General features: G+C 35.2%; 51 protein-coding genes and 3 riboswitches. Of the genes, 12 read left to right on the top strand and 39 right to left on the bottom strand.

Annotation, left to right across the window (positions count from 1 at the left end):
• Positions 1-82: 82 nt before the first annotated feature.
• The 8 genes from H9636_RS06730 to H9636_RS06765 all read right to left on the bottom strand — a co-directional run bounded on the left by H9636_RS06730 (position 83) and on the right by H9636_RS06765 (position 10,966).
• Entirely contained in the window at positions 83-1,408 is a 1,326-nt protein-coding gene (locus H9636_RS06730) for an NCS2 family permease (protein WP_191706860.1), read from the bottom strand.
• 172 nt (positions 1,409-1,580) lie between these two features.
• A riboswitch (purine riboswitch) is annotated at positions 1,581-1,682 on the bottom strand.
• Positions 1,683-1,854: 172 nt separating this feature from the next.
• A complete protein-coding gene (gene guaA, locus H9636_RS06735) occupies positions 1,855-3,405 on the bottom strand; it encodes a glutamine-hydrolyzing GMP synthase (RefSeq protein WP_318241003.1) in 1,551 nt (516 codons plus the stop codon).
• Positions 3,406-3,521: 116 nt separating this feature from the next.
• A riboswitch (purine riboswitch) is annotated at positions 3,522-3,623 on the bottom strand.
• A 31-nt stretch (positions 3,624-3,654) separates the two neighbouring features.
• A complete protein-coding gene (locus H9636_RS06740) occupies positions 3,655-5,865 on the bottom strand; it encodes a transglutaminase family protein (RefSeq protein WP_191706861.1) in 2,211 nt (736 codons plus the stop codon).
• Positions 5,862-7,055 carry a DUF58 domain-containing protein gene (locus H9636_RS06745; protein ID WP_191706862.1) on the bottom strand — a complete coding sequence of 398 codons (1,194 nt, stop codon included), beginning with the start codon at positions 7,053-7,055 and terminating at the stop codon, positions 5,862-5,864. Before H9636_RS06745 ends, H9636_RS06740 begins: the two co-directional genes overlap by 4 nt.
• Positions 7,052-7,996, bottom strand: coding sequence for an AAA family ATPase (locus H9636_RS06750; RefSeq protein ID WP_191706863.1), 945 nt, complete (start codon positions 7,994-7,996; stop codon positions 7,052-7,054). Before H9636_RS06750 ends, H9636_RS06745 begins: the two co-directional genes overlap by 4 nt.
• 209 nt (positions 7,997-8,205) lie before the next feature.
• On the bottom strand, positions 8,206-8,547 hold the full coding sequence (locus H9636_RS06755) for a hypothetical protein (RefSeq protein WP_191706864.1): 342 nt from the start codon (positions 8,545-8,547) through the stop codon (positions 8,206-8,208).
• Positions 8,548-8,653: 106 nt separating this feature from the next.
• Positions 8,654-9,481: an ammonia-dependent NAD(+) synthetase gene (nadE, locus tag H9636_RS06760; protein WP_191706865.1), complete on the bottom strand. Its 828-nt coding sequence runs from the start codon at positions 9,479-9,481 to the stop codon at positions 8,654-8,656.
• A 15-nt stretch (positions 9,482-9,496) separates the two neighbouring features.
• The gene (locus H9636_RS06765) at positions 9,497-10,966 is read right to left on the bottom strand and encodes a nicotinate phosphoribosyltransferase (RefSeq protein ID WP_191706866.1); all 1,470 of its coding nucleotides are present in this window, start codon (positions 10,964-10,966) and stop codon (positions 9,497-9,499) included.
• Between the two features lie 550 nt (positions 10,967-11,516).
• Here H9636_RS06765 and H9636_RS06770 point away from each other — a divergent pair.
• The 4 genes from H9636_RS06770 to H9636_RS06785 all read left to right on the top strand — a co-directional run bounded on the left by H9636_RS06770 (position 11,517) and on the right by H9636_RS06785 (position 14,674).
• The gene (locus tag H9636_RS06770) at positions 11,517-12,248 is read left to right on the top strand and encodes an ABC transporter ATP-binding protein (RefSeq protein ID WP_191706867.1); all 732 of its coding nucleotides are present in this window, start codon (positions 11,517-11,519) and stop codon (positions 12,246-12,248) included.
• On the top strand, positions 12,248-13,009 hold the full coding sequence (locus tag H9636_RS06775; RefSeq protein WP_191706868.1) for an ABC transporter permease: 762 nt from the start codon (positions 12,248-12,250) through the stop codon (positions 13,007-13,009). Before H9636_RS06770 ends, H9636_RS06775 begins: the two co-directional genes overlap by 1 nt.
• A gap of 90 nt (positions 13,010-13,099) precedes the next feature.
• Entirely contained in the window at positions 13,100-14,077 is a 978-nt protein-coding gene (locus tag H9636_RS06780) for a proline dehydrogenase family protein (RefSeq protein ID WP_191706869.1), read from the top strand.
• Positions 14,078-14,242: 165 nt separating this feature from the next.
• On the top strand, positions 14,243-14,674 hold the full coding sequence (locus H9636_RS06785; RefSeq protein ID WP_191706870.1) for a hypothetical protein: 432 nt from the start codon (positions 14,243-14,245) through the stop codon (positions 14,672-14,674).
• 114 nt (positions 14,675-14,788) lie between these two features.
• Here the strand turns inward: H9636_RS06785 and H9636_RS06790 are convergent, their stop codons facing one another.
• The 8 genes from H9636_RS06790 to H9636_RS06825 form a co-directional block, all read right to left on the bottom strand.
• On the bottom strand, positions 14,789-15,397 hold the full coding sequence (locus tag H9636_RS06790) for a response regulator transcription factor (protein ID WP_191706871.1): 609 nt from the start codon (positions 15,395-15,397) through the stop codon (positions 14,789-14,791).
• A gap of 1 nt (position 15,398) precedes the next feature.
• Positions 15,399-16,526, bottom strand: coding sequence for a sensor histidine kinase (locus H9636_RS06795; protein WP_191706872.1), 1,128 nt, complete (start codon positions 16,524-16,526; stop codon positions 15,399-15,401).
• Between the two features lie 163 nt (positions 16,527-16,689).
• Positions 16,690-17,721 carry a fatty acid desaturase gene (locus H9636_RS06800; protein WP_191706873.1) on the bottom strand — a complete coding sequence of 344 codons (1,032 nt, stop codon included), beginning with the start codon at positions 17,719-17,721 and terminating at the stop codon, positions 16,690-16,692.
• 178 nt (positions 17,722-17,899) lie between these two features.
• Positions 17,900-21,331, bottom strand: a complete 3,432-nt coding sequence (gene metH / locus H9636_RS06805; protein WP_191706874.1) for a methionine synthase — start codon at positions 21,329-21,331, stop codon at positions 17,900-17,902.
• Positions 21,324-23,168, bottom strand: coding sequence for a bifunctional homocysteine S-methyltransferase/methylenetetrahydrofolate reductase (locus tag H9636_RS06810; protein ID WP_191706875.1), 1,845 nt, complete (start codon positions 23,166-23,168; stop codon positions 21,324-21,326). Before H9636_RS06810 ends, metH begins: the two co-directional genes overlap by 8 nt.
• A gap of 102 nt (positions 23,169-23,270) precedes the next feature.
• Positions 23,271-23,371, bottom strand: a riboswitch (SAM riboswitch).
• A gap of 81 nt (positions 23,372-23,452) precedes the next feature.
• On the bottom strand, positions 23,453-24,835 hold the full coding sequence (hemG, locus tag H9636_RS06815; protein WP_191706876.1) for a protoporphyrinogen oxidase: 1,383 nt from the start codon (positions 24,833-24,835) through the stop codon (positions 23,453-23,455).
• Positions 24,836-25,039: 204 nt separating this feature from the next.
• Entirely contained in the window at positions 25,040-25,912 is an 873-nt protein-coding gene (locus H9636_RS06820; RefSeq protein WP_191706877.1) for a tetratricopeptide repeat protein, read from the bottom strand.
• Between the two features lie 41 nt (positions 25,913-25,953).
• A complete protein-coding gene (locus tag H9636_RS06825; protein WP_191706878.1) occupies positions 25,954-26,838 on the bottom strand; it encodes a LysR family transcriptional regulator in 885 nt (294 codons plus the stop codon).
• Positions 26,839-27,032: 194 nt separating this feature from the next.
• On the opposite strand from H9636_RS06825, the gene H9636_RS06830 reads away from it, so the two are divergent.
• Positions 27,033-27,797 carry an alpha/beta hydrolase gene (locus H9636_RS06830; protein ID WP_191706879.1) on the top strand — a complete coding sequence of 255 codons (765 nt, stop codon included), beginning with the start codon at positions 27,033-27,035 and terminating at the stop codon, positions 27,795-27,797.
• 187 nt (positions 27,798-27,984) lie between these two features.
• Here H9636_RS06830 and H9636_RS06835 read toward each other — a convergent pair whose 3' ends face one another.
• The gene (locus tag H9636_RS06835) at positions 27,985-29,160 is read right to left on the bottom strand and encodes an endonuclease Q family protein (protein WP_191706880.1); all 1,176 of its coding nucleotides are present in this window, start codon (positions 29,158-29,160) and stop codon (positions 27,985-27,987) included.
• Between the two features lie 224 nt (positions 29,161-29,384).
• Here H9636_RS06835 and guaD point away from each other — a divergent pair, with 224 nt between their 5' ends.
• The gene (gene guaD / locus H9636_RS06840) at positions 29,385-30,743 is read left to right on the top strand and encodes a guanine deaminase (protein ID WP_191706881.1); all 1,359 of its coding nucleotides are present in this window, start codon (positions 29,385-29,387) and stop codon (positions 30,741-30,743) included.
• 113 nt (positions 30,744-30,856) lie between these two features.
• Positions 30,857-31,573 carry an MOSC domain-containing protein gene (locus tag H9636_RS06845; protein ID WP_191706882.1) on the top strand — a complete coding sequence of 239 codons (717 nt, stop codon included), beginning with the start codon at positions 30,857-30,859 and terminating at the stop codon, positions 31,571-31,573.
• 154 nt (positions 31,574-31,727) lie between these two features.
• Here the strand turns inward: H9636_RS06845 and H9636_RS06850 are convergent, their stop codons facing one another.
• Together H9636_RS06850 and H9636_RS06855 are read right to left on the bottom strand one after the other, a co-directional pair.
• Complete coding sequence (locus H9636_RS06850; protein WP_191706883.1) at positions 31,728-32,102, bottom strand: DUF423 domain-containing protein; 375 nt, start codon at positions 32,100-32,102, stop codon at positions 31,728-31,730.
• A 109-nt stretch (positions 32,103-32,211) separates the two neighbouring features.
• On the bottom strand, positions 32,212-32,736 hold the full coding sequence (locus H9636_RS06855; protein ID WP_191706884.1) for a YusW family protein: 525 nt from the start codon (positions 32,734-32,736) through the stop codon (positions 32,212-32,214).
• A 280-nt stretch (positions 32,737-33,016) separates the two neighbouring features.
• Here H9636_RS06855 and H9636_RS06860 point away from each other — a divergent pair, with 280 nt between their 5' ends.
• Positions 33,017-34,054 (top strand): PTS transporter subunit IIC, encoded by a 1,038-nt coding sequence (locus H9636_RS06860; RefSeq protein ID WP_191706885.1) that lies wholly within the window; start codon positions 33,017-33,019, stop codon positions 34,052-34,054.
• Between the two features lie 17 nt (positions 34,055-34,071).
• Here H9636_RS06860 and H9636_RS06865 read toward each other — a convergent pair whose 3' ends face one another.
• The 5 genes from H9636_RS06865 to ku form a co-directional block, all read right to left on the bottom strand.
• Positions 34,072-34,854 carry a 5-oxoprolinase subunit PxpA gene (locus H9636_RS06865; RefSeq protein ID WP_191706886.1) on the bottom strand — a complete coding sequence of 261 codons (783 nt, stop codon included), beginning with the start codon at positions 34,852-34,854 and terminating at the stop codon, positions 34,072-34,074.
• Positions 34,832-35,716, bottom strand: a complete 885-nt coding sequence (locus H9636_RS06870) for a 5-oxoprolinase subunit C family protein (protein WP_191706887.1) — start codon at positions 35,714-35,716, stop codon at positions 34,832-34,834. Before H9636_RS06870 ends, H9636_RS06865 begins: the two co-directional genes overlap by 23 nt.
• A 12-nt stretch (positions 35,717-35,728) precedes the next feature.
• Positions 35,729-36,454, bottom strand: a complete 726-nt coding sequence (gene pxpB / locus H9636_RS06875; protein ID WP_191706888.1) for a 5-oxoprolinase subunit PxpB — start codon at positions 36,452-36,454, stop codon at positions 35,729-35,731.
• 3 nt (positions 36,455-36,457) lie between these two features.
• Positions 36,458-37,069: a pyroglutamyl-peptidase I gene (locus tag H9636_RS06880; RefSeq protein ID WP_191706889.1), complete on the bottom strand. Its 612-nt coding sequence runs from the start codon at positions 37,067-37,069 to the stop codon at positions 36,458-36,460.
• 111 nt (positions 37,070-37,180) lie between these two features.
• A complete protein-coding gene (gene ku, locus H9636_RS06885; RefSeq protein ID WP_191706890.1) occupies positions 37,181-38,017 on the bottom strand; it encodes a non-homologous end joining protein Ku in 837 nt (278 codons plus the stop codon).
• Between the two features lie 104 nt (positions 38,018-38,121).
• Between ku and H9636_RS06890 the strand changes: the two genes are divergently transcribed.
• The gene (locus tag H9636_RS06890; protein ID WP_191706891.1) at positions 38,122-39,963 is read left to right on the top strand and encodes a DNA ligase D; all 1,842 of its coding nucleotides are present in this window, start codon (positions 38,122-38,124) and stop codon (positions 39,961-39,963) included.
• 36 nt (positions 39,964-39,999) lie between these two features.
• Here H9636_RS06890 and H9636_RS06895 read toward each other — a convergent pair whose 3' ends face one another.
• From H9636_RS06895 to H9636_RS06930, 8 genes are all read right to left on the bottom strand, one after another.
• Entirely contained in the window at positions 40,000-40,767 is a 768-nt protein-coding gene (locus H9636_RS06895; protein WP_191706892.1) for a cytochrome c oxidase assembly protein, read from the bottom strand.
• 17 nt (positions 40,768-40,784) lie between these two features.
• Complete coding sequence (locus H9636_RS06900; protein WP_191706893.1) at positions 40,785-41,261, bottom strand: DUF2243 domain-containing protein; 477 nt, start codon at positions 41,259-41,261, stop codon at positions 40,785-40,787.
• Between the two features lie 120 nt (positions 41,262-41,381).
• Entirely contained in the window at positions 41,382-42,335 is a 954-nt protein-coding gene (locus H9636_RS06905; RefSeq protein ID WP_191706894.1) for a cation diffusion facilitator family transporter, read from the bottom strand.
• A gap of 82 nt (positions 42,336-42,417) precedes the next feature.
• Positions 42,418-42,729 carry an ArsR/SmtB family transcription factor gene (locus H9636_RS06910; RefSeq protein ID WP_191706895.1) on the bottom strand — a complete coding sequence of 104 codons (312 nt, stop codon included), beginning with the start codon at positions 42,727-42,729 and terminating at the stop codon, positions 42,418-42,420.
• Positions 42,730-42,956: 227 nt separating this feature from the next.
• Positions 42,957-44,255, bottom strand: a complete 1,299-nt coding sequence (locus H9636_RS06915; protein ID WP_191706976.1) for a LysM peptidoglycan-binding domain-containing protein — start codon at positions 44,253-44,255, stop codon at positions 42,957-42,959.
• A gap of 129 nt (positions 44,256-44,384) precedes the next feature.
• Positions 44,385-45,596: an EAL domain-containing protein gene (locus tag H9636_RS06920; RefSeq protein WP_191706896.1), complete on the bottom strand. Its 1,212-nt coding sequence runs from the start codon at positions 45,594-45,596 to the stop codon at positions 44,385-44,387.
• A 190-nt stretch (positions 45,597-45,786) separates the two neighbouring features.
• Positions 45,787-47,070 carry a diguanylate cyclase gene (locus H9636_RS06925; protein WP_191706897.1) on the bottom strand — a complete coding sequence of 428 codons (1,284 nt, stop codon included), beginning with the start codon at positions 47,068-47,070 and terminating at the stop codon, positions 45,787-45,789.
• Between the two features lie 409 nt (positions 47,071-47,479).
• Positions 47,480-49,006, bottom strand: coding sequence for a DHA2 family efflux MFS transporter permease subunit (locus H9636_RS06930; protein ID WP_191706898.1), 1,527 nt, complete (start codon positions 49,004-49,006; stop codon positions 47,480-47,482).
• A gap of 168 nt (positions 49,007-49,174) precedes the next feature.
• Between H9636_RS06930 and H9636_RS06935 the strand changes: the two genes are divergently transcribed.
• Positions 49,175-50,074, top strand: a complete 900-nt coding sequence (locus H9636_RS06935; RefSeq protein ID WP_191706899.1) for a TetR/AcrR family transcriptional regulator — start codon at positions 49,175-49,177, stop codon at positions 50,072-50,074.
• A 135-nt stretch (positions 50,075-50,209) separates the two neighbouring features.
• Here H9636_RS06935 and H9636_RS06940 read toward each other — a convergent pair whose 3' ends face one another.
• Complete coding sequence (locus tag H9636_RS06940; protein WP_191706900.1) at positions 50,210-51,100, bottom strand: 3-hydroxyacyl-CoA dehydrogenase; 891 nt, start codon at positions 51,098-51,100, stop codon at positions 50,210-50,212.
• A gap of 124 nt (positions 51,101-51,224) precedes the next feature.
• Here H9636_RS06940 and H9636_RS06945 point away from each other — a divergent pair, with 124 nt between their 5' ends.
• On the top strand, positions 51,225-52,316 hold the full coding sequence (locus H9636_RS06945; RefSeq protein WP_191706901.1) for a LuxR C-terminal-related transcriptional regulator: 1,092 nt from the start codon (positions 51,225-51,227) through the stop codon (positions 52,314-52,316).
• A gap of 60 nt (positions 52,317-52,376) precedes the next feature.
• Complete coding sequence (locus H9636_RS06950; protein ID WP_191706902.1) at positions 52,377-52,805, top strand: hypothetical protein; 429 nt, start codon at positions 52,377-52,379, stop codon at positions 52,803-52,805.
• A 74-nt stretch (positions 52,806-52,879) separates the two neighbouring features.
• Here H9636_RS06950 and H9636_RS06955 read toward each other — a convergent pair whose 3' ends face one another.
• The 6 genes from H9636_RS06955 to H9636_RS06980 form a co-directional block, all read right to left on the bottom strand.
• A complete protein-coding gene (locus tag H9636_RS06955; protein ID WP_191706903.1) occupies positions 52,880-53,338 on the bottom strand; it encodes a YndM family protein in 459 nt (152 codons plus the stop codon).
• Between the two features lie 344 nt (positions 53,339-53,682).
• A complete protein-coding gene (locus H9636_RS06960) occupies positions 53,683-53,985 on the bottom strand; it encodes a hypothetical protein (RefSeq protein WP_191706904.1) in 303 nt (100 codons plus the stop codon).
• Positions 53,986-54,002: 17 nt separating this feature from the next.
• Complete coding sequence (locus H9636_RS06965; protein WP_191706905.1) at positions 54,003-54,152, bottom strand: hypothetical protein; 150 nt, start codon at positions 54,150-54,152, stop codon at positions 54,003-54,005.
• Positions 54,153-55,021: 869 nt separating this feature from the next.
• Entirely contained in the window at positions 55,022-55,366 is a 345-nt protein-coding gene (locus tag H9636_RS06970) for a hypothetical protein (RefSeq protein WP_191706906.1), read from the bottom strand.
• Entirely contained in the window at positions 55,363-55,605 is a 243-nt protein-coding gene (locus tag H9636_RS06975; RefSeq protein WP_191706907.1) for a transcriptional regulator, read from the bottom strand. The genes H9636_RS06970 and H9636_RS06975 overlap by 4 nt, the downstream gene beginning before the upstream one ends.
• A gap of 105 nt (positions 55,606-55,710) precedes the next feature.
• Positions 55,711-57,477, bottom strand: coding sequence for a DUF4365 domain-containing protein (locus H9636_RS06980; protein WP_191706908.1), 1,767 nt, complete (start codon positions 57,475-57,477; stop codon positions 55,711-55,713).
• Positions 57,478-57,671 lie beyond the last annotated feature (194 nt).

Genomic DNA, 57,671 nt, shown 5'->3' on the forward strand with positions numbered 1-57,671 from the left:
AAAAAAGAAAAAGGTGAATTTGAGTTTCCTCAAATTCACCTTTCTCACTATTTGAAGCTAGTTATGTCCCAGCCTCTACTTATTATAAAGTTATAAGATATGCTAAGAAAATTATAGCAAATATATACATGATGAGACTAACTTCTTTAGCTCTACCTTTTACAACCATTGTTAATGGATAAAAAATGAAACCTACCGCGATACCAGTTGCAATGGAACCGGTTAAAGGCATCATAATCATCGTAAGGAAAGCTGGTACTGCTAATTCAAAACGGTTCCAATCAATTTGCCCTAATGAAGAAACCATTAATACACCAACAATGATAAGTGCCGGGGCGGTAACAGCACTCGTTACGACCGATAATACTGGTGAGAAGAATAATGCTAGTAAGAATAGAATCCCCGTTACAATCGAAGCAAAACCAGTTCGAGCACCAGCAGCTACTCCTGAAGATGATTCAACATATGATGTTACTGTTGAAGTACCAAAAATTGAACCAGCAATTGTTGCGATAGAATCGGAAATTAACGCTTTGCCCGCACGTGGTAAACGGTTGTCTTTTACAAAGCCAGCTTGGTTTGCCACTGCCATAAGCGTACCGGCGTTATCAAAGAAATCTACAAATAAGAATGTCAAAATGACCGAAAGCATTGATAATGTATAAAACTCTGGATCAGAAAATGCACTGAACAATGACCCAAATGTTGTTGAAATACTAGGTGGAGCGGATAATACTTTCTCTGGTAAATCCACAAGTCCAAATATCATTCCGACAACAGCTGTAATGACCATACCATAGAATACGCCACCTTTAAGTCCAAGAACCATTAAGATGACAGTAACGATAATACCAAATATCGCTAGTAAAACTGTTGAATCATGTAAATTCCCAAGGCCGATTAATGTATTCGGATTACTTACGATAATCCCAGCTTTTTTGAAACCAATAAAAGCAACAAACAAACCAATTCCAGCACCTACTGCTAATTTCAATTGCATCGGAATGGCATTAATTAATTTTTCACGTAAGCCTGTTAACGTTAATATTAAGAAGAATACCCCTGAAATAAATACTGCCGCTAAAGCATGTTGCCATGGACTACCGTTTGTTAATATTACTGTGTAAGCAAAGAACGCGTTAAGCCCAAGTCCTGGTGCTAGTGCTAAAGGATATCTCGCTAAAATCCCCATTACGAAACAGCCAATTGCAGCTGATACTGCAGTTGCAACAAATACTGCCCCATAATCCATACGAAGAGCATCTGGAAGATCTTTCACGTCACTTAAAGTTAAAGTTAAAGGATTTACTACTAATATATAAGCCATTGCAAGGAAAGTAGTAAAACCTCCTAATATTTCACGACCATATGAAGTACCTAGTTCATCAAATTGGAAATACTTTTTCATTTTTTCCTCCGAATTACTCGTCTGTAATGTCATTGATTTATACAACTTCATACATGTGTTTAATTATGCGTTAAAGAAATAAATATAATCCTTTTTTCGCAAAATAAAAGACACGCACCTTTTTAGAGTTGCATGTCTACGATTCATTAGAAAAAACTATATAAAAATAGCATTCTCTTTTATATCAAATCGTAGTCAAGCTATTTAAGGTAGCTTGGTAGAAACTCACGAGCCATATCCTCGACATTATACGACGAAATATTTAATTTACTTCTGTAATATATCATCTCATTTTATGAATTTCAACCATTTTTACGAACATTTTTATATATTTTTAGATTAAAGTTCGTAATTCGTTCGAAAAATCGATATTTCACTAGATTATCTTATGTATTATTTTAAAATAAAAAGAGAACCTAAATGATTAGGCTCTCTCTTTTTTCGAATTATTCCCACTCAATCGTTGCTGGTGGCTTAGATGTAATATCATACAGCACGCGGTTTACGTGTTTTACTTCGTTGACGATGCGTACAGAGATTTTCTCTAGTACATCCCATGGGATACGTGCCCAGTCAGAAGTCATTCCGTCGATAGAAGTTACCGCACGGATACCTACTGCGTAATCATAAGTACGTGCATCGCCCATAACTCCTACCGAACGGATGTCGGGAAGAACAGCGAAGTATTGCCAAATATCACGGTCAAGACCTGCTTTTTTAATTTCCTCACGAAGAATATAGTCTGCTTCACGAACAATTTCCAATTTTTCTTCTGTTACTTCCCCAAGTACACGGATTCCTAGACCAGGACCTGGGAATGGTTGACGCCATACGATTTCTTCAGGTAAACCTAGTTCTAAACCTAAAGCACGAACTTCGTCTTTAAATAATGTATTTAATGGTTCGATTAACTCAAATCGCATATCTTCAGGAAGACCACCAACATTGTGGTGAGATTTAATTGTTTGAGCAGTCGTTGTACCTGACTCGATAATATCTGTATAAAGAGTACCTTGAGCTAAGAAGTCCATATCCTTTAACTTTGAAGACTCTTCATCGAATACGTAAATGAATTCGTTCCCGATAATTTTACGTTTTTTCTCCGGATCAGATACACCTTTTAATTTATTCATGAAACGTTCACGAGCATCGATTTTGATTACTTTCATATCGAAATCTTCTGTGAAAGTTTTCATCACTTGCTCTACTTCACCTTTACGGTTCAAGTTATGATCAACAAACATACATGTTAATTGGTCACCGATTGCTTTATGAATTAATACCGCTACTACAGAAGAGTCCACCCCACCTGATAATGCACAAAGAACTTGCTTGTCCCCTACTTTTTCACGAATTTTTTTCATTTCTAATTCGATAAAGTTAGCCATTGACCAATCGCCTTTCGCATGACAAATATCGAATACGAATTGGCGTAAAATATCGTTACCATACACAGAGTGACGTACTTCTGGATGGAATTGTACCGCATAGAACCCACGTTCAACATTTTGCATTGCAGAAATCGGACATGATGCACTTGTTGCAATGACTTCAAAACCTGCAGGTACTTCTGTAACTAAATCACCATGACTCATCCAAACAACTTGTTCTTTCGGAAGGTCACCAAATAATTTATTGTCAGCCGTAATTTTAATTTCCGCTTTACCATATTCACGGTGGTCAGCACCTTCCACTTTTCCACCTAAAGCGTAAGACATTAATTGCATTCCGTAGCAAATACCTAAAATCGGTAATCCTAAATCGAAAATAGCTTCATCTACTTTAAAAGCTTTTTCATCATAAACAGAATTTGGCCCACCAGAGAAAATAATACCTGCTGCGTTCATTTCTTTAATTTCTTCAGCAGTAATTGTATGGGGATGTAATTCTGAGAAAACACCGAACTCACGAATTCGACGAGTGATTAATTGGTTAAATTGGCTTCCAAAATCAAGTACAACAATTTTTTCTTGTTCTTTTAACAACGGAGTAGTCACGCTTTTACACCTCTTCTAAATATTTGAAGGCGCCTAATTTTTGTAAAAAAAACGCGTTCAAAAAGAATTCTTTCTGACGCGTTCATTGTTTAATACAAAAGGCGGGTATAGATAGACATAACTATACCCGCCCTCATAGATAAGTTATTTAAGGTAACTTAGTAGAAACATCCGAACCGTATTATCGGACCTATATGAAGGCAGCCTATCATTATTTTTTCTAAATTCTACCCTTTGTATCATCTAAAATCAACTAGTAGTGCGATTGATTAAATATTCCCAACTTTCTTTCATTTTACTAAAGTCGATGTTAGTAGAATTTTTCGCATAAATAAATTGTTCGTAAGCTTTCGTTATGTTCGACATATGGTTCGTCCCATAATAGCTATCCACATCTTTTGCATAAGACTCTAAGGTTTGACCATCTTTCCTTTTGAACCCTTTCATCTCTAAAAGTTTTAACAAATTTAAATAAAATGATTCAAAGGAAGACTCATCAATTTTTTTCTGTCGCTGTAATTTCACATATACTTTTGGCCACCATCTACCGCGCAATTTATACAGCAGAGTCACTCCAATCACGAAGAGTACAATCGCAGCAATTAGAATTAGCTTCATTTGATTGAAAGCATTATTTACATTTGACGCATCTTCTTGAGATGTGGTTTGTTGTTGTTCTTCTTTTTCTTCTTTCATTTCCTCAGTAGGCTCTGTTTCTTCTTCAGCTATTAATTCATCTTGTTGTGCGTCATCTGTTTCCGTTTCTACATCAAAGTCGATTGAACGTGTATTATTAAATCCAATGGTCGGTTCAAAGTTTACCCACCCTACATTTGGAATGTATGCTTCTACCCATGAGTGTGCGTGATTATTCGTAATTTCGTAAGTACTCAACGAACCGTTGTTATCAACTACGTCTCCTCCAGCAAATCCTTTTACCCACCTTGCCGGAATTCCAACCGATCGTAGTAGCACGACCATAGCTGTTGAAAAGTTATCACAATATCCTACCTTCGTTTCAAATAAAAACTGATCAACATAATCTTGTTCCTCTGATGGAATTGCCACATCTTGCGTATCATATCGAAATCCATTTTGTCTAAAGTACAACTCAATGGCTCTTGCTTGATCATATGGTGTTTCCCTTCCTTCCACTATTTCAGCAGCCAGCTCTCTCACCCTGTTTGGAAGGGTTTCAGGTAATTGCAAATATCGCTCTGTAATGGAAGCATCAATTTGTTCTGTAGGGTTTTGTAGCTCACTGTAAAGATGAACCGGTTTACTATATTGAACGGTAAATTCATTTAATTGGACTACACCCTGATTTACTAACATTTGCATTTTTTCTGTGCTTCTATCCATCATCAATTCAACAGTCTGATTTTCAAAGTTGGGCACATCAATACCAACTGATTTCATTCCATAAGGTTGGATAATGAAGTTATACGGATATAACACTTGAACAGTTGCCGTATTTGTATTTTCTTCCGGTCCAACTGGAAGAGAATGTTGGATTGTCTCATCTGGTGCGAAACTCAATACTTCTCCATCAAAATAATTCGACTGTTCCCACCCTTTAGATGTATAAACATCCTTCGTTTCAACACGCCAATATTGTTTCGTCTCTGACTCCGCCAAGAACACGACCGTATCATCAGCAACAAAGGAGCCACCTAATCGACTATCGTTTTCACCATATCCTACCTTCGAGACTCCATTACCATCTCCTTCTAACCCTTCCCCTTGACCTGTTGCGGATTGAATAAATGGAACAGGGTCTGGCCATTGGGGAGGTGATTTTGGCAATAAAATAGCGACGACACTTATTATCCCCACTAATAAGGCAACAGGGGTCATTAGTTTTACATATTTGATTAAATTTACTTCACTATTGGATTGGGTTACTAAACGTTTCAAAAATAGAAGCGACGTGATCATTAATCCAAGCAACATTACTTTTACAATCGCAAAGGAACCATCATACTCCGTAAAAGTATCCAACGTCGCAATGAAAAACACCGTCAATATTAAAAAATAAAAGATGGACATTCGAACCGTAATCCAATGATGAATTAAATAAACTAACATCCAAATTAAAACGAAAAATAAAAACGTTCGAAACGGATTCGTAATACTAAGCCAATCTCCTTGTAGAAGAGCAGCAAAATTCACTTGCAAATCATTGACGATAAAATACAATCCATCTCTAGAAAAAAGGAAGACTCCGCCATAAACGAATGTGATAAACCAAGATATATAAGCGATTTTTACAAACCATGAAACGAGAAAATGAATTCGAAATAAACTAAGAAGAAGGGAAATAGCTACAAATAATAAAATTAACCCCATAAAGCCCGTTTTCGTTAATTCCATAATCGGGATGAGCCATTCTCGTAAAATAAAAAATATAACAATATAATAAAGGGCTAATTCTACTAATTTAAAAGAGTTCTTTTTCACGGCTTTACCACCTCCGTGAATACATGTTCAAACCGATCTTTTGATATATTAATAATTTTTGCATTCGCAAAGCTCATACGAGATTCCGCGAAGCGACCGCTCTTATCTGTTACAACAAAGCAAATTATATTGCAGGCAAATTTTGAACTATTCACAACAAAACTCTTTAAATGGTCTGTAAACTCTCCAGTAATTAATATTAAAGAAGCCGAATTAAGCAATCCTATCTCATTTGCAAGTACCCCTTCGATGGATTGTTTCGTGTCGGGCTCAATTTCTGCCAGATGCTGCATAACTTCCTCTAACTGGTTTTGCGATTTAAGATTAGGAAAATACCGACGTTTTTTACCAGTTGATAAAAAGGAAATTTCACCATGATGATGGACGACGCTTTGTAAAATAGAAGCGGCTAAATCGACCGTATATTCAAAATTCTTAACTGACGTTTGATCAATCGCAAGAAATAAATCTTGTGTTTGGCGATCCTCAAACTCCTTCGTACGCAACGTTTCATTCTTTGCAAAGGATTTCCAATGTATCCAAGAATACTTGTCCCCCGATTGATAATCGCGAATCCCCGTCACAAGGGAAGTATCCTTCATCATTGAATAAGGTGAAACGACTCCACCATTTTCAAATTGCATTTGCAGTGGTTTATATTTCACTTCAACTACCCGAGGCAAAACGACTATCGATGTATTTTCTTCAATCACTTTACGACGTATAGACCATCCAAAAAAATCAGCAATCGTAAAGTGCAGGCCTTTAAATTGAATTTTACCCCGCTCCAAATCGTTCAGTTCATAAGTCCATTCAAACTTCCGTTTCCAACCGACAAAAAAGATCCGACCTAATTTCTTTTGTAATTTCACTTTATGATTGTCAATCCCTAATTCCTTTACCGTCATAAAAATTAAAGGAAGCCACGTTTTGTTTCGAAAACTTACAGTAACAAGGGCAGAATCCCCGCGGCGGAGTTTGGCAGGTTTTATTTCACGATGAACTTCTTCAATACGAATCGGAATAAAAGTTAGTAGTACTGAGTAAAGAATAAATGGTGTAATCGAATAAAAAACAAACCAACTAACAAAGCCACCTTGAAACATCGCATAACTAAATGATGCAACAGCTAGCAATAGGATGATAATAAAACGACCACCGCCATTTAAAAATCTTTTCAACCTTTTCATCGTTCTGCATACCTTTGAATAGGGATAACCGATTTATCAACAATTCGCTGAATAACCCCTTCAGTCGTCACACCCTCATATCTTGCTTCAGGTTTCAAAATAATGCGATGACCAAAGACAAAAGGTGCTAAATATTGAACATCATCCGGTTTTACATAATCTCGATCTTGTATTTTTGCATAAGCTTGAGAAGCTTTCATTAGTGCAACGGAAGCACGAGGACTAACCCCTAAATAAATTTCGCTAACGTTTCTTGTCGCTCGTGCCAATTGAACAATATAGCTTTTTACCGAATCTTCCACATAAACATTTCTTACCTCCTCTTGCAACGCAAGAAGTTCCTCTAATGTAATAACAGGAGTAAGATGGGCAATCGGTTCAGAGTTGGCCGTACGACGGAGCACTTCTACTTCTTCTTGGGCAGTTGGGTAACCCATTTGAATTTTCAATAGGAAACGGTCAAGCTGCGCTTCCGGTAAAGGATACGTCCCTTCATACTCTATCGGGTTTTGTGTAGCCATGACAAAAAACGGCTTTTTTATTTGCAACGTTTCTCCATCAATTGTAACGGAAGCTTCTTCCATGCTTTCAAGGAGTGCTGATTGCGTTTTGGGAGAAGTTCGATTAATTTCATCTGCTAAAATAATATTTCCCATAATAGGTCCTGGGCGGAATTCAAATTGAAGAGATTTTGGATTATAGATGGAAACACCAATTACGTCAGAAGGTAATAAATCAGGAGTAAATTGAATTCGTTTAAAATCCGCACTTACAGATTTGGCTAGCGCTTTAACCATCATCGTTTTCCCTACGCCCGGTACATCTTCCAGTAATACATGCCCCCCTGAGAGTAGTGCAACGATACTCAATTCAGCTACTTCACGTTTTCCAATCATTACTTTTTCTATATTTTCAATGATCGCTTCTACTTGCCCATGCATACGCTAAGCCTCCTAATTCAATAGTCAGAATTTACACATAATATCTTTAAGCATATACGATAAGTTATAAGGAATACAACTTAACAGTATTGAATATGCCTATTTTTTTACAAAAATATACAAAATATTGTAAACTTTTGATTTTATTCCTAAAAATAAAAAAGGTCCCCCAAAATAAATTTTGAGAAACCATTTGTACGATTTAAATTTTATATCGAAGTTCGGTAAGTTTGAATTCGAGAAACTTTATTGTAATTTGAGTTAATCGTAGCGGAGCATTTTAATAGGCTATTTTGTACAGATGCAATAGAATCCGTATCAAAATGTACCCCTTTAACGATTAATTTTTTCGAAGTTTTCTTCAACACTCTTTTTTGAACACCATTCGTTTGTTCTTTTTGTTTCTTTCTTTTTCGGTGCCCACTCTGACGATCGAACGGATGGTAGCCGCCATCTTCCATTAAACGATAAAACTGCTCACCAGATTGTAAATACTGCCTTGAATTTCGAAAAATAGCACTCGGAGTCGATTGAACCCGGGAAGTTCTCATCATCCCACACCTTTCATACTCTTCATACATTAGACAGAGACTTTTTATTTAGATCGAAAAGCAAATAGCAAAACGCTAGAAGCCAGTTACTTCTCTATTTAGAAACTCACTTCCAGAAATCATCAAAAATCGTAATTGGCAAATGACGCTTATGTTGAGAACGAATGTAGTGACCTTCAATAATCTTTTTAGACGCGTCAGATACTTCTTTTCCTTCTAAATAATCATCAATCACTTCATAAGTAACCCCTAAAGCTGTTTCATCCGGTAAAGCTGGTCTATCTTCTTCCAAATCAGCTGTAGGCGTTTTTAAATATAAATGTTCCGGGCAACCTAAATAGGCTAATATTTGCTTCCCTTGACGTTTATTTAAACGGAAAATGGGTGTTAAGTCGACTCCACCGTCACCATATTTCGTATAAAATCCAGTTACCGCTTCGGCAGCGTGATCAGTACCTACAACAACCGCGTTATTCATTGCTGCAATGGAATATTGCACTTTCATTCGTTCACGGGCTTTTTCATTCCCTTTCGCAAAGTCACTTAAAACAACGCCAGCTTCTTCTAATGAGCTGACACTTGCATCAACCGCTTTTTTAATATTTATCGTAAGTACTTTAGTCGGTTGAATAAACTCGATGGCATCTTGGCAATCTTCTTCATCCGCTTGAACACCGTATGGAAGACGTACGGCGAAAGTAGAGTATTTTTGTTCTCCGACTTCTTCGTTTAACTCATTGACAGCTAATTGTATAAGCTTTCCCGTTAACGTCGAGTCTTGCCCACCACTAACAGCAATAACAAATCCTTTCAAAAAGGAATGTTTTTTTGCATATTCTTTAAGAAAGTCCACCGATTTCCGAACCTCCTCATGAGGGTTAATTTCAGGTAATACTTTTAACTCTTCAATAATTCGTTTTTGCAAGTCTTCCACAAAACAACACTCCTTTTAGCGAATTTCACTATCATGAATCATGTTACGAACTTCTTGAATATTTCTCATCTTGTTGTCCCAACACTTTTGACTTAAATCAACTGGATATTCTTCCGGGTTTAATGAACGTTTGTATTCATCCCATATCAATTCTAAATTTTCGGAAGCGTATTGTTGCATCTCTTTCACAGAAGGGCTTTCGTAAACAATTTCCCCGTCATCTATCACTTTTTCATGTAGATCTTTCGCTTCGAAATTTGTAACAAATTTCGAGATGAACGTATGCACCGGGTGGAACATTTTAATCCGTTCTTCTTCATGGGGATTTTCATCCGCCATCGTAATATAATCACCTTCTGCTTTTCCATTAACACGGTTAATAATACGATAAACTTTTTTCAACCCAGGAGTAGATACTTTTTCTGCATTAGCTGTGATTTTAATCGTATCTTCCATAACGCCATCTTCATTTTCAATGGAAACTAATTTATATACAGCGCCTAAGGCAGGTTGATCATAAGCAGTAATTAATTTTGTACCAATGCCCCAAGAATCTACTTTTGCCCCTTGAGCCTTTAAATTTAAAATTGTATATTCATCTAAATCATTTGAGACAATAATTTTTGCCTTAGGGAAACCTGCTTCGTCTAGCATTTTTCTAGCTTCTTTCGATAAGAAGGCAATATCCCCACTATCTAGTCGAATTCCGATAAAGTTAATTTTATCTCCTAACTCTTTAGCAACTCGAATTGCATTCGGAACTCCTGATTTTAAAGTGTTATACGTATCTACTAAAAACACACAATCTTTATGGCGTTTCGCATAAGAATGGAATGCATCATACTCACTTTTATAAGCTTGTACCATTGCATGGGCATGAGTTCCTGAAACAGGAATATTAAATAATTTCCCTGCACGGACATTAGAAGTAGAATCAAATCCACCTATAATAGCGGCCCTAGCCCCCCAAATTGCCGCATCCATTTCTTGCGCTCTGCGAGAACCAAATTCCGCTGCCGATTCATCTTTTATAATTTGCTTAATGCGACTCGCCTTTGTAGCAATTAACGTTTGATAATTGACAATATTCAATAATGCCGTTTCGATTAATTGGGCCTCCACAAGGGGAGCTTCAATTCTTATAATTGGCTCATTGGCAAAAACTAATTCGCCTTCTTTCATCGAATAAACAGAACCAGTAAAACGAATATTTTTTAAGTATTCGATAAAATCCTCTTTATATCCTAATTCCTCAGATAAATATGCGATGTCAGTTTCCGAAAAACGGAAATTCCTTAAATACTCTAAGATTCGTTCCAACCCTGCAAATACAGCATAGCCATTGCCGAAAGGTAGTTTTCTAAAATATAGTTCAAAAACTGACTTACGATTATGGATACCATCTGCCCAATAGCTTTCTGCCATATTTATTTGGTAAAGATCCGTGTGTAAAGTTAAGCTGTCATCAGCATAATTCGATTTCATATGATGCCCCTTCTTCCAGTTTCATAATTAGTCATAGTATACACTATTTAACAAAAAACGAGTTATTGATTCATCTTATTTTTTATCTAGATTATATTATTATATGTTATTTTTCCTAACACACCAAATCAAACTTTTAAATAAACAGTATTTATTTAAAAGGGAAAATTAAAATGATAACGTTATCATTTTTATTTTAATAGCATAAAAGGAAACATGACATCCTTTCAACGTTATATTTCCTTACATATTTAGTTGAAAATAACTTGATTTTTTCGATTTTATCCATTAACATGTTACATATAGTAACATAAAAGCTAGTTATTGCCGTCATCTCTGTTAAATTAGATCAGAAATAATCTCGAATGTTGTTCTTTTCTCCATTGTAGATTACTAGACTTGTTCCCCTTAACAAGCTAGTTATCATATATTATTAAACTAACTCGTGCCCCCAAATCTTACGAGTTAGTTTTTTTGTGTTCCGACGACTATTTGTTTACTTAAAATTTGTCGGTATAATATAGATAGATTTTACATATAGGAGAAAAAAATGATTTCATTAAACGAAGTTGCTATTTCATTTCATAATGTTTGTTACGAAATTGATCATTTATCCATTTTAAATAATATTAATGGGGAATTTTATAAAGGAAAAATTACTACCTTGGTGGGACCATCGGGTGCTGGAAAATCTACCCTTTTAAAAATGTGCAACGGGCTCCTCTCCCCTACTACTGGAGATATATTGATAGAAAATAAGCCAGTTCATTTCTATGAACCGACGACCCTTCGAAAAAGTGTAGGTATTGCTCTTCAAAGCGCACCTATTATAAGAGGTACCGTTTTTCATAATCTTTCATTGCCTTATACGTTACAACATAAAAGCCTACTAGAAAGCGATGCCATTTCATTTTTAGAAGACGTCGGATTAGACCATACTTTCTTACAGCGGCAGGCTGAAGATTTATCAGGTGGTCAGAAACAAAAAGTTTCCATTGCCCGTTCTTTACTAAATCGGCCGAAAATCCTTTTATTAGATGAGATTACATCCGCTCTCGATCCAACTTCTGTTTACGAAATTGAACAACTTATTCTTAACATTAATCAAAAATTTGGTGTTACGATCATTTGGATTACCCATAATATTGAGCAAGCAAAACGAATAGGACACTATACTTGGATTATGATGGAAGGTCAATTGTTAGAAACGGGAGAAAGTAAGATTTTAAGTTCATCAACGAACGGGAAAATCCAACAGTTCGTTAGTGGGGTACAACAATAATGACTTATACAACATTATCTTTAACTTTAATTTTTGTACTCATTCCACTACTTCTTTCCAAAACTTTAAAGCTAAATCTAGAAAAGGATACAGTCATTGCAACAATTCGTTCCATTATTCAATTGCTTGCCGTAGGTTACGTCTTGAAGTTTGTCTTTGACTCAGAACATATCATTTATATTTTACTCATGATTACACTCATGATTGGAACTGCCACGTTAAATGCTAGAAAAAAAGGGAAAGCTATAAAGGGAATTACGTGGAAAGTCGCTTTTACGCTAATCGTTATTGAGGTTATTACGCAAGGGATACTATTAGGATTTCACATCGTTCCAGCCACAGCCCAATACATTATCCCAATAAGCGGAATGTTAATTGGGAATTCGATGGTTTTATCTATTTTATTTTTGAATCGATTTACTGCTGAAATTGAAGCTAGTCGAGATGAAATGGAACTCATTTTATCTCTTGGAGGTACTCCGAAACAAGCCATACACACTCAATTGACCAACGCCATTAGAGCAAGTATGATTCCGACAATTGAAAGTCAGAAAACAATCGGACTTGTGCAATTACCTGGAATGATGAGCGGTCAAATTATTGGTGGAGCTGACCCTGTGCAGGCAGTTCAATTTCAACTTTTAATTATATTTGCTTTATTAACAACAGCAGCTATATCTAGTATTTTAATTGGTTTTTTAAGTTACCCTACTTTATTTAATGAACGAATGCAAATTATTAAAAATTCAATATCACAATAATAATTCGCAATTTTTTTATTATTCCCAATTCAATAATATTAATTTTAACTATGTTATAATTATTCAAAAAATAGAAATGAGGTTACAATTATGCCAATATTACGTGACTTTTTCATTAATTTATCTGAAAATCAATTTTTGAATAGCGCCGCTCAAAAATACGGATTAAAGCTAGGAGCACAAAGTGTTGTAGCTGGTACAAACATTCCTGAAGTTATTGAAAGTATGAAAGAATTAAATGCCCACGGAATCTCTTGTACTGTGGACAACCTTGGTGAATTCGTATACGAAAAATCTGAAGCAACAAAAGCAAAAGAGCAAATTTTAGCAGTTATTGAAGCAATTCATGAAAATGGCGTAGATGCTCATATTTCCTTAAAACCATCTCAGCTTGGTTTAGATATCGATTACGACTTTTGTTACGATAACTTAATGGAGATCGTTGGAAAAGCTGCTGAGTATAATATGCACGTAAACTTTGATATGGAAAATTACGCACGTCTTCAACCTTCATTTGATTTGTTAGATAAAATATCTGAAACTTACGATAATGTTGGTACTGTAATCCAAGCCTATTTCTTCAATGCACAAGAAAACATTGAAAAATATAAAAACTATCGTTTACGCATTGTAAAAGGTGCTTATAAAGAACCTGCGGATGTAGCTTACCAAGAAAAACACGATATCGATTTAAACTTTATCGAATTAATTGAATATCATTTACTAAATGGTAAATTTACATCAATTGCAACACATGACCATAATGTTATCAATCATGTAAAACAATTTGTAAAAGATCACAACATTTCAAAGGATAAATTTGAATTCCAAATGCTTTACGGTTTCCGAAAAGAAATGCAATTAGATCTAGTGAAAGAAGGATATAATTTCTGTACTTATGTACCTTTCGGCAGTGACTGGTATGGATACTTCATGCGCCGTTTAGCTGAACGCCCTCAAAACTTAAACCTTGTAACAAAACAAGTATTTACGAAAAAAACAAATACAGTTTTAGGCGTCGCCGCAGCTGCATTTGTATTAGGTCGTTTAACGAAAAAATCAAAATAACCACTAAAAAAGGCAAACCTAATGACAGGTTTGCCTTTTTCTATTGCACTCAGTTCGGTTATTACACCTATTAAATACTATAAAATGGAAAATATTCAAAAATAAAGAAACCAAATCACTATTGAATCGTATATTAAGCTAATCATCTAAAGGGAGGTATTTTAAATGTTAAAGAAATTTCGTTTTCTTACCCTTTCTTTCCTAGTATTCCTTTTTGTATATGGCTGTTCGGATGTGCAGGAGACAAACAAAGGAGAATTTAAAGCAGACAAGAGTGACTTCGAAGAAAATCTATTCACCAACCGCCAAAACCAAACGATTGGATCATTAATCGATAACGAAATTATTATTTTAGGAAGTTACAATAAGCAGGAGAGAGAAAAAACAAGTTTAGATGATATCATTTCAAAATCCTCTGAAAGTACTGGGGACGAAGTAGAAATAACCTTTAAAAATGCTGAAATAACAACAAAAGGTGATAAATATTATATTACAGCCGATAACGGGCTATCATTAGTCTTTAGAAAAGTTGGAGATAGAATCATAGAAGATGAAGAAGGTCAGGAATATTATACAGCACAATACCCGGAAGATTAAGTTATCTCAAAAAAGGCGGGCAGGCGCTAGTAGCTATCTCCTTGACTATCTCCTACAGCTTACCTACTATCTGTAGTTATGTCACTCCAAGATGGCCGAGCGCCCTCCACTTTTTTATTTATTCCATCCCTTTTCTTTAAATCTAGAGATGGCTTCAATACGATTTCCTACCCCAAGTTTATCTAATATCGTAGAGATGTAATTTCGAACCGTACCAGCAGAAAGGTACAACTCAGCAGCAATTTCCTTCGTTGTCTTTCCTTTTGCCACTAGTTCTAACACTTGGCTTTCCCTTTCTGTTAACGGGTTTTCACTTTCATCTTCATAAACAAAATCTACTAGTTCAGGTGCATAAATACGACGTCCGTCCATAATTACCCTTATCGAGTGAACTAACTCTTCAATCGGACTATCCTTCAATAAGTATCCACGGACACCAGCTTTTCTTGCCCGCTCAAAATAACCCGGTCTAGCAAATGTAGTTAAAATAATAATTTTGCAATTTGTATTTTCCCGTAATTCTTCCGCAGCATCTAAACCTGTTTTGACAGGCATTTCAATATCCATTATGCAAATATCCGGTTTTAAATTATGGACTAATTCAATTGCTTCTTCACCGTTTTTAGCCAGCCCGACTACTTCCATATCATCTTCTAAATTTAGTAACGAATTCATCGCTCCAAGTAACATCCCTTGATCTTCAGCAATTACAATACGAATCATGTCATTCACTCCCTTTCTGATGGGTAATCGTTAGCGGTACACTAATTAAAACTTTCGTACCCTCTCGATTTTCAAAAGTAACCGTCCCATTAATAAATTCCAAACGTTCTTGCATACCCCTTAACCCATTTCCAGCTAAATTTAACTTTTCGTTAAAACCTTTCCCGTTATCATAGATTGTTAATAAAACTTCGTTATGATTTTTTTCTATTTTTATTGTACATTTTTTTGCATTACTATGTTTCACTACATTCGTAACTGCCTCTTTTAAACACATACTTAACACACTTTCGACTAAAACAGGAAGTTGTAATTCATTACTATCTCCACTTATTTCATAGTCAATTTCTGCTGCTTTTAAAATTTCTTCTACCCTAACGATCTCTTCATGAAGTTTCGTTGCCCGCATATCAGATACAAGTTCTCTAACTTCTTTCAACGCTATACTTGCTGTATGGCGTATATCTTTAATTTCTTGAATAGCTTGTTCTGGGTTTTTCGTCACAAGACGACTAGCTAAATCACTTTTTAAACCAATCATAGAAAGTTTTTGTCCTAGTGTATCATGAAGGTCACGGGCAATCCGTTGACGCTCCTCGTGAATAATTAATTCCGCAATACGCTCGTTAGCTGTTTCAAGTTGACCTTGCAATTTCTCCCGTTTGTTTCGGCTATATAATGTGAAGGGCAATAGGACGACCCCTACAACTGTAATAATGATAAAAGGTGTTTGAGATAAAAATAAATTTAAATCAATAAAGTACCCAGCCACAATCGATAAAATCGTAAAGCCAATATGTAAACCATACATAATGTAAAAACCAACCGGATTACGAATATTTCCGATGAAAAAAGCGGTAAATAATGATAAATACACATAACCAAACATTAATGTCATGGCAATATTTAATACCATTTCAAAACTAACCCACATATAAACTAAGCCATTTTTAGCATTAAAAGAAAATCGGTGGGATAAGAAATAAAGCAAAATTAAAATGACCCCTATGTTTATTTGAACAAAGGAAAAAGACTTAATAATGAAATAAAAGGGCAAAATACAAAAAATAATCCATACATAAATACTGATCCATGGATTTTTCGGTAAAATTGTATACCAGCTGTGCATGACATTCCTCACACTTCTTATAGTTTCGAATCTTTACTATCGGTTTGGTTTTATTATCATTATAACAAAATCACGGTGTTGCTCTATAAGACCAACACCGCAAATTTCACACCTTTATTTTACTCATAAATAATAACCCCAATGCATCTCCAACCGTTTTCCCCTATGCTTGAACCGATTTATTTTTCACTCTTGCCGTTTCATCTACTTCTTTAAATGAAACAAACTTTTTATTTTTTGGATCATATAATTTATAACGAATAGATTCAAGACTTCTTTTCAGCGTAATCGTTGTCGCCTGTTGAAGTGGCGGAATGGATTCATGGGCTGCCTCTAAATGATAATTCGGTACCCGTGGTGCCAAATGATGGACATGATGGAACCCAATATTTCCAGTCACCCATTGTAAAACTTTTGGTAATTTATAATAGGAACTACCATCCACTGCTGCTTTGACATAATCCCATTCGGAATTGTATTCAAAATACGAATCTTCGTAAGTATGTTGAATGTAAAATAACCAAATGCCGAGGGATCCAGCAATAAATAAAGTAAGACCATGCACTAATAAAAACGTTTGCCAACCAAACACGAGTATAAGCGTTGCACAAAGAATTAATAATACGGCATTCGCAAAGTGTGTGTTCATACGTTCTTTTTTCTTTGCGTCTTTTCGATTAACGCGATTTAACACTAACACCATATATAAAGGACCTAACCCGAACATAACGAGAGGATTACGATATAATCGGTATGCAAAACGACCAAGCTTAGACTTCTCTAAATACTCATCCACTGTTAACATATCGATATCACCAATTCCGCGCTTATCTAGATTAGAACTCGTCGCATGGTGAATCGTATGTTCCCTTTTCCATTTTTCATAAGGAAAAGATGTTAGTATCCCCGTTATATTTCCAACTAAATCATTCGCTTTTTTACTTTTAAAAAATGAACCGTGTGTACAATCGTGGAAAATGATAAACGTTCGAACAACAAAACCAGCGGCAACAATACTACAAGCTACAGTGAACCAAGGCGAAAATTGTAATAAGTAATAACCAGCACCCCAAATAACAAGTAGGGGAACAATTGTGTTGATTATCTGAAAAATACTCGTTTTTGTTTCAGACTTCGCAAAAGGCGCTACTTCTTTACGTAATTGCTTTGTTTTTTCAGCATCCGTCTTAGCCAATGAAATACCCTCTTCCTCTTTTAATATCTACAACTATTTTAAAAAAAGAGGACTATTCTTAACAGAAGCAAACATCATATATAACTGATTACAAATGTCATATGACATGGTACTAAATAGGAAAAAGTTATCCTAAATATACCATTTAGGATAACTTTAACCAGATCAACTATTACATTTATACATTAAAATAGCGAGCATCTGGGTGGGCAAACACAATTGCAGAAACACTTGCTTCTGGCTCCATCATGTAACCTTCCGTTAATTGAACACCAATTTGTTCCGGCTTCAATAGTTTAAATAACTTCTCTTGGTCTTCTAGGTTTGGACATGCAGGATAGCCAAAGGAAAAACGTTGACCTTGATATTTTGCTGCAAAACGTTCTCGCATTGTAAAATCAGTTGCATCGGGGAAGCCCCAAACGTCACGTATTTCTTGATGAATCCTTTCCGCAAAACCTTCTGCCAACTCTAATGCCGTTGCAAGAAGAGCATGACTTTCTAAAAATTTACCATCTTTCTTTAATTCGTCTGCCACATTTTTCACGCCATGACCTGCCGTTACAACCATTAATGCGACATAATCCATCTCGCCGCTTTCTACCGTTTTCAAAAAGTCGGCTAAGCATAGGAATGGTGCTTCTTTCTGACGCGGAAAATGGAATCGTTCAATTTCATGATTATGATCTTCCGGGCTATAAATGACCACATCATCTCCATCTGCCTGGGCAGGGAAAAATTGATACATACCTGATGGTGTTAATAAATCAGAACGTAAATAATCATTTACTAATTCATGGAGTTCGGTCGCCCTTTCATCCTTTTCAGCTAAAAGTTTTTCCACATTTCCCTTTAGCCCTAAATGATGCCCTATTAAAGTACGCATATTCACATATGGGTGTAAATGGGCTACTGAATAGTTTCGTTTAATATGTTGCACTAAATCCTTCGGTATATAAACTGGAGCATCCCGAACTGTTCGAACAGGCTTTTCCATCACGGTTACTTGGGGACGAGCTGCTCGTTTTTCATCAGCAAGAAGTCTTTTTTCACGGGATTGTTGAAGTTCTTGAATAAACGATTCCCGCTCATGCACATCCATTAAACGGTTCGCATGATCCAATCCTTGCATAGCATCCTTCGAATAAATGACTGGTCCATCATATTGGGCAGCAATTTTCGTTTCCGTAAAACGTTTCGATAATGCAGCTCCACCAACTAAAATCGGTACATTAATACCCGCTTCTTTAAAGTCTTGTGCTGTTAACACCATTTGTTGAGCAGATTTTACAAGCAACCCAGAAAGCCCTACAAAATCAGGATTTTCCCTTCTAATCGCTTCAATTAATTCCGCCGGTGTCACTTTAATCCCGAGGTCCACCACTTTATAGCCGTTGTTACTTAAAATAATGTCCACCAAATTTTTACCAATATCGTGAACATCCCCTTTTACCGTTGCTAAAACGACTTTCCCTTTTCCTGAGCTATCTTCATTTTTCTCCATATACTGTTCTAGGTGGGCTACAGCTGCTTTCATTACACCTGCACTTTGTAATACTTCCGCAACGATTAGTTGGTTATCATTAAATAGACGACCTACCTCTGCCATCCCTGCCATTAATGGTCCGTTAATAATATCTAACGGGGTATTAAAAATTTTCCTCGCTTCTTCTAAATCGGGAATTAACCCTTCCTTAGTTCCCTCAATGATGTAATAAGCAAGTCGTTCCTCCACCGTGTCCGGAATATTTGCCTCAGACTTTTCCTTTTTCTTATCTCGATAAAAGTCTGTAAATACCGCCAATGTTTCATCGTTTGTATGGAAAATTAAATCGTTAGCTAATTTAATTTCCTCTTCTGGTATCGATGCGTAACGTTCTAATTTTTCCGTGTTTACAATGGCGTAGTCTAAACCGGCTTGCGTACAATGATATAAAAACACTGCATTTAATACTTCTCGTCCTACTGGAGGTAACCCAAAGGATACGTTACTTACCCCTAATACTGTTAATGTATTAGGATAGTTTTCTTTTATTAAGCGGATTCCTTCTATTGTTTCCTCAGCAGCACCAATATATTGTTCATCACCTGTACCGACTGGGAATACTAACGGGTCAAAAATAATATCTTCAGGAGCAAGCCCCCATTTTTCAGTTAATAATTGATAGGAACGAGCGGCCACTTCTAATTTACGATGGCGATCGACTGCCATCCCCTTTTCATCAATCGTTCCGACAACAACTGATGCACCATATTTTTTCACAATTGGCATGACGGCGTCGAAACGTTCTTCCCCGTCTTCCAAGTTAATCGAGTTAATAATGGCTTTCCCTTGGGAATATTTCAAAGCTTCTTCTATTACGTGTTCATCTGTGGAGTCGATCACTAACGGGACCTTTACCTTTTTTACAACCTCTTCCATAAAATTACGCATATCTTCTAGTTCATCGCGGTCTGGATTCGCTAAACAAACATCAATTACATGGGCACCATTTTTCACCTGTGCACGGGCAATTTCAGCAGCTTCCTCAAATTTCCCTTCAATAATTAATCGTTTAAATTTACGAGAACCGATGACATTCGTTCTCTCACCGATAAACAGCGGGCGCATAGAATCGTCATATTGGAGTGATTCAATACCTGATACAACATGACCATGGGTTTTATTAGGTAATGGACGTGGCTCATATCCTTCAACCGCTGTGCGAATCGCTTGAATATGGTCGGGAGTAGTACCACAACAACCACCAACTAAATTAAGCCATCCCTTTTCTGCAAAGCCTCGAAGTTTTATCGATAACGATTCAGGGGTCTCATGATAATGACCTTCCTCATCAGGCAACCCAGCATTAGGGTAGCAACTAATATAACTTGTTGATAAATCTGCTAATGAACGAATATGATCTGTCATAAACTCCGGACCTGTCGCACAGTTTAAACCGATTGAAAGAGGTTTAATATGTTCAATGGAAATATAAAAGGCTTCAATTGTTTGACCCGCTAATGTTGTACCCATTGGCTCAATCGTAGCTGATATCATAATCGGGAGTTCTTTCTCCGTTTCTCGAAATGCCTGATTGATTCCTAAAGAAGCAGCTTTTACATTTAACATATCTTGACTTGTTTCAAGTAAAAGTAAATGGCACCCAGCTTCAATTAATGCTTTCGCTTGCACATAAAAGTTTTCCGAAAGTTCATCAAAAGTAATGCCGCCTGTTACCGAAAGGGTTTTCGTAGTCGGCCCAATCGCGCCCGCAACAAAACGTGGCCATTCGGGAGTAGAATATGCTTCAACTGCTTCTAGCGCTAATTCAACTGCTCGTTTATTGATTTCTTCTGCCTTTTCACCAAGTCCGTATTCGTTTAAAACAAGCGGCGTTCCCCCAAATGTATTTGTACAAATAATATCTGCACCTGCTTTTAAATAACCTAGATGAATATTTTTTACGACGTCAGGCCTTGTTAGAACTAAATTTTCATTACAACCTTCTAAAGCTTCCCCACCAAAGTCTTCAGCTGATAAGTTTTCTCGTTGTAACATCGTTCCCATTGCACCATCGATAATTAATATTCGTTTTTGCAATTGTTCCTCAATCAGATGGTTAAGCATTTACTTTTACTCCTTTGTTTTGCTCATCAAGTTGTTTGATATATTGCATTAATTGGATTGTTAAATCGTAGCGTAAAAATGGCGTGATTAAATAAATTCCATTAAAACGACTAACCGCTGTATCAAGTAATTCCCTAGCAATTGCTACCCCTTCTTTAGCTTCTAGAACTTTATCACCTTCACAAGCTTTCATTCTTTCTAATACTTCATCTGATAATTTAATTCCCGGCACTTCATGGTGTAAAAATTCCGCGCTTCTAAAACTTGTTAAAGGCATAATTCCAATATAAATAGGAGTATCCAAATGTTTCGTTGCTTCGTAAATTTCCTCAATTTTTTCCTTTGAATAGACCGGTTGAGAAATAAAATAATCTGCTCCGTGTTCGATTTTTTTCTCAAGCCTACTAACTGCTCTATCCAATACCCGGACATTTGGGTTAAAGGCGGCTGCGACGGAAAAATTCGCTTTTTTACGCAACACTTTACCAGAGAAGGAGATGCCTTCATTTAATTGTTTTATTAGAGAGATTAACTCCATGGATGAAACATCATAGACGCTAGTAGCACCCGGGAAATCCCCAACCTTTGTTGGATCCCCTGTCACCGCTAAAACATCGTGTAGGCCAACAGCATTTAGTCCCATTAAGTGGGATTGTAATCCAATTAAGTTGCGGTCACGACAAGTAATGTGTGGCATAACTCGGATATCGTGTTGCAATTTTAATATAGAGCCCATTGCGATATTACTAACACGAGGAGATGCTAAAGAATTATCGGCCATCATAATGATATCCGCCCCTTCGTTATAGAGCGCCTTGGCCCCTTCCACAAAAGTATTGATTTCCAAATGTCTCGGTGTATCAAGTTCAACAATGACCGACCGTTCACGCTTTACCTTTTCATGTAACGGTTCTGCATTTCTCGGTTCCGCCTCTTGAATGACGATTTCTTGAAACGGCTTTGCTTCTTTCGTAATGATTGGGTTTAAGTTTACTAGCAGCTTTTTCGCCGCTTCAATATGTTTTGGTGTCGTACCACAACAACCGCCAATTAAACGGACACCTTGGTTGCGTAGTTGCACTGCTGCTCGAGCAAAATAATCCGCTTCCGATTCGTAAATTACTTTCCCTTCTTCGATAGCTAGCAATGAAGCATTGGGATAGGCGGATAAAAATGCCCTCTCTGGAAGTTCTACACCTTCAAAGGCTTGAATCGTGTGATGGGGGCCTAATCGACAATTTACCCCGACGATATCCGCTCCTATCTTTTCTAATTGTTGTAAGGCTACATTTAATTTCAAACCATTTTGTAAAACGCCAGGATCATGCATTGAGACTTGGGCAATAATTGGCATATTGGTGATGGAACGAAGCATTTTGATTGTTTCCGAAAGTTCCTTGAAGTCATAATATGTCTCTAGTAATAAACCATCAATTTGACCATCAATTAATACAGTCGCTTGTTCACGAATTGCCGTTAAAATTTCTTCAAGGGTTGTATCGCTTTTTCTTACACCGCGAATCCCTCCGATTGAACCGATGACAAATTGTCCGCCATTGGCTGCCTTTTTTGCTAGGGCAATGGCAGCCTCATTGATTTCTACCACTTTCGATTCTAGTCCGTACCGTGCTAGTTTAATGGCATTGGCACCATATGTATTTGTTTGAATAACATCCGCACCTGCTGCAATATATTCACCATGAATTTTTTCAATCACATCCGGTCTAATAATATTCATTTCTTCATGACAATTATCAAGACCATAGGAATATAAAAGTGTCCCCATCGCTCCATCAGCGGTTAACACCTTTGACTTTAACGCTTCAAGTAGTCCCATTTTTTCTCAACCCCCACCTATTACTTTCAAAAATTTCAGTTTATTTATATAAAATAAAAAGCCTTCTTTATGAAAAGAAGGCTAATAATCCAATGATTTTCCTCCTTATCTTCCGGCTTTTCGCCTGCTGGATTTAGCACCTTACTTGAAAGTTGGTTGCTGAAGCTTCATTGGGCCAGTCCCTCTGCTTCTCTTGATAAGAAATTATTTAAAAATTTTTAATATTAGATTGTATAATATCTTGAAAAAAGGGTTTCGTCAATACGTTTTTAACCATTCATTGATTATAAAACTTCTAACACTTTTTTCGCTGTCTTTTTCCCGTTTTCAATACACGCACCAATTCCTACACCAAAATAGGAGCATCCCGCGATAAACAGATTTGGATACTTTCGATTTAATTCATTTACAACGACTTGCAAAGCTTCATTATGGGCAATATCATATTTCGGCATTTGGTTAATCCACTTTTTAATATTCACCACAACTGGTTGCTCTTCAATATTTAAGCTTAGTTTGACATCTTCTAATGCAACTTTTGTTAGCTCTTCTTCTGACATAGAAGCTAACTCTTCATATCTCGGATTATTATTTTTATAGAAAAGTCGAACGAGTAATTGACCGTTCTTTGATGTATGTTTCCATTTACGACTTGTCCAAGTAGAAGCATTACAAACTAAATCACTATTATGGGATACGATAAATCCAGTGCCATCTGCAGGGAGAACTGAATCTGGAATATCAAATCCTAAATACATTGTAATAGCTGAACCATTTGTAAACTTCTCTAGTTGTCCATCAAGTTCTTGATCATTTAACACATTTTTTACAACTGTATTCGGTACGGCTAATACAACGACATCCGCTTGAATTATCTCACCATTTGAAAATACCACTTCATATCCGTTATCGTTTTTCAATACACTTGTCGTTTCTGTATTTTTATAAAATTCCACTTGTGGAAGCATCTCTTCTAATCGATTGATAAGAGAGGACAACCCATTTTTGAAAGAGATAAACTTTTTATTCGCCGCTTTTTCAAATTGTTCTCTATGGGCTTCAAATCCTTTCATTATACTGCCGTATTCATTTTTATAATCCACTAAATAGGGCAATGTGGAAGCAAGGGATAATTGATATAAATCTCCCGAATAAACACCAGCTAATACAGGAGCAATTTGCTTCTCAACAATTTCTTTTCCTAAAAAGTACTCTAAAAACTCCCCAATGGAGCTTTCTTTTGTGAAACTTGTATTGGGGATTTCACTATCTTCTAAAACGCGTTTTTTTCCTTCTTCAGAAATTAACGTACTTGCCTTTAACGATTCAATACTCATCGGAATTCCAAAGGTAGATCCTGCTGGTATGGCGTGTAATTCATTATTTGTATGAATATAAGATACTCCCGTTTCGTTATATACTAGCTCTGATTCAAAGTCTAAATCGGAAATGAGTTCAAGCACACTTGGATGCCGCGCAACAATGGAATCTGCCCCTGTTTCCATAATGAATCCTTTTTCCTCAACACTATGCATTTTGCCACCTAAATAGGGATTTTTCTCAGCTAGAATGTAACGTACCGATTCACCTTCTTTAGCTTGGCGGATTAAATAGTGCATCGTACATAACCCTGTTATTCCTCCTCCAACTACAACAACTGTTTTCATCATGCCAACTCCCTAACCGTTCAAAATATTTATATTAGTAACTTTATCTTTACATACGTTTTAGTTCCTCTACAAATTTAGCACAACAAAGATGGACGAACAAATTGTCTGCTATACAAAAAAGAGATTTCTTTCAATGAACTGCCTTAACCCATTAGATAAATAAAGACCGTTCAAAAAAGAAATCCCTTTCCATTATTCTATTTACTCCGAAATATCCATTTGATGCATTGCCGCTTTACGCCATTTAGTCGCTTCTTTTTTATCCTTCGGAACATCTAAACCTAATTCATAAATACTTGCGATATTTAATTTCGCTTGGTAATCTCCAAGCAGCGCTGCTCTTTTATAATAATAAAGTGCCTTTTTACCATTCCTCGGTACTCCCATTCCATTTTCATATAAAAAGCCGAGATTATAAATGGAATCGATATGGTGGGATTTGGCAGCTCGTTCAAACCATTGTAAAGCTTGAGGCACATCCTTTTCTTGTCCAAGTAATCCGTCTAAAAATATTGACCCTACTCGATATTGTGCTTCCTCATAACCACCATCAGCAGATTTTACATAATATTGAAAGGCACTTTCCTCATCTACCTTTACACCAATCCCTTGCTCATACATAATACCAAGCGTATACATTGCTTCTACTACATGATTTGATGCAGCAAATTTAAACCAGTGTAAAGCTTCTTTTTCGTTCACGGAAACCCCTTCACCGTTCAAATACATGTCAGCTAAATTATTCGCAGCATCAGCGTGTCCTTCTTCAGCTGCTTTTTTATAATATTCGAATGCCTTCTGAACATTTTCTTCCACCCCTAATCCTTCAAAATAACAATTTCCCAGCTCATACATCGCTTGTAAGTCCCCTAAATTGGCTGCTTCATTTAACCAATGGATTGAACTACTAAATTGTTCTATATGACGATAGATATTAGAAATCTCCAGAATTGCATGAACACTCCCACCTATAGCAAGGTCGTATAAATTTAATGCATCTTCTATTTCCTCTATGTGAAATAAATCGGGATAATTTTTCAATAATTTCTCAAACGTTGCACGATTATGAACCACTATGATCTACACCTTTAAATAGATTTAATATAGGATACCCATTACTTTTCTTTAAAATATTCGACTAAGTAATTTTTAAATTGATTTGCGGCAGGAGACAAATACCGATTAGCTGCCCATGAAACACCAATTTTCCTTTCACATATCGGCTCACTAACACGGATTTTGCAAACATTATAGTCATTTAATCCTTTCACATTCGGAATTAACGAAACTCCTAAACCAGCACCAACGAACCCGGCAACAGTATGCATCTCCTCAGCTGCAAAGGTAATGTTTGTTGTAATCCCTGCTTCTTTAAACAACTTATCAACAATTAGACGTAAAGCATTTCCCCGTTTAATCGAAATAAAGGGTTCATCTTTAATTTCTTCAAGTTTAATGGACTCTCGATTTGCAAAGCGATGATTTTTCGGAACAATTACAAATAGCTCCTCACTCCATAGCTCAATCCAGTCAATTTCGATCGTCTTGGATCTAATTCGTTGGGATAAACATAAATCAATTTGTCCTTCTTCTAACCACTTCAATAAATTATAAGATGCTGCTTGGGTTAGGGTAAATTTCATATTTGGATATCTTTCTGGAACATGGGCCATCAACTCTGGTACTACTTCCATTCCAAGGGTATGTATAAATCCAAAGGCAACTTCACCAAACCCAGGCATCACTAACCCACCGATTTCTTCCTTTGCTTTATCAAACTCCTCTAAAATGATATCAACACTATTTAAAAACAGCTTGCCGTAACGGTTCAAACTGATGGACCGTCCTTGCCGATCAAAAAGAGGTACGCCTATTTCTTGTTCTATATTGGAGATGGATTTACTTAATGCAGGTTGTGAGATATTTAGCTTTTCTGCCGCTTGTGTCATATGCTGCATTTCTGCTACCGTCTTAAAATATTCGAGCTGCTGAATTTCCATTATGGTATCCCTCTCTTTAATTGATAACTATTTGGAATGATTATGATAAAAACAATAAATTGTACTTATGTATTGTTAACACTATAATAATGTTAAACATCAAGTTTGCATATCAAATTTCAAATAAAAAAACAACACTTTGCATAAAAATTTCTCATGTTTGTCACAACTAAGTATTAAAGGAGTCTATTAAAATGAAAATCATTCCTCCAAAACCATTTACGATTGAGAAAGGTAACCGTGCCGTTCTTTTACTTCATGGTTTTACAGGAAACACAAACGACGTAAAACGATTAGGAAGATATTTATCTGACCGCAACTATACTGTACACGCACCATTGTATAAAGGACATGGTGGTGACCCAAATACACTCATCCAAACAAACCCAATCGAATGGTGGAACAGTGCATTAGAAGGGTATGACGAGTTAAGAAAATTAGGCTACGAAGAAATCGCTGTTGCTGGTGTATCCCTTGGTGGCATCTTCTCTTTAAAATTAGGTGAAGAACGCCCTACAAAGGCAATCGTTACAATGTCAGCTCCTGCTTTAGCAAAAAGTGTAGAAAGTTTACAAGATCGTATTATCGATTATACGATTAAATATAAAAAATTAGCTGGAACATATGATGAACAAACGGATCAGCCACAAGAGCTAGCAAAAAAATTCCGCATGCCATCTTTAGAATATTTACAAGGTATGATTAACGAAACAAGTGCCAAACTTCCAGAAATCCAAGCACCTGTTCACATATTACGTGGTCTTCGTGATGACGATTATTATTGTCAAAGTGCTGACTTAATATATAACTCTGTAAAATCTCGCATTAAGTCCGTTAAAAGCTTTATCAATTCAGGTCATATTTTAACCCTTGATAAAGAAAAAGAACTGGTATTTGAAGAAGTATATCGTTTCTTTGAAGGACTTCAATGGAGCGATAAAAAAAATCCAGTTTCATGATATGAAATGAAGAAAAGTTGTCTATATTAATAACGTATCCCCTAGCAAATTTTTGTGGCAACGGTAAACCCAGACCCACAAATTCCCCAATTTGCTATAAAATATATGTCCAAGTGACATACATCCCTTTTAAAACAAGCTACGTTTAAGATTCCCCGTCTTAAACAAGTAGCTTGTTTTTTATTTTTCATTCATGTGATTCAATTTTCCCGTAAACACCACCACCACCAACGGTTATACCCAATTCACCTTTTCGCGCTAGATCAATCGTATATGCTAATTTTTCGGGAATGACCTTCGCTAAATCTTCCACTGTTGTCTTGTGTAAAATATTCATTTCTGTTCCAAAAGCATCTAACATCTTTTCAATCGTTTTCGGCCCAATTCCAGGAATAAAGTCTAAAGGGACTTGATGGGTATAAGGAGGTCTTTCTATCTCTAATGAAGGCGCATCGGTTAATTCTTTTATCCGCTTAGACACCCCTTTAATGAACTGTTCCTTTCCACAATAAGGGCATCTTCCTACTGCTTCTTCTATTATCTGTTCACCACAATTTGCACAAACGGTTTCATGATACTTTCCTAATAACGGGTTTAAACCGAAATTTTCCGTAATGGCCCGGCCATCTTTTTGATGAAGAACTAATTTTAACTCTTCAAAATTAGCATCCGCTACTCGCATTTTTTGATACTCACGAGCAATCTTGCCTAAAGAATGGGCATCGGAATTTGTCACAAAAGTATAGGGTGCAAGCTCACTCATTCCTTTTACCATATAAGTGTCCGAGCTTAATCCTAATTCAATGCCGTCGATTAATCGGGGGTCGAATACTTCAGTTAAACTCTTCTTCACACCTTTCCCATAAAGGCTTTTAAACGGAGTAAATACATGGGCTGGAATAAACAATCCCCCTAAATCATGTACTTTCTGTTGTAATGTTCGCCCACTACAATAAACCCGTTGTGAACTTAAATGAATGTTTTTTAATTGGGTACTTAACCATTGGGAAAATACTTTCATCCTTTCGATGGTTGGAAAATAAGCTAATACATGAATAGGTCCGTGGCAATTTTCATCGTAAATTTCAATTTCAGACCCCGGAATAAGGGTCGTCTTTTCGTACCGTATTCCCCCCTTTAATAGTTCGGTTGCTTTTCCTTCCCGAATTAATTGTTCCATTTCACGAATTACATCCGGTGAATGGCAATCAATAATACCGATTAAATCCAGTCCTTTTCGCGAAGTTGCTGTTTGTAAAATGTTTTGTAGTGTTAAATTTTTGCTTCCTGTGATTTTAACTGCCCTGCCACTCTCTGTTCTGCCAATATGAATATGTAAATCCGCATAAATTTCTTTTAACAATGATGACACGTCCTTAAAAAAATTCTTACTATAAAGAATACCCTAATTTTTGCACTTTGTTACGAATAGCGTTTTAAGTAATTTTTTATTTATTTTCATTTTTTGAATGATGAACGGCCGTTACCTTTCCATTAAACTGTCCATTTAATAGACTTCGTTTTCCTTTATCCTTATAATATCAATAAAATATTTCAATAAATGGTATTTAAAAGGAGGAATCGTAAGTGGGAAAATATGCACATGTATTTCAAGGAACGGCCTTTTCGAGTAAAACCTTTGAAGAAGTAGACATTTTAAAGGACTACTTGTTTTGTATTAATGAAAACGGATTGATTGAAAAAATGATCGCACCTGAGGAAGAACAATATGTTACTTTGCTTAGTGAATATGATGGAAAAGAGAATTTCCATCGTTTATTAGAAGGGGAATATATTTTACCCGGATTTATTGACTTACATGTCCATGCCCCACAATGGGCTCAAGCTGGAACTGCCCTCGATCTCCCTCTATATGATTGGTTAAATACGTATACATTTCCTATTGAATCAAAATTTTCGGATATGAACTTTGCCCAAACGGTTTATGAAGACTTAGTGAAAACATTACTAGCAAACGGGACGACAACAGCTCTTTACTTCGCATCGATCCATAAAGAGTCCAGTTTATTGTTAGCTCAAATTTGTGCCCAATTAGGACAACGGGGACTTGTTGGGAAAGTCGTGATGGATAATCCAGACCAATGTCCTAATTATTATCGAGATGAAAGTACAGAAATGGCATTAAAAGAAACGGAAGAGTTTATCATTTCCGTCCAAGAATTACATCAACAAACAAAGCAAGGAGTTTATCCTGTAGTAACTCCCCGCTTTATTCCAAGTTGTACAGATGAGGCATTAAAAGGATTAGGGGAATTGGCAGCAAAGTATAATACCCATATCCAATCCCATTGTAGTGAAAGCGATTGGCAACACGGATATGCGATTGAGCGATTCCATAAACACGACGCCTTTGCTTTAAATGATTTTGGTTTGTTACAAGAGAAAGCCGTGATGGCCCATTGTAACTTTTTAGCAGATGAAGATGCTAAACTATTTGCTTCTACAGGTACCGCCGTTGCCCACTGCCCCATTTCCAATGTATTCTTCTCAAATGGGGTTTTACCCGCCCGTCATTTGCATGATTTAGGCGTTGAGATTGGTTTAGGTACTGATATTTCTGGTGGATTCTCTCCTAGTCTTTTTGATAATGTGCGACAAGCAGTAATCGCCGCTAGAATGTTAGAGGAAGGGGTCGATACAACGATCTCTGCCGACAAACGAGGTGTAGCTTCTTCACGTATTACAACGAGTGAAGCGTTTTATTTTGCCACTGCTGGTGGTGGTGAAGCAATAAGTCTACCTGTTGGACGCATTGAAGAAAACTATGCTTGGGATGTACAAATAATTAACACGACAGTCCCAGCAGCAAAACTTCCGATTTTCAACAATGACTTAGAAGATATTTTCCAAAAAATTATGTACTTAGCTCGCCCGGAAAACATCCAACAAGTATGGGTACAAGGCGAAAAAGTTCATGAAAGATAATAATGAATTTCAGAAATTATTTATTGCCAGTTTCTTAAACTACGAGGCACCAAAGAAAAATTATTAGATACGAATATAATATATTACTAACATTCAGTACAGGGGGGTAAATTTTGAATCAAAAATATGAACATATAGGGAGAGTCAAAGAAATCAATAGGTTTCCTGTAAAATCAATTTTAGGTGAGTCTTTATCCTCCGCCATCGTTGATAGTCGAGGTATCCTTGGAGATCGTTTATGGGCAATTAGAAATGAGTGTGGAAAATTTGGTAGCGGTAAGTCTACACGACGTTTTCAAAAGATGGAAGATTTATTTTGCTATAAAGCAAGGTATGAGGGGGACACTCCCATTTTAACAATGCCCAATGGAATTGAATATCGAGGAGACCAAGAAATGGTGCATGAAGCACTAAGTGAGTTGTTAGGGTTTCAAGTAAAATTAGTAAAAGAAGCGTCGATTTCACATTTCGATGAGGGACCAATTAGTATCATTACAACCTCTTCGTTAAAAATGTTAAGTAAGGATTTAGGAGAAACCGTGGACCCACGTCGCTTTCGAGCAAACTTGTTAATTGAAACAAATTCAACAGGATACTTTGAAGATGAATGGGTGGATCGACAAATTCAAGTGGGAGAAAGTGTTACTTTGAAAATTGTAGCCTCCCTTCAAAGATGCATCATGGTAAACAACTCTCAAGAAGAATTAAAACAAGATGCTCGTATTTTAAAAACTTTAGTAAATAACCATTCGGCAATGTTCGGTGTTTGGGCAAAAGTTGAACGACATGGTGAGATAAATGTGGAAGATGAAGTAATGTTTCTAAAATAATGGGATTTACTGTAAACTTTTTGAAGAGTAGCTTTAATGAAAGAAAATTAGTTGGAAAAAGCCCAACTTGATTAAGTCGGGCTTTTTCTTGCTGGTTATACTAATATGTTTTTATCAATGTTATCTGAGCTACTTGCTTATAGTAGTCCTATTTTTATGAAATAACGTCAATAATAAATAAAATCCATGCTGCTAAAAATAACAATCCTCCAATAGGTGTAATTGCTCCTAATCTTTTCACACCTGTTACAGCTAACACATATAAACTACCTGAGAAGAAAATAACTCCAGTGAACATCAGATAGCCTGCCCAGGATAATAAGTTGGATGCTCCTAGTAAGGAATCCATTGATAAAATCCCGATTAAAATTAATCCTAGGGCGTGATACATTTGGTATTGGACCCCTGTATTCCATACTTCCTCGTATCGCGGTTCTGCAAATTTATCCTTCAATGCGTGGGCACCAAATGCGCCTAGTACAACTCCTAAGAATGCTAAAATTCCACCAATCAATAATAAAATAGTCATTTCAATAGGCTCCTTTTATGTATAGTCATTTTTAATATATAATTTTGGTTGCAAGTAAACAAATAAAAAAGCTGTATTAGAAGAGCATATCTTCCAATACAGCATACCATTATTGATTCGTAAAATTATATCGTTTCACTTCACCGTTATTAAATTTCACTTCCAGTTCAAAAGAAGTATAGTTTTCATCTAAATCAAAAGCTGTGATGACTTGGCTTAATACTTCTTCATCCTCTGTGTTTGCATTAAACGTTAGCAACTCTAAATATTTCACGATTTTGTTATAGGCGTCATCACCTTCGGAATGAACATTATTTCTTTCATCTTCAAACTCTGCCGACATCCCCTTTTGATCATTAGCATATTCCACATCATAGGATACATCATTCTCATACTCCACATCTAAATCAAAATGAGTAAAGTTGTATGGTGTATCAACATGTTCCTCCCCCTCATTTTGATCATCTGTTGCATTTTGATCTGCTCCATTATTTTGATCTGCATTATTATTCGCTGTATCATTCACAGTATCTTTCCCTGTATCTGTAATGATTTCATCCTGATCACCGTTGTTACATGCATATAAAACAACTAAAAGTAACGGAATCATCAACATCGATTTTAAAAATTTCATATGCTCGCTCCTTTTTATCAATAGCTTTCTCCCTTATTTTTCCCCTTTTGAAGGGAATTTAACCCTTTATTTATCATTTAAAAATGACACTATTTCTTTAAAATTTTTTAGTTTGTTTAATGTTCTTAAATTTTTTTAGCATTTCTCGTTTGAGGCGCCTCTAGGTTTTAACGGTTCAACGCGTTGAATCGCTAAATTTTTTCTATTGCTCTTCGTTTTGTGACTATATATAATGATTGAAAACATTAAATTTTCAATTTTTATGAAAGAGGCAACTGTTATGAAGGATTTTATTAGTAAGCTTTTAAATGGAGTCAGTATTGCTATCGTTTGTGCCCTTATACCAAATGCGTTACTAGGAGAAATATTAAAGTTAATCATTCCGTATGTTCCTGCTCTTCAACATCTACTTGATGCTACAGTTGTTGTCATGAGTATGCTGCCTATTTTAGTTGGTATATTAGTAGGAATGCAGTTTAAATTAACGCCCATCCAAACGGCAAGTGTTGGGATTGCCACGATGGTTGGTAGCGGGGTTGTTAGTAAAACGGCAGAAGGATTATTCACAATTAGTGGAATAGGCGTCGTTATTAATGCGGGACTTACAGCTGCATTAGCCGTTCTATTTGTTCAGTTAATTGGTGAGAGATTAAGAGAATACTCGATCCTCCTTATTCCTATGCTAACCGTCACGATTCCTGGAATGATCGGATATAGCATTTTACCTTATGTAAAATCAGGTGCAGGATTAGTTGGAGAAGGGGTTGCTTATTTAACCAATTTACAACCTGTCGTGATGGGGGCGTTAATTGCAGTCGTATTCGGTATTATTATTTTATCGCCTATTTCGACAGTCGGAGTAGCAACGGTTATTATGCTTTCTGGAATTGGCTCAGGGGCTGCCAACTTAGGAATTGTCGCCGTTGGTATGGGCTTATGTTTTGCTAGCTTTAAAGCAAATTCCCTTGGGACAGCTTTAGCCCACGTATTAGGGTCACCGAAAATTCAGATGCGTAATTTTTTTATGAAGCCGACTATTGCTTTTCCTATGCTTATAACAGCAGCCATCCTTGGTGCATTAGCAGGAATACTCAATGTACAAGGAACACCTTATAGTGCTGGATTTGGATTATCCGGTTTAGTTGGACCTTTAAATTACATCAACTTAGCCGATGGTGGGTGGACCGCTTCGAACATTGCCGTTATGTTAAGTATGTTTCTCATTTTACCTTTCTTTTTGAATCTATTCTTCATCTACTTATTTAAAAATAAATTGAAAATGATTAAAGATGATGACTATAAATTAGATTTTGAGTAATTGAAAAAGATGGCCTCTTAGTAGGAGCCATCTTTTTTTATGGAATTAATGAATATTTGATGCTCCATTAATTGACGTTTTAACATTTTAGCAAATTCTACTGCCTTTTCCCCATCTCCATGAATACATATTGTATTCACTTCGACAAACACTTCTTCGCCAGTTATTGAAACGACTTTCTGTTCCTTTACCATTTTCATCGCTTGTTTAAAGGCTAGTTCCTCCGAAGTAATCGTCGCATTGGAATCCGTACGAGGGGTTAATTGGCCTTGGGAAGTATATGTTCGGTCTACAAATCCTTCATTAGCTATTTGTAATCCTAGCTTTTTTCCTTCACTAATTAGTCTGCTTCCGGCTAAGCCGTATAAGATCAACTGTTTATCTAAATGAAAGATTGCCCTTGCAATCGCTTCCGCTACTTCTCCGTTAGTTGCAGCTAAATTATAAAGAGCTCCATGGGGTTTTACATGATGTAAAGACCCCCCTTCCGCTTCTATAAATCCCTTTAAAGCACTTATTTGATATAAAGTAATATCATATATTTCTGCTGGAGAAATATTCATCTCCCTTCTACCAAATCCTTGTAGATCAGGAAATCCAGGATGAGCACCAATCGCCACTCCTTCTTCTAATGCTAAACTCACCGTTTTTCTCATCGTTGAAGCATCACCTGCATGAAATCCACAGGCAACATTTACAGAAGAAACATACTTCATCATTTCTTTGTCGTTCCCTATTTTATAAACGCCAAAACTTTCACCTAAGTCACAATTTAAATCAATCGTTAATGGCTTTTCCATCGAAAGTCTCCTTCCTAAATGAAATACATTCTCCAATCCGAAGTTGCGCCACTTTCCACAAATCTTCTTCTACAATTTTTCCGATTGTTGGGTAGCCTCCCACCGTTTGCGCATCTGCCATTAAAACGATTGGTTGTCCATTTGACGGTACTTGGATTGTTCCAAACATCGTCGGCTCTGATAGTAAATCAACTTTTCTTTTCGTTTGAATAGGGGGGCCTTGTAAGTAATAGCCCATTCGATCACCCGTAGACAATTGATATGTTGAACTGAAAAAGCGCTCGATATCTTGTTCCATAAAATGATGAATGTGGTGACTTACTACGACCCTTACTGCTTTTTCATTTGAAAAGGAAGGAATCCATTTGGAATATAAACCTTTACGATATTTGTTTAGAGGAAAATTCTCACCATATAAAATCATTCCTTCAGTGATGGGGCTACCAATATTAGCTTTAAGATAATTAGACTGGCTATTTAAAATTTCGCGTCCTTTAAAACCACCTATTGGAATTAAATAAGCAATCGCTCCATCGGAACTGAATTTTAGTTTCAAAAGATCCCCTTCCTTTAAAACAAACGTTTTCCAAGGATTTATTCCACGTCCATTGACGGTTGCATTCATATTAGCACCAACCAATACATATTCATGGGTGGCAACAGATTGAAAGGTCATTCCACCATAAAAAATTTCTAAAGCTGCATTTTCTCCCACATTCTCTGCGATTTTGTTACCTAATTGAAAGGATAATGGATCCATTGGACCCGCTGTCGGTATACCGAATCGTCGATAACCAAAACGTCCATTATCTTGTAATGAACTATATACTCCCTTACGGACGACTTTCAATAATGGCTTCATTTTTCTTCATCCCTAACTTCCTAAAAGAGATTCTATGACTGCATTTGAATCCTCTTTCAACTGGTACTCGATTTCTTGAAATTGTTCCATTGTAATGCGTTTAAACGATAACTGATCCCCTGCCTGCAGTAAAAAAGGGCGGGATCGATTGAGATCAAAAAGCGGAATAGGCGTCTTTCCGATAATGTTCCATCCACCTGGAGAATCGATTGGGTAAATTCCTGTTTGTTTGCCTCCTATTCCGACACTCCCTTTTTCTACAAGTCTTCTCGGTACATCTAATCTTGGGCAATATATTTCCTCCCGAAGCCCCCCTAAATAGGGAAAGCCAGGTAAGAACCCAATTAAAAACACAGTATATAGCGATTCGCAATGCATCTTCACGACTTTTTCTACCGATAAATGGTTTTCTGTTGCCACCCTTTCCAAATCTAATGAAAAAGGTGTTTCATAGCATACAGGGATTGTTATTTTCCTGGACTCTTTAAGCTGGAGATGAAGAGAATAGGTACTCCACGCTTCCATTATTTCTTGTAATACCTTTGTATGGACGATTGATTTGTTAAAAAATACGGTAACCATGTGATAGCTTGGAACCGATTCGATTACAATTCTTTTATATCGTTCGATTATAAATTGATCAAAGGCACGAACAATTTGAAAGGTTTCTCCGTTAATCTCTTGTCCAAATAGAAAAGAACAAACTTTTCTATCTTGTATAATCATTTTAGGAATCATTCGTTACCCCTCGAGAGTTATAACGTTTAAACATGCTTCGATCGCCTTTGTTAAATCGGTTATAGACCAACTTGGGACGTTCCCATGTTGAATCGCCAATTCATGGGAGGCAGGAATATGTATAAATCCAACTTTACAATTTAACTTTTCATTTTTTACATAATGTAGTACGGAATACATGATGTTGTTGCATAAGTAAGTTCCAGCACTATTTGAAATGTCAGCTGGGAATCCCACTTCTTGCAAATGATTCGTTATTTTTCTTATGGGCAAAGTCGAGAAATAACCATCTGGGCCGTTCACATCAATTTCTTGATCTACAGGGGCAAACCCTTGATTATCCTTGGCACCATCTTTTACATTAATTGCAATTCTTTCTGGAGTAATTTTATACCTCCCTGCCGCTAAACCGAGGGAAACAACTATTTCCGGCTGAATTTGTTGTACTTTTTCTAGTATTTTTTTTTCAGATTCATGAAAGTCAACTGGCAGCACAAAACTTTCCACAATCCAGTCATTCATCACACGACCATTTAATTTTTGAACGACTTCCATTGTCGGGTTTATTTTATAGTTTAAAAAAGGTTCAAAACCTGTTAATAATATTTTTCTCATGTAATTCCCCTCACTTCTTTTTTACCCATATTACCATTTTTGAAAGTTTCGGAAAATTAAAAATTAAAAACGTAGGAAGAGCAAATTAAATATTGCTGATCCTACGTTCCATTATGCTTCTTTCTTCTCTTTTGTTTTTCGTTTCCTAGTGACGGTTTTCTTTTTCGTTGGAGATGTTTTATCAAGGGATGCTTGAAGAGCTGACATTAAGTCAGTCATATCGGAAGGAATAACCGTTTCCTTTTCCGTAGCTGAAACAGTAGCCTCGCCATTTTTCTTTTGTTCAATTAATTCCAATAAAGCGGTACGATAATCATCGCTATATTTTTCTGGTTCAAACTTTGCTGTTAGTTGCTCGATTAACAACAATGCTGTATCCAGTTCTTTTTCTGCTATCTTATCTTCACTTGGTATGTTCGGAACTTCTGCTACACTACGAACTTCATCGGGAAAATGAATCGTTTCCATCAATAACGTTTCGCCGTAAACACGAACAATGGCCAGTTGTTCCTTCGAACGAATTGTAATTTTCGCCACTCCAATTTTACCTGAATCACTTAGTGCTTTTCTTAATAACGCATAAGCTTTTCCTCCTCCACTATCAGGCGCCATAAAATAGCTGCGTTCGAAGTATATTGGATCAATTTCATCTAATTTGACAAACTCGATAATTTCTACTGATTTATCTTCATTTTCTTTCCGAAGCTTTTCCAATTCCTCATCATCTAACACAACAAATTTATTTTTAGAGTACTCATAAGCTTTTACAATTTCTTCACTCTTGATTTCCTTCTCGCATACGGGACAAACCTTTTGATAACTAATAGGACTATGACATTCCTTATGCAGTTGGCGTAATTTAATATCTTTATTTTCAGTTGCTGCATGAAGCTTTACAGGGATATTAACTAATCCAAAGCTAATACTCCCTTTCCAAACAGTATGCATTCTTTTCACCTGCTTTTTTGCTTATTATGTTGAGAACATCGCTTTTCTATGTATAACCAAATCATTTAATCAAAAACTATAGGAAAAAAAAAGAGGTTTTATCGATGAAACCGATGCTATTAACTCCCGTTGAATCTGTCCCTGACAGTAAAGACTGGTTGCATGAAACCAAGTATGATGGTTTTCGATGTATTTTGGAGTGGCGTGAAGATGGCCCAATTTTAATGAGCCGAAACGAAAAAGAATTAACAACCTATTTCCCTGAAATTATCGACTATTGCAATGTAGTAAAAGAACAAGTTGCTCCTTACTTACCGCTTACTTTAGACGGTGAACTCGTATACTTAGTCAATAACTACAAAAGTGATTTTTCAACTGTACAATCTAGAGGGAAAACCCGAACTAATAAAACGATCATCGAAGCGAGCGAGAGATTTCCTTGTAATCTCATCGTCTTTGATTTACTTCAATATGAAGGAAAAGATATTTCTTTGTTACCTCTGTTGGAAAGAAAAAAGATTTTAACTGAGTTATTTCAAAGGGCAAAATTATTAACTAAACCGTCTTATATACAAAAAGGAATACTCCAATTAATAGACGTTTACGACGATAAAGAGGAACTTGTCGAAAACATACGACAATATAACGGTGAAGGAATCATTGCCAAAAAAACAACGAGTGTTTGGGAAAGTGGAAAGCGTTCTTCCCTTTGGTTAAAGGAAAAGAATTGGCGGATTGTAACAGTTATTTTAACTCTTTTTGATCAAACAAACGGCTTTTTTAATGGAGCCGTTTATCATAATGAAAAATTAGAAGAAATTACAACTTTTCGCCATGGACTTACCGATGAGGAATTTCAAACATTGGCACGCTTTTTTCAAGGAAAGGGAAACCAAATTTCTTCAACAACTTGGCAACTTCCCCCATCCATCTGTGTCAATATTGCCTGCATTGATTTCGATGGTAGGAAACTAAGAGAACCGCGCTTTCATTCCTTTCGTTTTGATGCAGACCCTTCTGAGATTAACTGGAGAAATATGCTGCGTCAGCTCAATCCGATACCTGAAAAAGTTGAAATTACCCATCCTGACAAACCCATTTTCCCTGCTATTCGTTTCCTAAAGGATGACTTTATTTATTACCTCCAACAAGTGGCACCACATATTTTACCCTTTTTAAATAATCGTTTATTAACGTCCATTCGGTTTCCCCACGGTGTTCCAGGGGAAAGTTTTTACCAAAAAAATGCACCAGATTATGCACCGGATTTTATTGAGACAAAATTAGAAGATGATATCCACTATATCCTTTGCAATAGTTTAAATACTTTACTATGGTTAGGAAATCAACTCGCTCTCGAATTCCATATTCCGTTTAAAACGATTGATACATTGTGTCCAACAGAAATTGTTTTCGACTTAGATCCCCCTTCTGTTGATGAATTTTCATTGGCTGTTGAAGCCGCCCAACAAATGAAGGCGATTTTTGATAAATTCCATTTAACTTCCTTTATTAAAACGTCTGGAGGGAAAGGGCTACAAATCTATATTCCATTGCCAAAGGATACCTTTACCTTTGATGAAACAAGAATCTTCACAGAGTTTGTTTGCAAATTTTTAGTCCAACAAAACCCTAAATGGTTCACAATTGAAAGAATGAAAAAGAATCGTGGGAATAAATTATATTTGGACTACATCCAGCATGCAGAAGGGAAAACAATTATAAGCCCTTATTCTTCTAGAGGAAATGAGAAGGGTTTAATTGCCACACCTCTTCAGTGGCACGAAGTAAATCGTCAGTTACATCCTAGCCAGTTCCCAATTCCTGTTGTATTAGATAGATTGAAAACGATTGGGGATCCTTTTAAAGATTTTTTCCAAGTAGGACAACACCAACCATTTCAGCCAGTACTTCAAACATTAAAGGAAATAACGAAAAAGAAATAAACCTCCATCATTTGATGGAGGTTTTTAAGTTAACGTTCACGTTTGGACTGTTTTTCTTCCAAGACGATTTTTAAAATATTGATAACATAAAACAATAACAATAATTAAGTCAACAGCGTCTCCACTGTAGTACATGAACATTCCGCCTGCCTGTGCATCCATCAACTCTACTCCTGCTGGTGGATGTGCGTAAATCCATTTCGATAATATGTTATGAGCTGCCATTGCTAGTATTAACATCGTTGAACGCAAAAAGAAACTTGTACGATGGGGTGTTGGATCAATATAAATCATCGAGACGGTAAATACATAACCCGCTAAAAAAACATGTAAATGGACTAGTATATAAAGTAAGAATACCGAATGCATAGCTGAATATAGCTCCGTCGTATATAAAACCCAAAGCCCGCCTAAGTTTAAAATCGTTGCTAAAATAGGATGGGTAATCCATTGTACATAACGACTTTTTAAAAACTTTGCTATTCCCCTTGCTATTTTTACCGGTGCTGTTCTTAATACTAGTCTCATTGGTGATGCGAATACTAATAGTAGTGGACCTAACATACCGAGGAGCAGGTGGGTAAACATATGGGCTTGAAAACTTGAGTGGGCTTTTTCGGCAATGGGCCCGAAACACGCTAAAGCAATGCTACTTATACCTGTAATCCAACAAAGAGTACGGTAAACTGGCCACTTCCTATATTTTTTATTGGAATAAATAACGGCAACGATATATAAAACAATTAGCAAGACAAAAGGCATACTAAGAGATAACCATTCGAAGGTAGAAGTTGATTCATTCATTCCTCCATGATGATGCACTACACGTCACCTATCTTTTTTAATGGAGAAGGTGTTTTTTTCTTTTTTAGTAAAATGAGACCGACGATAATCATTAACGCGGCTAATACATTCCACACAACATCGTAATAAAAAATATCAACGTTATATCGGATTTGGTGAATTCGCATCATTTTATGTTGAATAATGCCATCATATAAATTAAATGTACCTCCTCCTACGTAAACGGCACCCATCCATCTTTTAAAATTCCATACTTTTCTTTTCCGTAGATCCGCTACCATAAAAAGGGCCACAACCGTTGCAAACCAACTAAATGCATGAAACAGACCATCAGATATTAGCCCTACATTTGTGGTCGATAAATCATAAAAATGATGCCAATGTAATAATTGATGGAAAACTACTTCATCGATAAAGGCAACCATTCCTAACCCAAATAAAATACCTGACCAAAAATTAAAAGGTTCATCATAATTACTTTTTCTTCTTTCCAATCCATTCACCCTTAACTCGTTTTCTGTACACTCATTTTATCCATCCTTTATAAAAGCTATAAGTTTATGGTGGAAAGAGAAAAAGTAGGAGTCCTCTTTGCAAAGAGTTCTCCTACTTTATTAATGATGATGATGGATTGTTTCTTGGTCATTTTGGCAACAGAGAATCGAATTGTCATGGGCATGTTGTTCATCTTCTATTTGTACGGTAATGTGGCCAATTCCTAAATGGGCCAGATCATGTTCAATAGTTCTTAATAAACTTTGACTTTCTTGGAGTGTCATTGTCCCATCAACTACCGCATGACATGAGAGTGCATTTTGACCGCTTGTAATACACCAGACGTGTAAATCATGAATGTCTACTATACCTGGTTTACTTTTAAACACCTGAATAATATGATCCATTTCAATGTTACTCGGAGCTCCTTCCATTAGTACATGGATAGCATCTTTTGTCACCCTGAAACCACTTATTAGGACAATAATGGCTACGATGACACTAGCAAGAGGGTCTGCCCATCCCCAATCGAATAACATGATCACTAATGCAGCGATAATAGCTCCTACAGAACCTAACATATCACCAATGACGTGTAAAAAAGCAGCACGTATATTTAAATTTTCCTTTGTATCACCACCGCGCAGTAATATCCAAGCAACTAAAATATTGACTAGCAACCCTATAATCGCAATAATAAGCATCCCTGAAGATGCAACAGCGGGTGGATTAGAGAAACGTTGAAATGCTTCATAAATAATTAATAGTGAAATAAAGATTAAAGCTACACCGTTTAATACGGCAGCTAATATTTCCATTCGTTTATAACCATATGTTTTACTATAACTAGCTACTTTTTCGCCAAACTTAAAAGCAAGCGCCCCTATACCTAAAGAAACAGCATCGCTTAACATATGTCCTGCATCTGAAAGCAAAGCTAAACTATTTGTTAGTATTCCTCCAATGACTTCTATAAGCATAAACGCTGTTATTATGACAAACCCAATTGTTAACGTTTTTTTATTTGCACCATGGGTATGGCTATGGTGCGCATGGTCATGTCCGTGTCCCAATGGAATGCCTCCTTTAAAATTATTGAATATGTTCAATGAAAGATTGTATTACCTTACTCAAAAACAAAAATCGGTCTTAACATTAACTATGAATAGAATGCTCAATTGTTTGCTTTAACATATCCATTACATGCTCATCGTCATAAGAATAAAATAAAGTTGTACCTTCTCTTCGATATTTTACTAATCGTAAATTTTTTAAGAAACGTAATTGATGGGATACCGTTGACTGTCTTAAATTTAAAGCGTCAGCAATTTCATTAACCGAATGTTCCCTTGAAAATAAAAGATTTAAAATTCGAATACGAGTAGGATCACTTAGTGCTTTGAATGTTTGTGAAACAAGAAATAATGTTTCTTCATCTAATTCTTGATGATTAATGAATTCCCCCATTGTTTTCCATCCCCCTCACTATATATGATTATATATTCATATATTCATTTTATTCGAAATGCTACCCGAATGTCCATTACTTTTCCATAAAAAAAGGAATTTCTCATAAGCAGTGCCTTATGATAATTCCTCATTAGTCATTCGTTTATTTTCAACATAAATAATAAGCAGTCTTTTTACTTTAAGACTGCTCAAATGATCATATTTCATTTATCTATTTAACTAATTTATTCCGTCTGTCTTTTTACAACATTGAAGTTTTCTTCAATAAGTAACCAATTTTGCGGGAAAGCAAAACCTAGTTTCCAATAACTTATTCCTCTTAAGTTTAACCGTTTCATTAAATTAAACTTTGCCTGAATCGACCTAGCATCTTCAAACCATACTTTATGGGCACTTCCTTCATCATCCACATAATTAAAATGTGGTGCCTGGGCTGTATAATCAAATTGAATAACAACATTATGATCTCTTGCTAACTCCACCGCTCTTTGTGGACTAACTGCCCGGGCGTACTCCCCACCTTCAACAAAAGGAAGTGTCCAGTCATATCCATATAAATTTTGACCCATCATAATTTTGTTTGCCGGCATTTCCGTTAATGCATAGTTTATGACTCGTTCCACTTCATTAATCGGTGATACTGCCATTGGTGGACCGCCTGAATAACCCCATTCATATGTCATGAGTACAACAAAATCAACAATTTCCCCATGGGCCCTATAATCATGGGCTTCATACCATTGTCCTGTCTGTTCGGCACTCGTTTTCGGTGCCAAAGCCGTCGAGATTAAAAAGCCTTCCCCACGTAAATAATCTGCTGCTCTTCTTAAAAAGTTGTTATACGCTTCCCGTTGATCGGCTGGTAAAAATTCAAAATCAAAATGAATATCTGTAACACGGCCAATTCTTCTTGCTTCTTCGACGATGTTTTCTAATAATACTTCTTGAACTGCCGTACTTTGTAAAATGGCCCTTCCTAACTCACCACTAAATTGACCATTTTCTAAATTCGATACAACCATCATTAACGAAGCATTACCTGCTTCTGCAATTTCAGGAAGTCCTTCTGTAGGAATAGGATCAAGACTACCATCTCTTCTAGCTTCAAAGCTAAAAGGAGCTAAGTATGTTAACTGCCGTACAACATTTCTTGCTTCCGTTAACAATTCCTCGCTAATCGTTTCACCAGTTGGTTCAATATAAATATTCACTTCTGCATTTCGCCTTTGCATTGGCGGAACATATAACCGCATTCCAACATATAAAGGTGTATTAACATTAATTCCATTGACTTGCGCAAGGGTTTCCACACTTAAACCGAACCGTTGAGAAATAGCGTACAATGTATCGCCTTGTTGCACCCAATAAAAGCTACCATAGATTGGAATAACTAACGCTTGACCGACGACTAAACGTTCTGGGTCTTCAATTTGGTTTGCTTCGATAATATTTTGTGTCGTAGAGTTATAAGCTTGTGCGATTCCCCATAACGATTGACCCGGCTGGACAACATGTATTTGAATCTTGTTTCCTCCCTTTATCGTTCATGGTAATTACACCTAATATTTTATGTATCTATTAGTCTTATCATAACAATTCTATTAAATAAAAAAATTCCTACTCATATGCCGAAGCATACGAGTAGGAATTCATTAATTTACAATGTTATGCTCGTAAAGATAATCATATGTCAAATCGACAAATAAATATTCATGTTCATTTAATGCCATCGAATAAGTGCGCGTAAGCTCACCCGTTGCGATATCACTGTAGATGTCCGAAAGTTCACCTTTCACATCATTGCGTAGCTTAATAATGTTAAATAAAAAATACGGACGCCAGCTCCAGTTTTTACCGATTGCCTGTTCCTCTACGTTCCAATTGCCATTTTTGCGAACGATATTAGGCGATATTTGGAATCCCTCTTCATTGCAAATATAAAACCGGAACGCATAGTTTTCTAATTGCTTTGCTAATTGTAAAAGTTTATCAACATCTTTACCATCTGGTTTTGTATACTCAACAATGTTCGCAATTGTTTTTTGTAACTTCTTCATTTCCTCATATTTTACTTCTAACAGTCTTTTTTCTGTAGAAATAAATTGTTTACATTCATTGCGAAATCTTTCCTTCAATGTATCCTTTGGAAGGAATTGATTTGAAGGTTGTTGTAAATAAACTCCTTTAAAATAACGTGCGCCGTTTTTCCAAGCATGATGCAATTGATAATCCGTTTGGATATTATCAAACATAAGTGTTGCACCAATTTTAACAGCTAATGATTGAATTGTCGTAAAGACATGGTTTTGTGCACCCCATGCATTGTAGTTTAATTGACTTACGTTTATTTTTAATACGGCAGGCTCTAACATGAGAATTTGATCCAAATTACTATCTGAGCCGATGCTATCTAATGCGACTTTCACTCCGTAAGTTTTTATATATCGAATTGGATGTTGCAGTTGCTCAAATTCACCGTTAAATTTATGTTCCGGGATAACCAAATAAATATAAGGTAATAAACTTTCTTCCATTTGATCTTTTAACAATTGAAAATAGCCTTCTCCGAAATCTTCCATGAATAAATTTGGGTTACATGGGAGATAAAGTCCAACCTGTTTTGTTGTTACTTCTTCTTTAGCTAATACCATCGCTTTCTTAATTAAAAAATGCTCTACTTCATTGCGAATATCTATTGGTATTGATTCATCATATGTAAAGTCAACAACGTTCAACATTTCTTCCCCATCGGTAAATTGCCCAATTACTTCATACGCTACGATTACATGTTCATCAGCGCTGTAGATTGGTTCAAATAAAACGTTGATTTCGTCTAATCTTTCTAGAAAATCAAGAACATCCATCCGCAAAACCCCCACACATAATTAATAACACACCACTTACATCCATTATACACAAAAACAGATGTTAAAAAAGCTGACACGCAGAAAACGAAAATAAAAAAAGAACACACTTATTCTAGTGTATTCTTTAAAAGGTGGTTTCAAAACAAGTATTAATAGTGAATAACAATGGGAATGTCTTCTTTATAGATTATGAAGTGATGAACGCTTTTGCTACACAATTCCGTTTAGATTCCTTCGCTTCATAAAGGGCTGAATCTGTTCTTTCGTACCAACTTTCGAATGATTCCGACTGTTTCTTTTGAGCAACACCTAAACTTGCTGTTAGCCGACCTGCAACTGGATAGTCATACTGTTCTATTTTCCGACGAATCCTTTCTGCAATATTATATGCTCCATCTACTGTTGTATTTGGCAGTATGATGACAAACTCTTCCCCACCCAATCGGACAATCATATCCGAATAGCGAATCATTTGTTTTAGAAGGTTACCAGTTGATTTTAATACTTCATCTCCTACCGGATGTCCATAAGTATCATTTACTTTCTTAAAGTAATCTAAATCTACAATAATCATGGAAATCGGGCGATGTTCTAGATCCGCTTGATCCATTTTCATTTTAATTTTGTCGTTCAAAAAATGGCGATTGTACACTCCAGTTAAGTCATCTGTAATCGCAAGAGTTTTTAGTATTTTATTTTTTTCCTTTAATTCCTCTGTTAAACGAGCTAAGTTCCTATTTTTTTCGCAAAGCTCTTGTTCTAAATTACGATGTACTGTAATATCTCTAGCCGAGCTATAAATATACTTCCCATTCATTTGGGAACGCCACTCTAGATAGCGATATGTACCATCCTTATGAAGAATGCGATTTACAAAACTCGAAATCACTTTTTGGTCTTTCAATTGCTCAATTATGTGATTCGTTTTAGGAATGTCTTCCTCGTGAACGAATAATTTAAAGCTTTTCCCCTCAATCTCTTCCGCTTTATACCCTAAAATTCTTTCATAGGCTTGGTTTACTCTAATATAGTAACCATCTGTATCCATAACAGAAAGAAGATCAATATTCACCTTTAAAAAACCTTCAATCTCATTATCTTGCATATACTCTTTTGTGACATCAAAATAAATACAACCATATGTATCATTTTTTAATGGGAAGGAAATGATTCTAAGCCATTTAGGAACATTGGGTTTCTTAATATCTATTTGGGAGGGCTTCTGATTGCGAATAATATCATTGATGAATCGTTCCCATTTCTCTTGATCATCCCAACTATTAGGAAAAACCTCATAAAACCTTTTGTGTAGTAAATTTTCACCTTTTAGTTCCATTAACTCTTCATAGGCTTTGTTAAAGGCTATAAATTCATAATCGATGGGGCTACCTTCTCCATTAAATATTACTTTATGACAGGAATAGGCTGTAGAAGAATTGATAAAAAACTGTTCATAAAGATCTACTTGCAAACGAAACACCTCCCAAATGGGTTTTAGTATATCAAAATATTTTTCACCTAAGGAAGTTATTAAAAATATTATCATTTCCATCATAATTTTTTAATTAGTATATCCATCCTATAAAAGCTGATTTATGAGTACAAATTTAACACCAGCCTCTTTTTTATACAAGTTATAAGATTTATTTACCAAAATAATACTCACGATTAACCAGCGAATATTGTAAAAGAACTGCATTGATAATATTTTGAGTTTCCTTTCAAACTTTATGTAAGCTATATATTTATACTAATAATAGTTAAAATCTTATAATAATAATAAAGTATGCTATAAAAAGTCAAAGTAAGAATAGAAAAAGTCGTCTCTAGTGTGAGACGACTTTTATATTTAATACTATAAACATTAAATCTTATTTATTTTAAGCATTTGCTTTCGATACATCTGCATCTTTAAGTGCTTTATCATTAGCAGCGACCGCTTCAGGACTCTTTGCACGTCTTAAGAAGAATGATAATACTAAAGCAACAACCGTAATAATGGCTGCAATTACGAAAGAATACTGGATTCCATCTAATAAAGCTTGTTGTGTAATTTGTGCTTTTAATGTAGCCATTTGCTCTTCTGACATAGGAGCAGTTGCATTTGCTTGTGCTTGAGCTGCTAAATCCTCACCAGTAGCTGTTGTTCTCGCATTCATAATTGCTACTAAAATAGCAGTTCCTATCGAACCAGCAACCTGTTGAATCGTATTGTTCGCTGCTGTACCATGTGGATTTAAACGCAATGGTAAAGAGTTTAAACCGTTTGTCATAATTGGCATCATAACTAATGAAATACCAACCATACGAATAGTATAAACAAATATAATATAGAAGTATGTTGAATCCACTTGTAATTCAGATAAATAATACGTTGAGATTGCTGTAATCGTCAAACCAATCATCGCTAAAATTCTTGGACCAAACTTGTCAAATAAACGACCAGTAATTGGTGACATAATTGCCATAACAATCGCACCTGGTAACATCATTAACCCAGATTCAAATGGTTCAATACCACGGATATTTTGAACGTATGCAGGTGTTAAAATCATACCACCCATCATCGCCATTGATAATACTGCACTAATAATCGCAGACAAGGCGAATAAAGGTGATTTAAAAATTTCCATACTTAAAACTGGTTTTTCAAGTTTTAACTGACGAACAACGAATAAAATAACGCCAATAACACCAACTACAATTGTTGTGACAACAATTGGGTCTGTCCAGCCATGGCTTCCTGCAGTACTAAATCCGTATAAAATACCACCAAAACCGATTGTTGAAAGTACAATGGATAAGTAGTCTAATGTAACCTTTTTGTTAGGTAACACATTTTCCAATTTCCAAATACTTAATAATAAACTGATGATGGCGATTGGTAAAATCATTTCAAATAGTACACGCCAATCATAATGTTCTACAATCCAACCAGATAATGTTGGACCGATTGCTGGTGCAGCGACCATAACTAAACCGAAAACACCCATTGCAGACCCACGTTTTTCAACAGGGAAACTAATTAACATAACATTCATTAGAATTGGTGCCATCACAGAAGATCCAACAGCTTGGATCATTCTTCCGGCTAGTAAAACACCAAAATTAGGAGCAATTGCTGCTAACAATGTACCAATGGCAAAAACAGTCATTGCAAAAATAAATAACGGTCTCGTTTTAAAACGAGTAATTAAAAAGGCTGAAGCAGGAATTAATACCCCACTCACTAACATATATCCAGTTGCTAACCACTGTACCGTAGTATATTCCACTTTTAGATCTACCATAATGGTAGGAAGTGCTACGTTTAATAATGTATTATTTAGAAAAGCAACAAAGGCACCTACAAAAAGAATCCCAATCATCAGATAAGGTGGCTTTTTCAATATTTGCTCATTATCCATAATTTATTTTTCATCTCTCTCTCTTTATTCATTTCAATCCCCGAAATACATTTTATACCCATAGTCTATTTTTTTCAACATAAAAATATTTGTTCACTAAAACGTTGAAATTAAAGTGTTTTCAATTTATACTTAGGGTATAAAAATCGACATGAACTAGGTGAAAATATGAACAAAAGAAAACGGCAGATCATTCATGCTGCACGTCAACTTTTTATTGATAAAGGTTTTAATGATACATCTATTATTGACATTATTTCTACTGCAAATGTATCAAAGGGAACATTTTATAATCATTTCGGCTCTAAAAACGAATGTCTAATTGCTATTTTAGAGGAGACTAGAGAAGAAACCGTAAGCTCACGATATGAAATGGCCCTTAATCAAGATCCATCGGATAAGGATATTTTAATTAAGCAAATTGCGATTCTCACTCATGTAAATCGTAAACGAAATTTAGTTCAAATCTTTGAATCATTAGTAGGGAATACGGATATTGAGCTAAAGAAAGCACTTGAAAAACATATGATAGCTGAGTTAAACTGGCTTGCTAGTCGATTAATCGACGTATATGGTGAAGGGGTTCGGGATATTTCCTATGAATGTGCAGTCCAAGCGCTAGGAATGATTCAACAATCATTACGAGTATTGACGATGGCACGCAGCAAACAACCAGCTACACCAGAAGAAGTTGTACAAGTAGTCATGAATCATGTCGATGCAATCATTGAACGGCAACTAAAATCGCAGCATATTTTAATTACGCCTGAAGTGATTCAAGCATTACAACTAAAAATAAAACAAAAAGCCATCCACAAAGAAGCATTACTTGAACAGCTTCAAGGCTTTTTAGATCGATTGACACCTGAGGATCCAGAGAGTGGAATAGAATATACGAAGTATTTATTGAAGGAACTAAATTCAGAAAATGAACATATTCATATTTTGCATGCAATCCTCTCAGCATTTAACAAATCATTCCGAGGTACTTCCCATGAAGCGGAAGCGCATGAAATATCGATCACCATTTGGCGTTATTTGCATATGAAAAAAGAAATGAAAAAGTAACTGTTTAAAGCTGTACCAAATTTTCGGTACAGCTTTTTCTTTTTCAATCTAACCTTGTCAGATAAACTACATCTAAGAAAAGATAAAAACAACCAGCTACTGTATGATACAGGCAGCTGGCTGTTCACTTCTCTATTATTTTAAAAAGTCTGGATTAGCGTAAGCAGGATTTGGATATTTGTAGAATCCTTCTCCACTACTTACACCCATTTTCCCTTGATCGATATATTCTGCTTTTAATTTTTCTGCAATTTCTTTTGCATGTGGAACACCTTTTTCAGCTTTTGCTAAATTAAGATTATAAGGTGTTGCCATCCCAACTACATCTAAAATTGCGAATGGACCAGTAGGAGCCCCAGTAGAAATCATCCAGTTTTTATCGATTGTATGAGGGTCTGCCACATCCTTAACCCATAAATCCATTGCAGCATCTAAAAGTGGTACTAACAATGAATTTAAAATATAACCAGGTTGTTCTTTGTGCAAACGGAATGGAATCATACCAATCGTACGGGCAAATTCTTCAACAATATCCGCATATTTCGCATTTGTACCTGGGTGACCCATCACTTCAGCTGTATTGTTTTTCCAAATCTCATTGGCAAAATGAAGATTTAAAAATTTCTCTGGACGACCTGTAAACTGTGCAAATTGGCTTGGTAACATAGTAGAAGAATTAGATGCGAAAATTGTTTTTTCCGGTGCTACCTCTCCTAAATTTTTATAGAAAGTCGTTTTTATTTCAGGCACTTCTGGAACAGCTTCAATCACTAAATCAGCGTCTTTTACTGCTTCCGCTAAATCTGTGTTGTAAACTAAACGATTTAAAGCAGCTTCCGCTTTTTCCATGTCGTTAAAGAATTCACCGTATACACTTTTTAATTTCATCATACGTTCTTTCGCGTTATTAATTGCTTGGTCATTAATATCATAAACTGTGACAGCATACCCAAAAAATGCACTTTGGAATGCAATTTGACTACCTAATACACCACTTCCGGCAACGGTTACATTTTGAAGATTCATGATTATTTCTCCCCACATAATAGATTTAATAATTTTATTTTAAACCTTTCTTTACATACAGATAACCTTCAAAATGAGGTATTATAATAGAAAATACACCTACATTTATAGGAGGACTTAATAGATGATTAAGGCCATTCAATATGTATTGTTTTGTAAAATTAACCGAGCACATATTATTCAAAACGCACGTTCCTATATACAACAAACCGACGATTTATCTTCTAAGGAAAAAGAAAATCTCTCCTTATTTATTGAGGACTTTCTATCATTTATCTCAAAGCAAGTCGATGTCAAAAATACAAATGACTTGTCCAATCAATTACATTTATTTATTCAAGTTTATATCCACGAAATAACAGGAATGTTTCTAAGCCATTTCCGCTCTATCTTGGAACAAGCGATCATTCGTTTACTTTTTAATCAACGTCATCCAGAAACAGAACAAATTTTTATTTTCCAATCTAAGCTCATTACAAATTTAACGAACCAATACTTTGCCTCTATGGATGAAACAAAAAGTTTAGCTAATCAAAATTCCATTTATCTGGAGAAACTAGATAAACTAAGTGAAATACTCATTTCCTCTTCCGGATCAGAGGAAGTTCCCATTATTATGAACGAAATGAAAGCAATTTTTGATTTTAAACGTTGTAACTTTTATGCCTATAATGCATGGTCCAATGAATTTTACGGAATTTATGGTGATGATTTAGAACTCGTTCAAAGAATTAAAGGGAAATTAACAGCAGATCATCCCGTGTTCAACTTAAAAATGCCTTTATATTTAAAAGACCCATCTCCCTACGTTATTGATGTAGTAATTAAATTTTTCAATTTATCATCCACGATATTTATTCCGGTTATTTATCGTGAGCAATTATATGGATGGCTTACTTTCGATCAAAGGGGTGAACCTTTTGATTATTCGAAACCGTTACTTGATACATTAGAAATAGCTGGAATACGGTTAGGAATGTTTTTAGCTAGGAAACCTTCCAGCCATCGGATAGACAATGAAGTGACAATGACGGAAAAAGAAAAAAGTATTTTATATTTAATCTCCGAAGGATATAGCAATAAAGAGATCGCTTCCCTTCTATTCTTAAGTGAATATACAATTCGAGACTATGTCCAAAACTTATTATCGAAATTAAATGCCCGCAACCGCACTCAAATGGTAGCCAATGCCTATAAGATGGGGTATATATCTTAGACTTGTGTATTGTCATAAGCTGTAATTTTTTATTTACTTTTAAAAAATGGGGTGTAAGAAATGAATGAGGTCCTTATTTATACGAGGGAAGACTTTATAAAGATATTAACTTTATTAAAAAATAAAACAAAATATATCGAGTTAGTAATCCCTTATGGGGATAATGAAAATGATGATTTAGTTCAATTTTTAGAACCTTATTTAACAACAAAAAAGAAAGTAAAGTCATGGACAGGAACAAAAACGAAGGGGAAATCCTCCACCATGTATAAATACGAATATAATGAACAGGATGAGAAGAAAATACTTAAATTTTTACATAATTATAGTAGCTTCTTCTTTCATATTAAAGACTCTGATGGTTTTTATAATGAAGTGAAACTGACAGAGTTTGGCGATAAAGATATCGCCTTTTTTGATCAAAAGGGGAACTGTTTATTTTATACAACTACCCACGAAGGACTTGCTTATACAAGCTTAGTATTATAACCGTGTAGCTAACACTAAATAAAAAGAGGTTTCTCAACATTAGGAGAAACCTCTAATAAAACTTTGATATCCATTTATATTTGATCATTGTTATGCCTTTCTGAATTGACACCTTTATCGAAGTCATCTGAAAACTCTGTTTGGGTAATTAGATTCTTTTTACGATCGATTACTTGACGTTCCGTTTCATTTTCAAATAAATGATCAATTAAATATTTATGGTAGTAAAATTCCCAACCAGCAATAAACAGTGAAGATAATAAAGCTGCTGAAAATGCTGAAATATCTGGGTCGAATAAATATAAACCTAATGCCCAAATCACTAAAAAGGCAAGGAGTAAATCTGCACCTGTAGCAGAAACTCCACCAATTCGAGGTAACAATACTACATCTCCAATAAATGCTATGATCGTTAAAATAACCCCTGTTATAAGAATATCTGCAAAAGAAACTCCAAAGAATAAACCTAATACGATGAATAAAACCCCAATGGTCATAACCAATTTAATAAAAAAGGCTTTTGTATGCTTCAAAAAAATCCTCCTTTCTACATCTTTAGGCATTAGGTTTTCCTGATTTGTTTCAATCATACGTTAACGAAGTATTAGGTTAAGGGAGAACAATTAGACGAAAACATAAAAAGAGGTTTCCCATAAATTTGAAAAATTTATAAGAAACCTCTATATTTTCATTTGCTCAAAATCTTGTTTTGAGCACTAGTTGGGCACCCAAGTTTATTAATTCGTTAGAACTCTTGATATATAAAGGTTCTGAATCGATTTCAATCATTCCGCCCATGTTTGAATAGACTTTGTCTATCTTTCCCAATTTAACATTTTTAATTTTATATTTTTATCAACTCTGTAAATGTTGTTAGTTAATATTTATTTATTAGTTCCTTATAAACTTTTAATTGCCGCTCCATCATTTCAACAGAATTGTGTTGAATGGCATTTGGATTCTTTTGAAGAATTCCTTTAAAGTAGCGTCCATATTCTTTAAAGAAAGCTGTAAGAAAATCTTCAAACTCACCCTGAAGGACAATTTCTGTTGTACCGTCATATTCACTGTAAGCTTTAATATTAAATAATTTACCAGTTTTATTTAGCGTATATTCCATTGCATTTTCAAAGGTTTCTATCCCTTCAGAAAAAGATGTATTTTTTTCTTTTAATTCCAAAAGAATGTCACCCATACCTAAGCATCGTGGAAAGTGGAGTTACAAAGTTCATTTTTTTCTCCATTTTGCTGCACAAAAATATATAGACGACAGGCTAAATAGTCTTTTGTATTAAAAGGTTCTCCAATCATATCATCATATAATTCAACAAAAAATGATATTTTCACTATATAACTCCCTCTTTAAAAGTTGATATATAAAAATACTGAGTTACCCCCCATTCTCTACCACATATACATACGTCACTTGCAGAAGCTGCACTGATATGGATCAATTAGATCATGCCCTAATCAAATCACCAAAAATGGATATCTCCGTGTAACCCATGAAAAAAAAAGGCTTCCCAAAAGTTTTCACTTATGAGAAGCCTCGATTAAAATCCTCTATGTTAGCATTTCACTTTCATCTTACATACAAACCCAATAATATCAAGGGTTTGAGCGGTTTATTACATCATTCCGCCCATGTTTGAATAGACTTCGTCTAAGTTTTCCCTACTTTTTTAAACGGTTTTTTGAATTTATATTTTATCAAACTATAAAAATATATACTTTCTAACTTCATTCAACTTTTTTTATTTGTTAGTTTTCTAGTTAGTTTTAAAAAACTAACAGAATCATAGTTACTAACAATGTCAGCTTATATATAGAAAGTGGACTATTATATATGAAGAAACTCATTTTATTGTAATGTTACTTATATTTGCTTTGGTTGCGTGTGGAAGAAGGTTTAGATGGTGCAACAAACTATATTTTGTTTTTGAAGGTTCAGCTGCTGATACATTAACAATTGGAGAAGACGTTACTGTTCCAATCCATTTAACCAAAAAAGTCACTCTTTGAGTGGCTTTTTTATTTACATAAAAGTATGAACAATAATTAAATAGGTAACACTTGATTTACATCTCAAACACTTTCAAAAAATGAGATATCGGCCTAACAATTCTTCTAATTGTAAAGAGATAATTAAAAAAAGTAGTTAATATGACGGTCGAAACATTTTTTAGTCATTCGTTTGAATGACTTTTTTTATTTTTTTATTGCACATTCAATAATCGCTTTATCTCATCATCAACCTTATTTTTAAGTGCAATATTAAAGTATCTTCGATTATGTTCAGTGCCCTTAACTAAAATCAAATATTCAGTAATATCTTTATCGATTCGAATTTCTGCTTGAACTTTGATACCACTCTTCACCAATTGGTTTTTCACTTCTCTTAATTCATTTTGAACTACAATAATTTGTTGTTCCATCCATAACGCTAATGGACGACTTAGCTTTATATCAGTTAAATGATTTAGATCACGTTCTATAGTCCGTTTTGTCAAATCGAGGATAATGTGTTTATGAATTAGTTCAGCAGTATTAAAATCAATCAAATTACCTCACGCTCTTTTCGAATTACTGGCAACAAAGCAAGAACATTATCAATACAAAACAATCGATTAGCATGTTTTAAAAAGCAATAAGCATTAAATTTATCCTCAGATACTTTTATTACTTTAATACGTCTTTTAGTAATTTCTCCATTTTTAGCGATGTACATCATGTCTACTAACTGATTACGTTGCATTACTTTTAATAACAGTTCTTTCACCGATACCACTCCCTGTTGCATAACGTTAGTTCCTGTTTTTATCAATTATAGAACATACGTTCCTTTTTTAGCAATATGAAAATCCAGGTAGAACATACCTGGATTAATAATAAAATAATAACAGTTTTAAATTTTTAAAAACAAATTATATATAGGCCATTTTAAAACTTCAGATTTTTCATTTACTTCCATTCTATTTAATAATCTTTCTGCAGGTTTTTTTAGTCCTAAAATAACATTCGCAACAAAATTCATCTGTAGATTGTCACCATTTTCTAATAAATCATATAAAAAATCTTCTTCACATGGTTCTAACTGTTGGGAATATCTCTTTTTAACTTGAAGCAAATTTAACTTAGCAATACTATTATCAGAATTATTTTCAATGAGACCATTTAAGAGATTTTCAGCTAATTCTAGATATTTAATATCTTCTTTTTCATCGTATATAGAAATTAAGTCTAGTGCAATTTGATTATTAACATCTAAAGATCTATCATGTCGTTCTGGATCAAATGATTTTCTGTAAATTTCATAATTGAAATTATCTAGAGTTAATAAATCCTGTATAGTATATGGATTAAATATACTGACATTGTAAAAATCATCTGTATTAGGATTAAACTCTCCAGAATTTTTAGGAATAAAAGCTGCTAATTTATCGAAAATATCTTCATCAAATATATTATAGAAAACATTATCTTTATTATCTTTAAATAGCAATAAAGTAATGTATTCTGACAATTTTAGCCGCACCACTACTTCCTGTTCAATGTCAGTCTCAGAATTGATTGTCTCATACTTTTTTTCTTTAAAGACATCAAAAATTGCGTTAAATAGAATATCTAAATTTTCATTTTCATTAAATTTATAATCACCTGAAAGTCCAACTCTTTCACAAATACTTAATAGTTCTTCATACCGTTGTATTTCTTCAACAATATCTTGAAATTTGTCTCTTTTATTTATTGAAGCGTTTATCTTATATATTGTTAATGGTAATTTTTCATTATCTAACATATATTTCAGAACTTTTAAAGAAGTTAGAAATGAATTTATGCTTATTAATTTACCTAGCTTTAATTTCCCCGTTTTCTTATCTTTAGAAAATTCGAATTTAAGTGTATCTTCTATGGAAAGTGTTGTTTCATTTCGCGAATCAGTAATATTATATTTAATATTTAATTTCTCTCCATCAATTATTACTTGTTCTTCCCCTTTTAAGTTTATAGCAGCAGGAACCATTGCTTCTAAAGGAAATTCGATGTCATCTTCAATTCCATATATGTAACCTACATTATCAAAAAGGTTAAAATCTTTTGATTCATTTTGTAAAATACTATACTCAATTTTATACTTTTTGAATTCTCTATTTTTACTTTGTTCAATAAAATGATTAGGTTGTTTCTTAACATTCTTCATTTGCAATCTACATATATTTTCCAAGTAACCATCTTGAAGGAATTTAAAATCAATCGTTATTGAATCTGTATTTTTCCTTTCAATAATGCCTAATAATCGTTCAATATCAAGTGGAGTAAGAGCGTTATAAAATGTCTGCATCCTTTTACTTTTTTTATTTATTGAAACTACTAAGTATAGAACCCCTTCTCCCATCTTTTTATAAACTTCTAAATCAGATTTTTCTATAGAATGAGAAATTTTTCCGTTAGCTTTAATCTTTTTAAATCTAGTTGTCCCCTTTATTTGTACCCTTACACTACCCACTATATTTTCTTTCTTTAACTCATTTGAATTATATACAATTATTTCTCCATCAAAACTTGGACTTTTATCATTAAACTTTACTTCACTAACTAAATGATAAGGTTCTTGCAAAATGATTCTATTAACTTCTAAACAAGCTAAATGTTCAATAATTAACGTATCCATTAAAATCACCTTCTACATAAAAGTTAACTACCTTTATTTTCTTATATTAATAGTACATTAATTATAAAAATTCGCCATTGAAATAACTAAAATATATAAACAATCAAGTTCTTTCACCTACTATTTTTTAGTGAAAAAACTTTGGTTTTTCGCTATTTACATATGGAAATTATTGACATTTTATAAACCATGGT

It is taken from the genome of Ureibacillus galli, assembly GCF_014836845.1.
In the GTDB taxonomy this organism is placed as follows: domain Bacteria; phylum Bacillota; class Bacilli; order Bacillales_A; family Planococcaceae; genus Ureibacillus; species Ureibacillus galli.

Coding starts and splice junctions, on each gene's coding strand:
- H9636_RS06935 (WP_191706899.1), top strand. CDS start 49,175: ATGAACAAAAGAAAACGGCAGATCATTCATGCTGCACGTCAACTTTTT.
- H9636_RS06930 (WP_191706898.1), bottom strand. CDS start 49,006: ATGGATAATGAGCAAATATTGAAAAAGCCACCTTATCTGATGATTGGG.
- hemG (WP_191706876.1), bottom strand. CDS start 24,835: ATGAAAACAGTTGTTGTAGTTGGAGGAGGAATAACAGGGTTATGTACG.
- H9636_RS06855 (WP_191706884.1), bottom strand. CDS start 32,736: ATGAAATTTTTAAAATCGATGTTGATGATTCCGTTACTTTTAGTTGTT.
- H9636_RS06890 (WP_191706891.1), top strand. CDS start 38,122: ATGAAACCGATGCTATTAACTCCCGTTGAATCTGTCCCTGACAGTAAA.
- H9636_RS06825 (WP_191706878.1), bottom strand. CDS start 26,838: ATGGAAATTCAGCAGCTCGAATATTTTAAGACGGTAGCAGAAATGCAG.
- H9636_RS06860 (WP_191706885.1), top strand. CDS start 33,017: ATGAAGGATTTTATTAGTAAGCTTTTAAATGGAGTCAGTATTGCTATC.
- pxpB (WP_191706888.1), bottom strand. CDS start 36,454: ATGATTCCTAAAATGATTATACAAGATAGAAAAGTTTGTTCTTTTCTA.
- H9636_RS06870 (WP_191706887.1), bottom strand. CDS start 35,716: ATGAAGCCATTATTGAAAGTCGTCCGTAAGGGAGTATATAGTTCATTA.
- H9636_RS06830 (WP_191706879.1), top strand. CDS start 27,033: ATGAAAATCATTCCTCCAAAACCATTTACGATTGAGAAAGGTAACCGT.
- H9636_RS06795 (WP_191706872.1), bottom strand. CDS start 16,526: ATGCACAGCTGGTATACAATTTTACCGAAAAATCCATGGATCAGTATT.
- H9636_RS06910 (WP_191706895.1), bottom strand. CDS start 42,729: ATGGGGGAATTCATTAATCATCAAGAATTAGATGAAGAAACATTATTT.
- H9636_RS06850 (WP_191706883.1), bottom strand. CDS start 32,102: ATGACTATTTTATTATTGATTGGTGGAATTTTAGCATTCTTAGGAGTT.
- H9636_RS06770 (WP_191706867.1), top strand. CDS start 11,517: ATGATTTCATTAAACGAAGTTGCTATTTCATTTCATAATGTTTGTTAC.
- H9636_RS06745 (WP_191706862.1), bottom strand. CDS start 7,055: ATGAAAAGGTTGAAAAGATTTTTAAATGGCGGTGGTCGTTTTATTATC.
- H9636_RS06920 (WP_191706896.1), bottom strand. CDS start 45,596: ATGGATGTTCTTGATTTTCTAGAAAGATTAGACGAAATCAACGTTTTA.
- H9636_RS06780 (WP_191706869.1), top strand. CDS start 13,100: ATGCCAATATTACGTGACTTTTTCATTAATTTATCTGAAAATCAATTT.
- H9636_RS06755 (WP_191706864.1), bottom strand. CDS start 8,547: ATGAGAACTTCCCGGGTTCAATCGACTCCGAGTGCTATTTTTCGAAAT.
- H9636_RS06865 (WP_191706886.1), bottom strand. CDS start 34,854: ATGGAAAAGCCATTAACGATTGATTTAAATTGTGACTTAGGTGAAAGT.
- H9636_RS06730 (WP_191706860.1), bottom strand. CDS start 1,408: ATGAAAAAGTATTTCCAATTTGATGAACTAGGTACTTCATATGGTCGT.
- H9636_RS06945 (WP_191706901.1), top strand. CDS start 51,225: ATGATTAAGGCCATTCAATATGTATTGTTTTGTAAAATTAACCGAGCA.
- H9636_RS06975 (WP_191706907.1), bottom strand. CDS start 55,605: ATGCAACAGGGAGTGGTATCGGTGAAAGAACTGTTATTAAAAGTAATG.
- H9636_RS06895 (WP_191706892.1), bottom strand. CDS start 40,767: ATGAATGAATCAACTTCTACCTTCGAATGGTTATCTCTTAGTATGCCT.
- H9636_RS06880 (WP_191706889.1), bottom strand. CDS start 37,069: ATGAGAAAAATATTATTAACAGGTTTTGAACCTTTTTTAAACTATAAA.
- H9636_RS06765 (WP_191706866.1), bottom strand. CDS start 10,966: ATGAAATCGAATTATGCTGATGACAGCTTAACTTTACACACGGATCTT.
- H9636_RS06980 (WP_191706908.1), bottom strand. CDS start 57,477: ATGGATACGTTAATTATTGAACATTTAGCTTGTTTAGAAGTTAATAGA.
- H9636_RS06950 (WP_191706902.1), top strand. CDS start 52,377: ATGAATGAGGTCCTTATTTATACGAGGGAAGACTTTATAAAGATATTA.
- H9636_RS06750 (WP_191706863.1), bottom strand. CDS start 7,996: ATGCATGGGCAAGTAGAAGCGATCATTGAAAATATAGAAAAAGTAATG.
- H9636_RS06775 (WP_191706868.1), top strand. CDS start 12,248: ATGACTTATACAACATTATCTTTAACTTTAATTTTTGTACTCATTCCA.
- ku (WP_191706890.1), bottom strand. CDS start 38,017: ATGCATACTGTTTGGAAAGGGAGTATTAGCTTTGGATTAGTTAATATC.
- H9636_RS06810 (WP_191706875.1), bottom strand. CDS start 23,168: ATGGGACTACTTGAAGCGTTAAAGTCAAAGGTGTTAACCGCTGATGGA.
- metH (WP_191706874.1), bottom strand. CDS start 21,331: ATGCTTAACCATCTGATTGAGGAACAATTGCAAAAACGAATATTAATT.
- H9636_RS06785 (WP_191706870.1), top strand. CDS start 14,243: ATGTTAAAGAAATTTCGTTTTCTTACCCTTTCTTTCCTAGTATTCCTT.
- H9636_RS06940 (WP_191706900.1), bottom strand. CDS start 51,100: ATGAATCTTCAAAATGTAACCGTTGCCGGAAGTGGTGTATTAGGTAGT.
- H9636_RS06790 (WP_191706871.1), bottom strand. CDS start 15,397: ATGATTCGTATTGTAATTGCTGAAGATCAAGGGATGTTACTTGGAGCG.